General features: G+C 63.9%; 51 protein-coding genes and 1 tRNA gene (1 of these 52 running past the window's edge). 19 read left to right on the top strand and 33 right to left on the bottom strand.

Annotation, left to right across the window (positions count from 1 at the left end):
• The 11 genes from LGR44_RS22005 to LGR44_RS18680 form a co-directional block, all read right to left on the bottom strand.
• Positions 1-604 (bottom strand): ATP-dependent metallopeptidase FtsH/Yme1/Tma family protein (locus tag LGR44_RS22005; protein WP_319004868.1); only part of this gene is annotated, 604 nt, incomplete at its 3' end.
• Positions 605-686: 82 nt separating this feature from the next.
• Positions 687-1,088, bottom strand: coding sequence for a DUF4112 domain-containing protein (locus LGR44_RS18725; protein ID WP_226742232.1), 402 nt, complete (start codon positions 1,086-1,088; stop codon positions 687-689).
• Positions 1,089-1,477: 389 nt separating this feature from the next.
• Positions 1,478-4,261 (bottom strand): hybrid sensor histidine kinase/response regulator, encoded by a 2,784-nt coding sequence (locus tag LGR44_RS18720; protein ID WP_226742231.1) that lies wholly within the window; start codon positions 4,259-4,261, stop codon positions 1,478-1,480.
• 44 nt (positions 4,262-4,305) lie between these two features.
• A complete protein-coding gene (locus tag LGR44_RS18715; RefSeq protein WP_226742240.1) occupies positions 4,306-4,941 on the bottom strand; it encodes a chemotaxis protein CheX in 636 nt (211 codons plus the stop codon).
• A gap of 5 nt (positions 4,942-4,946) precedes the next feature.
• Positions 4,947-5,330: a response regulator transcription factor gene (locus LGR44_RS18710; RefSeq protein WP_226742230.1), complete on the bottom strand. Its 384-nt coding sequence runs from the start codon at positions 5,328-5,330 to the stop codon at positions 4,947-4,949.
• Positions 5,331-5,430: 100 nt separating this feature from the next.
• Complete coding sequence (locus LGR44_RS18705) at positions 5,431-5,700, bottom strand: hypothetical protein (RefSeq protein ID WP_226742229.1); 270 nt, start codon at positions 5,698-5,700, stop codon at positions 5,431-5,433.
• Entirely contained in the window at positions 5,697-7,691 is a 1,995-nt protein-coding gene (locus LGR44_RS18700) for a chemotaxis protein CheA (protein ID WP_226742228.1), read from the bottom strand. Before LGR44_RS18700 ends, LGR44_RS18705 begins: the two co-directional genes overlap by 4 nt.
• On the bottom strand, positions 7,684-8,571 hold the full coding sequence (locus tag LGR44_RS18695) for a CheR family methyltransferase (protein WP_226742227.1): 888 nt from the start codon (positions 8,569-8,571) through the stop codon (positions 7,684-7,686). Before LGR44_RS18695 ends, LGR44_RS18700 begins: the two co-directional genes overlap by 8 nt.
• Entirely contained in the window at positions 8,568-9,671 is a 1,104-nt protein-coding gene (gene cheB / locus LGR44_RS18690; RefSeq protein ID WP_226742226.1) for a chemotaxis-specific protein-glutamate methyltransferase CheB, read from the bottom strand. The genes LGR44_RS18695 and cheB overlap by 4 nt, the downstream gene beginning before the upstream one ends.
• Positions 9,668-11,143 (bottom strand): chemotaxis protein CheW, encoded by a 1,476-nt coding sequence (locus LGR44_RS18685; RefSeq protein ID WP_226742225.1) that lies wholly within the window; start codon positions 11,141-11,143, stop codon positions 9,668-9,670. The genes cheB and LGR44_RS18685 overlap by 4 nt, the downstream gene beginning before the upstream one ends.
• Before the next feature lie 4 nt (positions 11,144-11,147).
• Positions 11,148-13,094 carry a methyl-accepting chemotaxis protein gene (locus LGR44_RS18680; protein ID WP_226742224.1) on the bottom strand — a complete coding sequence of 649 codons (1,947 nt, stop codon included), beginning with the start codon at positions 13,092-13,094 and terminating at the stop codon, positions 11,148-11,150.
• 282 nt (positions 13,095-13,376) lie between these two features.
• Here LGR44_RS18680 and LGR44_RS18675 point away from each other — a divergent pair, with 282 nt between their 5' ends.
• Positions 13,377-14,117, top strand: a complete 741-nt coding sequence (locus tag LGR44_RS18675; RefSeq protein WP_226742223.1) for a type 1 glutamine amidotransferase domain-containing protein — start codon at positions 13,377-13,379, stop codon at positions 14,115-14,117.
• 57 nt (positions 14,118-14,174) lie between these two features.
• On the opposite strand, the gene LGR44_RS18670 is transcribed toward LGR44_RS18675, so the two are convergent.
• On the bottom strand, positions 14,175-16,787 hold the full coding sequence (locus LGR44_RS18670; protein WP_226742222.1) for an HWE histidine kinase domain-containing protein: 2,613 nt from the start codon (positions 16,785-16,787) through the stop codon (positions 14,175-14,177).
• Between the two features lie 721 nt (positions 16,788-17,508).
• Here LGR44_RS18670 and cphA point away from each other — a divergent pair.
• The 3 genes from cphA to LGR44_RS18655 all read left to right on the top strand — a co-directional run bounded on the left by cphA (position 17,509) and on the right by LGR44_RS18655 (position 22,467).
• Positions 17,509-20,274 (top strand): cyanophycin synthetase, encoded by a 2,766-nt coding sequence (gene cphA, locus LGR44_RS18665; RefSeq protein ID WP_226742221.1) that lies wholly within the window; start codon positions 17,509-17,511, stop codon positions 20,272-20,274.
• A gap of 121 nt (positions 20,275-20,395) precedes the next feature.
• A complete protein-coding gene (locus LGR44_RS18660) occupies positions 20,396-21,250 on the top strand; it encodes a cyanophycinase (protein WP_226742220.1) in 855 nt (284 codons plus the stop codon).
• Between the two features lie 473 nt (positions 21,251-21,723).
• Positions 21,724-22,467 carry a Crp/Fnr family transcriptional regulator gene (locus tag LGR44_RS18655; protein WP_226742219.1) on the top strand — a complete coding sequence of 248 codons (744 nt, stop codon included), beginning with the start codon at positions 21,724-21,726 and terminating at the stop codon, positions 22,465-22,467.
• Between the two features lie 111 nt (positions 22,468-22,578).
• On the opposite strand, the gene LGR44_RS18650 is transcribed toward LGR44_RS18655, so the two are convergent.
• The 3 genes from LGR44_RS18650 to LGR44_RS18640 all read right to left on the bottom strand — a co-directional run bounded on the left by LGR44_RS18650 (position 22,579) and on the right by LGR44_RS18640 (position 25,733).
• Positions 22,579-23,442, bottom strand: coding sequence for a hemerythrin domain-containing protein (locus LGR44_RS18650; protein ID WP_226742218.1), 864 nt, complete (start codon positions 23,440-23,442; stop codon positions 22,579-22,581).
• Between the two features lie 111 nt (positions 23,443-23,553).
• Positions 23,554-24,168, bottom strand: coding sequence for a DUF938 domain-containing protein (locus tag LGR44_RS18645; RefSeq protein ID WP_404809953.1), 615 nt, complete (start codon positions 24,166-24,168; stop codon positions 23,554-23,556).
• A gap of 125 nt (positions 24,169-24,293) precedes the next feature.
• The gene (locus LGR44_RS18640; protein ID WP_226742216.1) at positions 24,294-25,733 is read right to left on the bottom strand and encodes a glycosyl transferase family protein; all 1,440 of its coding nucleotides are present in this window, start codon (positions 25,731-25,733) and stop codon (positions 24,294-24,296) included.
• 333 nt (positions 25,734-26,066) lie between these two features.
• Here LGR44_RS18640 and LGR44_RS18635 point away from each other — a divergent pair, with 333 nt between their 5' ends.
• From LGR44_RS18635 to LGR44_RS18610, 6 genes are all read left to right on the top strand, one after another.
• Positions 26,067-28,154, top strand: coding sequence for a TonB-dependent receptor domain-containing protein (locus tag LGR44_RS18635; protein WP_226742215.1), 2,088 nt, complete (start codon positions 26,067-26,069; stop codon positions 28,152-28,154).
• A gap of 56 nt (positions 28,155-28,210) precedes the next feature.
• Entirely contained in the window at positions 28,211-28,972 is a 762-nt protein-coding gene (locus LGR44_RS18630; RefSeq protein ID WP_226742214.1) for a siderophore-interacting protein, read from the top strand.
• 47 nt (positions 28,973-29,019) lie between these two features.
• The gene (locus tag LGR44_RS18625; protein WP_226742239.1) at positions 29,020-29,952 is read left to right on the top strand and encodes a siderophore ABC transporter substrate-binding protein; all 933 of its coding nucleotides are present in this window, start codon (positions 29,020-29,022) and stop codon (positions 29,950-29,952) included.
• Positions 29,953-30,063: 111 nt separating this feature from the next.
• A complete protein-coding gene (locus LGR44_RS18620) occupies positions 30,064-31,026 on the top strand; it encodes an ABC transporter permease (RefSeq protein WP_404809952.1) in 963 nt (320 codons plus the stop codon).
• On the top strand, positions 31,019-31,978 hold the full coding sequence (locus LGR44_RS18615; protein ID WP_404809951.1) for an iron chelate uptake ABC transporter family permease subunit: 960 nt from the start codon (positions 31,019-31,021) through the stop codon (positions 31,976-31,978). The genes LGR44_RS18620 and LGR44_RS18615 overlap by 8 nt, the downstream gene beginning before the upstream one ends.
• A complete protein-coding gene (locus tag LGR44_RS18610) occupies positions 31,975-32,733 on the top strand; it encodes an iron ABC transporter ATP-binding protein (protein ID WP_226742212.1) in 759 nt (252 codons plus the stop codon). Before LGR44_RS18615 ends, LGR44_RS18610 begins: the two co-directional genes overlap by 4 nt.
• A gap of 197 nt (positions 32,734-32,930) precedes the next feature.
• Here LGR44_RS18610 and LGR44_RS18605 read toward each other — a convergent pair.
• Positions 32,931-33,006, bottom strand: a tRNA-Lys gene (locus LGR44_RS18605).
• 235 nt (positions 33,007-33,241) lie between these two features.
• The gene (locus tag LGR44_RS18600) at positions 33,242-34,807 is read right to left on the bottom strand and encodes a 2-isopropylmalate synthase (protein ID WP_226742211.1); all 1,566 of its coding nucleotides are present in this window, start codon (positions 34,805-34,807) and stop codon (positions 33,242-33,244) included.
• A gap of 382 nt (positions 34,808-35,189) precedes the next feature.
• Between LGR44_RS18600 and LGR44_RS18595 the strand changes: the two genes are divergently transcribed.
• Positions 35,190-35,516: a hypothetical protein gene (locus tag LGR44_RS18595; protein WP_226742210.1), complete on the top strand. Its 327-nt coding sequence runs from the start codon at positions 35,190-35,192 to the stop codon at positions 35,514-35,516.
• Here LGR44_RS18595 and LGR44_RS18590 read toward each other — a convergent pair.
• From LGR44_RS18590 to pdxY, 3 genes are read right to left on the bottom strand one after another with little or no spacing between them, the layout of a single operon-like run.
• Positions 35,507-36,220, bottom strand: a complete 714-nt coding sequence (locus tag LGR44_RS18590) for an NUDIX hydrolase (protein WP_226742209.1) — start codon at positions 36,218-36,220, stop codon at positions 35,507-35,509. The two genes, LGR44_RS18595 and LGR44_RS18590, sit on opposite strands and share 10 nt — an antisense overlap.
• Positions 36,220-37,128 carry a PhzF family phenazine biosynthesis protein gene (locus tag LGR44_RS18585; protein WP_226742208.1) on the bottom strand — a complete coding sequence of 303 codons (909 nt, stop codon included), beginning with the start codon at positions 37,126-37,128 and terminating at the stop codon, positions 36,220-36,222. Before LGR44_RS18585 ends, LGR44_RS18590 begins: the two co-directional genes overlap by 1 nt.
• Complete coding sequence (gene pdxY, locus LGR44_RS18580; protein ID WP_226742207.1) at positions 37,128-37,976, bottom strand: pyridoxal kinase PdxY; 849 nt, start codon at positions 37,974-37,976, stop codon at positions 37,128-37,130. Before pdxY ends, LGR44_RS18585 begins: the two co-directional genes overlap by 1 nt.
• A 151-nt stretch (positions 37,977-38,127) precedes the next feature.
• Here pdxY and LGR44_RS18575 point away from each other — a divergent pair, with 151 nt between their 5' ends.
• The 3 genes from LGR44_RS18575 to LGR44_RS18565 all read left to right on the top strand — a co-directional run bounded on the left by LGR44_RS18575 (position 38,128) and on the right by LGR44_RS18565 (position 39,324).
• The gene (locus LGR44_RS18575) at positions 38,128-38,649 is read left to right on the top strand and encodes a DedA family protein (RefSeq protein ID WP_226742206.1); all 522 of its coding nucleotides are present in this window, start codon (positions 38,128-38,130) and stop codon (positions 38,647-38,649) included.
• A gap of 61 nt (positions 38,650-38,710) precedes the next feature.
• Positions 38,711-38,863: a hypothetical protein gene (locus tag LGR44_RS18570; RefSeq protein ID WP_226742205.1), complete on the top strand. Its 153-nt coding sequence runs from the start codon at positions 38,711-38,713 to the stop codon at positions 38,861-38,863.
• Between the two features lie 101 nt (positions 38,864-38,964).
• Complete coding sequence (locus LGR44_RS18565) at positions 38,965-39,324, top strand: hypothetical protein (RefSeq protein WP_226742204.1); 360 nt, start codon at positions 38,965-38,967, stop codon at positions 39,322-39,324.
• Positions 39,325-39,391: 67 nt separating this feature from the next.
• Here the strand turns inward: LGR44_RS18565 and ilvC are convergent, their stop codons facing one another.
• Entirely contained in the window at positions 39,392-40,411 is a 1,020-nt protein-coding gene (ilvC, locus tag LGR44_RS18560) for a ketol-acid reductoisomerase (protein WP_226742203.1), read from the bottom strand.
• Between the two features lie 208 nt (positions 40,412-40,619).
• Here ilvC and LGR44_RS18555 point away from each other — a divergent pair, with 208 nt between their 5' ends.
• Both LGR44_RS18555 and LGR44_RS18550 read left to right on the top strand, forming a co-directional pair.
• A complete protein-coding gene (locus LGR44_RS18555; protein ID WP_226742202.1) occupies positions 40,620-41,027 on the top strand; it encodes a hypothetical protein in 408 nt (135 codons plus the stop codon).
• A 36-nt stretch (positions 41,028-41,063) separates the two neighbouring features.
• The gene (locus LGR44_RS18550; protein WP_226742201.1) at positions 41,064-41,612 is read left to right on the top strand and encodes a DUF924 family protein; all 549 of its coding nucleotides are present in this window, start codon (positions 41,064-41,066) and stop codon (positions 41,610-41,612) included.
• A gap of 4 nt (positions 41,613-41,616) precedes the next feature.
• On the opposite strand, the gene ilvN is transcribed toward LGR44_RS18550, so the two are convergent.
• From ilvN to LGR44_RS18535, 3 genes are read right to left on the bottom strand one after another with little or no spacing between them, the layout of a single operon-like run.
• Positions 41,617-42,159, bottom strand: coding sequence for an acetolactate synthase small subunit (gene ilvN, locus LGR44_RS18545; RefSeq protein ID WP_226742200.1), 543 nt, complete (start codon positions 42,157-42,159; stop codon positions 41,617-41,619).
• A 30-nt stretch (positions 42,160-42,189) separates the two neighbouring features.
• Positions 42,190-42,870: a glutathione S-transferase family protein gene (locus tag LGR44_RS18540; RefSeq protein ID WP_226742199.1), complete on the bottom strand. Its 681-nt coding sequence runs from the start codon at positions 42,868-42,870 to the stop codon at positions 42,190-42,192.
• 49 nt (positions 42,871-42,919) lie between these two features.
• Complete coding sequence (locus LGR44_RS18535; RefSeq protein ID WP_226742198.1) at positions 42,920-44,692, bottom strand: acetolactate synthase 3 large subunit; 1,773 nt, start codon at positions 44,690-44,692, stop codon at positions 42,920-42,922.
• Between the two features lie 281 nt (positions 44,693-44,973).
• Between LGR44_RS18535 and LGR44_RS18530 the strand changes: the two genes are divergently transcribed.
• Positions 44,974-45,804 (top strand): RMD1 family protein, encoded by an 831-nt coding sequence (locus tag LGR44_RS18530; RefSeq protein ID WP_226742197.1) that lies wholly within the window; start codon positions 44,974-44,976, stop codon positions 45,802-45,804.
• On the opposite strand, the gene miaA is transcribed toward LGR44_RS18530, so the two are convergent.
• A complete protein-coding gene (miaA, locus tag LGR44_RS18525) occupies positions 45,779-46,711 on the bottom strand; it encodes a tRNA (adenosine(37)-N6)-dimethylallyltransferase MiaA (RefSeq protein WP_226742196.1) in 933 nt (310 codons plus the stop codon). The genes LGR44_RS18530 and miaA overlap by 26 nt on opposite strands.
• Before the next feature lie 15 nt (positions 46,712-46,726).
• On the opposite strand from miaA, the gene serB reads away from it, so the two are divergent.
• Together serB and LGR44_RS18510 are read left to right on the top strand one after the other, a co-directional pair.
• Positions 46,727-47,644: a phosphoserine phosphatase SerB gene (gene serB, locus LGR44_RS18520; protein ID WP_226742195.1), complete on the top strand. Its 918-nt coding sequence runs from the start codon at positions 46,727-46,729 to the stop codon at positions 47,642-47,644.
• Positions 47,645-47,750: 106 nt separating this feature from the next.
• The gene (locus LGR44_RS18510) at positions 47,751-50,276 is read left to right on the top strand and encodes an Ig-like domain-containing protein (RefSeq protein WP_264196619.1); all 2,526 of its coding nucleotides are present in this window, start codon (positions 47,751-47,753) and stop codon (positions 50,274-50,276) included.
• A 203-nt stretch (positions 50,277-50,479) separates the two neighbouring features.
• On the opposite strand, the gene LGR44_RS18505 is transcribed toward LGR44_RS18510, so the two are convergent.
• From LGR44_RS18505 to LGR44_RS18470, 8 genes are all read right to left on the bottom strand, one after another.
• Positions 50,480-51,997: a DegQ family serine endoprotease gene (locus LGR44_RS18505; protein WP_226742194.1), complete on the bottom strand. Its 1,518-nt coding sequence runs from the start codon at positions 51,995-51,997 to the stop codon at positions 50,480-50,482.
• An 89-nt stretch (positions 51,998-52,086) separates the two neighbouring features.
• A complete protein-coding gene (locus LGR44_RS18500; protein ID WP_226742193.1) occupies positions 52,087-52,278 on the bottom strand; it encodes a DUF2065 domain-containing protein in 192 nt (63 codons plus the stop codon).
• A gap of 8 nt (positions 52,279-52,286) precedes the next feature.
• Positions 52,287-53,306, bottom strand: coding sequence for a protease modulator HflC (gene hflC, locus LGR44_RS18495; RefSeq protein WP_226742192.1), 1,020 nt, complete (start codon positions 53,304-53,306; stop codon positions 52,287-52,289).
• Entirely contained in the window at positions 53,303-54,469 is a 1,167-nt protein-coding gene (hflK, locus tag LGR44_RS18490; RefSeq protein WP_226742191.1) for an FtsH protease activity modulator HflK, read from the bottom strand. The genes hflC and hflK overlap by 4 nt, the downstream gene beginning before the upstream one ends.
• 135 nt (positions 54,470-54,604) lie before the next feature.
• The gene (locus LGR44_RS18485) at positions 54,605-55,117 is read right to left on the bottom strand and encodes a dihydrofolate reductase (RefSeq protein WP_226742190.1); all 513 of its coding nucleotides are present in this window, start codon (positions 55,115-55,117) and stop codon (positions 54,605-54,607) included.
• On the bottom strand, positions 55,114-55,596 hold the full coding sequence (locus tag LGR44_RS18480; RefSeq protein ID WP_226742189.1) for a GNAT family N-acetyltransferase: 483 nt from the start codon (positions 55,594-55,596) through the stop codon (positions 55,114-55,116). Before LGR44_RS18480 ends, LGR44_RS18485 begins: the two co-directional genes overlap by 4 nt.
• A gap of 38 nt (positions 55,597-55,634) precedes the next feature.
• A complete protein-coding gene (locus tag LGR44_RS18475) occupies positions 55,635-55,940 on the bottom strand; it encodes a DUF2293 domain-containing protein (RefSeq protein ID WP_226742188.1) in 306 nt (101 codons plus the stop codon).
• Between the two features lie 6 nt (positions 55,941-55,946).
• Positions 55,947-56,075, bottom strand: partial view of a thymidylate synthase gene (locus LGR44_RS18470; protein WP_226742187.1) — the 3' portion only. The gene runs 666 nt beyond the window's last position; the window shows 129 of its 795 coding nt (coding positions 667-795); its start codon lies off the right edge, out of view; its stop codon occupies positions 55,947-55,949.

Genomic DNA, 56,075 nt, shown 5'->3' with positions numbered 1-56,075 from the left:
GAGGCCCGACCAGCAGCACGCCGCGGGGAATGCGCCCGCCCAGGCGCTGGAACTTCTGCGGATCGCGCAGGAACTCCACCACCTCCTGAAGGTCCTCCTTGGCCTCGTCGATGCCCGCCACGTCCTCGAACGTCACACGACCATGCGCCTCCGTCAGAAGCTTCGCCTTCGACTTGCCCATCGAGAGCATACCGCCGCCGCCGCCCTGCTTGTTCATGGCCCGCCGGGCCATCCAGAACACGATGCCGATCATCAGGGCGAAAGGCAGGAGCGACAGCAGCAGACTGCCGAGAAGGCTGGGCTGCGGCGGCGGCTCAGCTTTGATCTCGACATTCTTCTGCTGGAGCTGTCCGATGAGATCGGCACCCGGCGGCGCATAGGTCGTGACCGTACCGCCCGCGTTGCGCTCGGCAACGACGTTCTGCCCCTGGATCGTAACGGAGCGAATCTCTCCCTGCTCGACCGCACTGACGAAGGCCGTGTAGGACAATTGATTGGGCTGCGGTCCGGCCGTGTTCTGGATGTAGAACAGCGTAATCAGGCTCAGGACCACAGCAACAATCGCAAGATTGCCGAAACGAGGTGTGGTGTTCGGATTGTTCATATAATTGCTTTCTGAACGCTAAAACAGGAAGCTGGCCGCCAGGGCAGGTGCCGATACAGAGATATTGACTGCATCGACGGCTCTAGGATCTCGAGCTTGGATGCGCCTGGTCAAGGTGCTTACGCAGAAGCGCCATGTTGCGCAGGTTGGACCGATAGAACACGTCGCCGACCCAGCCGACGAGCGGAATTGCACTGATAACGAAGTCGACGCCGACATGACCCGCCATGCGCAGGAGAAGCGCGGGCGGCACGCCGAGGCGCCTCGCCTCCCAGATAAGATAGGCCGACATGCCCTTCGAAGTCAGGGTGCCGACGCCGGGGAAGAGGTTCAGGAGCGCGTCGGCGCCGAACCTGATGTTGGTGCCCGGCAAGCGAATGGCGCTGTCGAGGAATTTAGCCAGGGCGTCGAGCCGTGCTCGTGCGTCATCGGCACGAAGCGATGCCGTTCCGTTGAGGGCAGGAGCGTAGGTATAAGACGTCATCATGGTCTCCCAGATGCGAAGCCGCCAAGGTGCTTCTCAGGTGAGAGAGTCCGACATCACAGCCCTCGTGGGACTGTCAGAGGGTCCCGGACCCCGTTGTCTTACAAGTGGGGGGTGAATGCCCCAACATCAAGGCTTGGCAAACGGCCCATCCCGACGCTGACGCCGCACTCCCCTCCGAGCGCTTTGCCCCGGGCGGTTGCTTCAGGTCGCGCCATGCCGAAACGCTCGATGGAACGGTTTTATATGATGGAACATGAACCCGGGCGGACCGGCTCATTAACTTCCGTTAACATCGCTCCGCGGTCAGGAGCATTTCACCCCAGCAAACCGCTCCTGGGGAATAGTCGGGACCGGTTTTCCTCTCCGGGTTCCCGATCAGACGATCCTCACCTGGATGAGCCTTGCCAGCCCCGCTCTATGATGTCGCGGATCCGGGCTGCCAGTTCGTCAACGGCAAACGGCTTCGTGATCATCTCCATGCCCGGCTCCAGGAACCCTGACGCCATCGCTGCCTGCTCGGCATAGCCCGTGATGAAGAGGACCTTGAGACCAGGTCTGGTCAGGCGCGCATGGTCGGCCAACTGCCGTCCGTTCAATCCCGGCAGGCCGACATCGGTTACGAGCAGATCAACCCGCTGCTTGGATTCCAGCATTTTGAGGCCAGACGGACCATCCACCGCCTCGAGAGCCTGATAGCCCAGGTCGGCCAAGACCTCCAGGATCAGCGACCGAACAATCGGCTCGTCCTCGACCACCAGGACAGCCTCACCGGCTTCCGCCCGGTGAGCCGCACTCAGCCCCGGTGCAGCAACAGCTTCCGTGATCTCGCCCTCATAGGACGGAAGATAGATCTTCACGGTCGTGCCCCTGCCGACAGCGCTATGGATCCGAACATGGCCCTCGGACTGCTTGGCGAAGCCGTAGACCATGGAAAGGCCGAGGCCTGTTCCTTCTCCCATCGGCTTGGTCGTGAAGAATGGGTCGAAGGCCTGAGCCATGACGTCGGGAGGCATGCCGGTTCCCGTGTCGGTCACGGAGATGGTCACATACCGACCGGAAGCGATTTCCTGCCGATCGGCCTCATTGGCCCCATCCGGGCCCGACATTGCAGTCTCGATAACGAGCTTGCCGCCCTCAGGCATAGCATCGCGGGCATTGATCGCGAGATTGAGAATGGCGCTTTCAAGCTGGTTCGGATCGCACAGAGTCAGTGGCAGGTCCTCGGACGTCACAATCCTGAGTTCGATCGCTTCGGAGGAGGTTCTCCGAAGAAGCTCCTCCATGGACATGACCAGCCGATTGACGTCGACGGGCTTCGGATCGAGAGGCTGACGCCGCGCGAAGGCGAGAAGGCGGTGGGTCAACGCGGCAGCTCGGTTGGCCGATGCCGTTGCCGCCTTGGTATAGCGGTCGAGGTTCTCCATCCGGCCCTGTGCCATGCGTGTCTGCAGGAGGTCGAGGGAGCCGACAATGCCCGTCAGGAGGTTGTTGAAGTCGTGGGCGATGCCGCCTGTCAATTGGCCGATCGCCTCCATCTTCTGGCTTTGCCGGAGTTGCGCCTCCAGATGCTTGCGTTGCGTGACGTCGCGGCCTACGCTGTAGAACACATCGCCCGCGGGGGCGAAGGTCCAACTGATCCAGTGATCGGCTCCATCCTTTGTCCGAATGCGAACATCAAAATCCTTGAGCGGCTGCCCTCGCTGGAAAGCCGTCAGCAGATGATCGCTCAAGACCTGATCCTCCGGATGGATCCAGGTTACGAAACGGGTGCCGACGACCTCATCCTCCCGGTAGCCGAGCAGGTCCGTCCATGCCGGGTTGACGGCCTTCAGATAGCCATGGGCGTCGCAGACGCTGAAGAGGTCGCTCGAAAGGCTCCAGAGTCTGTCGCGCTCACGCGTCCGCTCCTCGACGCGGCTCTCCAGCCTTTCGTTCAGCTCCCGCAATCTCTCTTCGGACTGCTTTGCGGCAGTGATGTCGTAGATGACGCCGATGAAACGCAGACCCGCCGTTTCCGTGTCGCGGACATACTCTCCTCTTCGAGCCAGCCAGCGGGTTTCCTTGTTATCCGCGCGCTGTATCCGGCACTCCACATAGGTGGCTCCCTCCGATCCCGGCGCCTGTGCGACGATGGCGGGATCTCCCGGTACGACCCGTGCATTGATCGTGCGGATCGGGAGAGTATTGGTCGGATGGAGTCCGAGCAGACGGCAGAACTCGTCCGAAACGCTGACAGTGGCAAAGCCCTCGACGTATTCAAACGTTCCGACGCCTCCGGCACTTTGCGCCACGCGCAGACGCTCTTCGACGTGCTTCTGATCGGTGATGTCGATGAGGACGCCGGTAAATTTCAGCGGCTGGTCGTCATTGCCGAAAAGACAGCGCCCCCGCGCATGAACCCAACGCACGGAACCGTCGGGAGTGAGAAGCCGGTACTCCTTGGAAAAGATCTCCGCTCCGTTGAGGATACCCGCAACGGCGAGGCGGATCCTGAGGCGGTCCTCAGGATGAATGGCTGCGAAGAAATCCTGCGCGGGCAGACCTCTTGCAGCCGCCACTGGATCCAGTCCGTGGAGCGCAGCGAAACGCGCATCGGCGGTAAAGCGCCGGTTGGGAATGTCCCAATCCCAGGAACCTCCGGTTCCCGCAACGGTCAAGGTCAGTCGAAGCCGCTCGTTGGTTTGGTCGAGCTCCTTCTGACTGGCCCGGAGTGTCGCCTGCATCTCCTCTGCCTGGTGGGCCTGGGTGACATCGACCTGAGTCGAGAGAAAGAAAAGGGGCTTTCCGTTCTCGTCATTCACCGGTGTAATGAAGAGATGGTTCCAGAAACGAACTCCGTCCTTGCGCTGATTCAGAATTTCGATGGAGATGGCGCGCCCGTTTCCGATCGCCTCGCGAATTTGAAGGAGCGCATCCTCACTCGCTTCCGGGGCCTGGAGAAACCGGCAGTTACGGCCGACGACCTCCTCAGATGCGTATCCTGTCGTTCGGCAAAAAGCATCGTTCACGAACACGATGGGATTGTCGTGCAGCCGCGGGTTCGTTGCGACCATCGGCAAGCCAGACCGCTCCAGCGCCGAGAAGATCGGACCAGCCACTCGACGCAGTTCATCAGCCGCCACCTTGACGGTCTGCGCGACCGTTTCATGGGAAAGGGTTCGGGCGGTCATACCTGCCAAGTCTTGGTTGTCGGGTTCTTGTCGGGCGCCATGGCCTAAGCCTCGTCTCCGATAACCCGCTCGATGAAGCTTGCGATGAGCTCCTTCAAGGCGGCAAGAGATGGAAGATCCATGAGCATCGCAATATAGCCCCGGATGTCTTTGTTGCGCACGGAGAAGTTGATGTACAGAAAAAGTACCAGCCCGTTGTCAGCGCGCTCCTGCGTGAGCGTGAACAGGCGCGCCCCATCGCCACGGACCACCTCCGGCAGGGAAATGTTGAGGGAGCGCTTCAGCATGTTCGCCATGGTGGCCAGGCAGCCGTTCAGGATCACGTTGCCTGTCTCGGCCAGCGCCTCCTGCTCCATCTCGGCGATCTGATCGGGAGGGATATCATCGCCGATGATGGCGCGAACCAAATCCAGGCTCGTCGTTTCGGGAAAAATCAGCAGGGCTCGTCCTGAAAACGCCCCCTCGAATTGCTGCTGGATTGCGACGAGTTCGTCCGTCTCGCGCTCCCCGATCAGGCGGGCCGCATCCTGCGGGTCCATGATCTCGATGGATGGCACGGAGAGGAGCACTTCCTCGCCGATCATCTTGCGCAGGCTCGATGCTGCCCGGCTGACGCCGATATTGACGAGTTCTGTCAGAGCATCGCGCTCGAGGTCTGTCAGATCGATGTCGAGCGCCATTGTGGTCACGCGCCGCTCGACCGCAGGCGCAGGGCCGCCCCGGAGATGAATCCCCTCAGCCCCTCCTCCGTCAGAGGCTTGCTGACGAACGTAGCATTGACCTCGCGGGCCCGGGCGATCACCTCGTCCTGGATGTTGGCCGTGATGACCGCAATCGGCATGGTTGGGTGAGCGGAACGGACCTCGGCAGCCAGTTCGAGCCCGTCCTTGTCCGGCATGTTGAAGTCGATCATGGCTAGGTCGATCTTCCTCTCACGCAGGATTTCAAGCGCATCCTGTGCATTGCCGGCCTCGATCCGCTCCCATTCAGGCTGCAGGGCAGCCAAGGCCTTGCCTGCGACAATGCGGGCCAGTTTGCTGTCGTCGACGATCAGAACAGTTGTTGCCACTCAGGTACTCCGCCAAGGATAGGCTGCCCGGGACGCCCGGCTCGGCTGATGGGGAAAGTATATCCGCTCTTTTAGGGTATGCGGTGAGAATGACAACCGTTCAGCCTCCCTGCGGCACCATGTCGGGAGGGCGCGCGTTCGTCAGAGCGGGGGCAATCCAGTCCCGGATGAAGGCGTCCTTGCCGGCCCCTCTGAGAGGCGGCTTCAAGGCCAGCAGGACCTGAAGAACGGCTGCGTGGAGGTGTTCGGCGTCCGTCAGGTCGACGGTACGGCCTTCATCCGCCTGAAGCCAGCCCAGCAGCGGTTCTGCGTCCTCGACGCGGCATTGCCCTTCCAGAACGATGATGTTGCCGTCCAAGCGTACGGTCATCCGATCAACTCCGGCACGTCCAGGATCATGAGAACGCGGCCATCTCCGAGCAGGGTTGTGCCGACGACCCCCGGCATACCTGCCAGAATGCCGGTCATGGGCCGCATGAGAACGTCCATTCTCTCGGCAAACTGATCGACGGCAACCCCGACCATTTCGTCACCCACCGACATCACCACGACCTTCATGCCAGGACCCGGCTCTTCCGAACGAGGGATCTCCAGAAGGTCGGCGAGCCTGACCAGGGGAAGCGTCCTGTCCCGCAGAACGAAGGCCTCGGCATCCCGGACAGGAAGAATGCGCGTGGTTGGCACGACAGCCGTCTCGACAACCCCATCGAGGGGAATGCCGTAGAGCTCGCGGCCGACCCTGACCGCCATCACCCTCGTCATGACGATGGTCAGCGGCAGGGAAAAGCGGATCGTCGTGCCCTGGCCCTGCCGGCTCGTGACGCTGGCTTGACCGCCCAGCTTCTCGACTGCGGAGCGAACGGCATCCATGCCAACCCCGCGCCCCGACAGGTCCGTCACCTCGGATGCGGTGGAGAAACCCGGCGCGAAGATCAACTCCATGGCCTCGGCATTGCTCATGCGCTCGAGCTGGTCGCCCGAAGCCACGCCGCGTTCACGCGCCACCTGCCGGATCGCGTCCGGATCGATGCCGCGGCCATCATCCTCGACCTCGACCGCTACCCGGTCTCCCTCGCGTCGCGCCCGGAGCATGATCTTGGTCTTGATCGGCTTTCCCGCATCGAGACGAACGCTCTCCGGTTCGGCACCATGGGCCACGGCGTTCCTGAGCACGTGGAGCAAGGGCTCGAACAGGCCCTCGACCACGGACTTGTCCGCCTCCACATCTTCCCCGTCCATCGAGAACTCGATGGCCTTGCCCAGCTGACCTGCTGTGTCACGGACAGCCCGCGGAAAACGCCGGAAGATATCCCGCATGGGCATCATGCGAACATCCATGACCGCCCTGTGCATCTCTGCCACGAGGCGGTCGATGACGGCCTGGCTCGCCGCTAGGCATTGAGCGACATCCTTCCGGTGCATTCCCTCGCCAGCCTGACCGGCCAGATGCGCCAGAGCATTCTTCGCAACGACCATTTCGCCGACGAGATCCGCCAAGCGGTCAATCCGCGCCGCATCGACACGAAGCATCCGCGAGCTCGCTCCTCCGGCTGCGCCCGCCGAGGGGCCTGCAGAACCTTCGTCAGGGCTCGCTTCGCCAGAATGGGGCGCCGTGGCACGGGCGACCTCATGGAGCACCACCTGGTCCGGAACAAAGCGGAAAACCGCCTTCACGGCATCGAGCCCGGCACCTGAGAGGGCCTCGATCCTGAGGTTGCACGAGAAGGGATCGATTTTAGCCGCAGGCGGCCATGGATCCCTGTTCGAGAGCCGAACGGCCAGAAGCTTCGGGACCGAGCGCAACAGCGCGATCGGGTCGTCGCCAGCGAAGAAGCAATCGGGCCGGGGGGTATACCGCAGCGCAACCAGCGCACCATTCTCCGCCTTGGACACATCTGGACCATGGCTCGAGGCCATCAGCTCCTCGATCCAGGGAAGGTCGGCCTCTGGGACCTCGGCAGTTGTGCTTGCGGGTCTCTGTTCGAACTGCGAGCGGAGCGCCCGTGCCAGACGGTATCCCTCCTCCGCGGCGTCGGCCGGCAGCTGCCCTGTCTGTTCGATTGCGCTGACCCAGCGCTCCGTCTGGCCGATGCATTCCAGGAGAGTATCGACCACATCCCCATCGACCGTCCCCCGCCCTTCCCTGAGCCCACCCAGGAGATCCTCCGCGGCGTGGAGCGCTAGCCCCATGGGCGCGAGGTCGAACAGGCCCACCGATCCTTTGAGGGTGTGAACGGCCCGGAAGGCACTGTCCACATGCGGCCCGGAGGTCGGGTCGCTCTCCAGAGCCATGAGGTCGTCCGCGGCCTGCTGGATCAGTTCGCGCGCCTCGACGATGAAGTGCTGGAGAAGATCATCCATCGCGTTCCCTCCCCGGCCGTCGATAGACGATCGCGTCCTCGAAGCGGCACAGGTCGAACCTCTTTGAAATGCGGGTCATCGATTCCGTATGGCCGAGGCAGATATAGCCTCCCGGATTCAACGAGTCGTAGAGGTTGTTGGCCGCCCGGAGGCGGGAAGCATCATCGAAATAGATAAGGACGTTTCGGCAGAAGATGACGTCGAACCGGCCCTGGGCCGCGACAGACGCCGCATCCACCAGATTGGCCGGCGTGAACTTCACCGATTCCCGCAGGTCCTGGATCAGCCTGCGCTGCCCGCCACGGGGCGGGTCGAAATAGCGCTCGACCACATCGGAAGGCAGGCGTGAAAGGGCACGCTCGCCATAATCCGCGGCCTTTGCCTCCAGGAGGACCCGCGTATCGATGTCGGATCCGACGATCTCGATGTGATAGGCGTCCACCATGGGCCAGTTCTCGAGCAGCCAGATGGCGATGGAATAGGGCTCCTCGCCCGTCGAGCATGGCACGGACCAGATCCGCACGAGATCGCCGGGCTTTCTGTTCTCCACGATGCTCGGCAGGAGCGAGCGCCCCAGGCAGCGCAGCTGATGCTCCTCACGGTAGAAATAGGTCTCATTGACCGTGAAGACGTTGATCAGGTGCTCGACCTCGCTTTCATTGGATTCGATGTGGGAGAGATAGGCCAGAAACGAGCGCATTCCGGTGGCAGACATCCGGTCCGCGACCCGCCTTTCGATGAAGTAGCGCTTGTTTTCCCCGAAGATCATTCCGGTGTGGCGGTAGAGAAGCTCACCCAGGCGGCGGACGTCGTCCGCGGCGAGCACGGGCGCCTTTCCCGGTGTGGCAGCTTTGTCAGGCGAGCGGGGCGGCCGGGTCATGAATGCCCCACCATGTCCAGGATCCGATCCGCAATCTGCTCCAGGGGGGCGACGACTTGCGCGCCACCGCGTCGAACCAGCTCGCCGGGCATGCCCCACACGACAGCGCTCTCCTCGGACTCGGCAATGGTCCGCCCTCCCCGATCCCGGAGTCGGGTCATGGCCTCGGCGCCATCGCTGCCCATTCCTGTCATCAGCACGCCGATCAGCCTCTCCGGTGCGACATGCTGCATGGCAGTGTCAACCATACGGTCAACGCTCGGATGCCAGCGATGCTCAGGCAGCGAGGGAGCGGCCATCACGACGGGACCATCAGGACGAATGCCGATGATCACGTCCGCATCGCCCTTGCCGATATAGACGTTGCCCGGCGAGAGCGGCATCGGGTGGGTGACTTCCGTGACGGTAAGGGCGCAAAGCCTGTCCAGCCGCCGGGAGAGTGGCCCGGTGAAGGAGCCCGGCATGTGCTGCGCCACCACGACGGGCCATGGAAAGTCGGCCGGCAGTCGAGACAACAGAGCATCCAGTGCCGGTGGACCTCCCGTCGATGTGCCGATCAGCAGAAGGCCCTGTGCCGGCGCCGCCTTGACCCGCCGCCGCGGTGGCGGAGCAGGAGCAGGAGCACGCCTTCGCGCCACAGCAGGCGCCGCTCCGCTCAAGCCGCTTCGCAGCCGGACCCGTTCGGCCAGTCTCAGGCTGCCGGGCAAGCGGGCTTGAGATGCAGCGCGAACCTTCTCGACGAGCCGGGGCGCGAGCGTGTCGATCTCCAGGGAAACCGCCCGCTCGGGCTTCGTGATGAAATCGACGGCGCCGAGCTGGAAGGCTTCCAGGGTCACGCTCGCGCCCGCCTCCGTCAGCGACGACACCATCACCACCGGACATGGGCGCTCCAGCATGATCCGGTCGAGGCAGGCGAGCCCATCCATCTCAGGCATGTGGATGTCGAGCGTGATGACGTCCGGCTCGAACAGGGCAAGCTGCTCCAGGGCCTCCACACCGTTGCGGGCATAACCGACCTCGAAGTCGCCTTCGGCGGCAAAGACACGGCCGAGGAGACGGCGCATCAGGGGTGAGTCATCGACGATGAGCAATCGGATCACGAATGGGGCTGCTCCGGATGGCCGTCGCCCATCGCCGCGAGGAGATCCTTCTCCGCCCTGTCCAGGAGTTCGCGCGGGTTGAGCAGGAGGATCATTCGCCCCTCGACCTCGATATTGGCGATGCGGTCGATCACCTGGCTGCCGTCCGCCGCCAGATCGGGAGTTGGGCGAAGCTGGTTGTGGGGGATCTTGAGAACCTCGGACACGGTGTCGACGACGAAACCGGCCTGCATGTGGTCGATCCTGACGACCACGACCCGTTCCCGCCTTCGCCCTCCCCGCCCCTCGAAGTTGAAGCGCCGCCGCTGGTCGATAACCGGAACCACCCGACCGCGCAGGTTCATGACTCCTTCGATGAAAGCAGGGGCCTTGGGCAGCCGCGTCAGCGTTTCGGGAACGCGCACCACCTCTTCGACGGACGTGATGGGCAGACCATACTCCTCTCCGCCCAACTGGAAGACGATGAACTGCTCATCACCGTTGGAAGACCCTTCGACCGTGCCCATCTCGTGGTCTTTCTCCTCTTGCGGCCTGATCTGCTCGACCAGGGACTGATCGCGGAACAGCCGTTCCGTCGACAGGACCGAAACCAGCCGTTGCCCGCCCTCCAGTCGGCAGATGCCCTGTATCTGAGCCTCCGCATCACTGCGCGTCAGGATTGCCGGGACAGGGTCGATCGCGCTGGCGGGGATGCGGAGGATCTCCCGCATGCCATCGGTGACGAGCCCCACCAGCCCGCCCTCGACCCGGGCCACGACCGCACGGGATTTGCCCTCCCTTGAGCCACTTTCGCGCAGCCCGAGGAGCCTGCGGAGCGAAACCAGCGGCAGAAGCGATCCGCGCAGGGGCATGACGCCGAGGGAAACGGCGTCGGCCCGCGGGACCGTTACGACTTCATCCGGAAGCGCCACCACCTCGTGAACGGAAGCGAGCGGAAGCGCGAAATCCTGCCCTGCAACCGCGAAGCAGACCAGGGCGACCTCGTCGCGGGCTGCCGCATCCTGCGTATGCCCCCCATGCGGAGCCGAGACACGCCTCTGCTGCGTTCGACGGGCGAAGCTGCCGAAGTCCCGGGACAGCAGCGCATCCAGATCGATCAGCCGCGCGGGTGCGCTGCTCCCTTCGGCGTCGTCCTCTTCTGCCCCAGAGGCAGCGCCGTCGGTGGCAGCGCCCAGGGATGCCACCCTGTCGATCACGAGACCGACGGGAGCGCCGCGATCGATCACGACCACACATGCGTTCGAGGAGGGGCTGCCTTTGCCTCCGAGGAGGCTGTGCAGCGACACCACCGGCATGACCGCGCCCCGTAGGTTGGCAACTCCGAGAAGGCTCGATGGCCCAAGCGGCACACGGGTCAGGGCCGGGCGGCGGATCACCTCGGCCACGTCGGAAGCCGGGAGGGCAAAGCGCTCCTCGCCCACGTGCACCGTCAGGAACGACTGCGCGACAGCCGAAGGCGCCGCCTTGATCATGATCTTACGACTCCGCCATCTGGAGTTCGTCCGCCAAGGAGGCAATCTCCTCGATGGCGGCTGCCAGATCCTCGGCTCCTCGCGCCTGCTGTCGCGCTGCGGTCGCGGCCTGCGCCGCTGCGCTTCCTGCCTGCTCGGCGACGGCTGCGACCTGCTGCGTGCCCAGCCGGACTTCGCGCACGGATGCCAGGATCGTGTCCGACCCCGACAGGATGGCGGCGCTGCCCCGCCGGATCTCTTCGACGTCGACCTCCAGCACCCCGAACCTCTCGGCTATCAACGCATTCTTGCCGACCTCCGCCTCGACGATCGCGGCATTCTGCTCCAGGTCGCGCCGAACGATCGTGATCTGGTCACGGATCTGGCGAACGACGTCCTTGATACGGTCGGCATTCTCGGAGGCATCTCGCGCGAGATTGCGGATATCGCTCGAAACAATCGCAAAGCCGCGCCCCGCCTCGCCGGCCCGCGCCGCTTCGATGGAGCCGCTCACGGCCAGCATGTTCGTCTGGACAGCCACCAGGGCGATCCCGTCGACGATCTTCTCGATGCGCCGGCTGGACTCGTCCAGCCCGCCCATCAATCCAATGATGGCCCCGGTCTCCTTCCGCGCCTCCTCCAAGCCCGTGACCAGCCGCATCGTCGCGGTGCGATTATCCCTCAGGTCGCCGGCAAGGGTCTCGACGCGGTCAACTGCTGCGCCGGCCACATCCCGGGAGGCGCTGGTTGCCCGCTCGATCTGCTCCATCGCCGTATTGGCCTGCTGGGTGGCCGCAGCCTGCATCTGTGCCCCGCGGCTGATCTGGTCGACGGCGGTCATGATTTCGCCTGCGGCGCCCGAGAGCTCCTGAATCGCGGCCGACAACTCCTCTGCCGCCGATCCGACCTGCTCGGCGGTGGACGCTCCCGCCGTGCTCGCCTGCAGATCGTCCGCAAGAGCGGCCAAGGCCTGAGCGGTCTGCTGGCTCTGATCGAGAGATGCGCTCTGCTGCTGGACGGCTCGTTGCGCCTCGGCTGCCGCTGCCGCCTGTTCCTCGGCCGCACTGGCCACCTGCTCCGCTCCACGCTGCGCCTCGCGGATGGCGGCCTCGGCCTCGACGGCGGCCACAAGGATGGACTGGCTGCCCTCGGCCAGGAGGGCGACGTCGGTTCGGATCTTGTCCAGGGCCGCAACCACATTGCGGCCGATCCGGGCCTCGCCGGACGCGGTGTCCGCCGCCGTCCGGATCCTCTCCGCAACCGAGCGAACCTCGCTGACGATACCCTCCGCGAGGGTCTGGATATCCTGTGCGCTTTTCTCGGAGGTGCCGGCGAGAGCCCGCACCTCGTCGGCAACGACGGCAAAGCCGCGTCCGTTCTCCCCGGCTCGGGCAGCCTCGATGGCCGCATTGAGAGCAAGAAGGTTGGTCTGGTCGGAGATATCGCCAACCACAGTGGTGATCTCCCCGATATTGGCGGCCTGCCGGTCGAGGAGCGAGACGATGTCGACCATGGCTTTCAGGCGCGTGGCGTTACCCTCCACGGTGGCGACAGACGCGTCGATCTGGGCTCCAGTCTCGATCAGAAGGGTCTGAAGTCCAGCGGTCTTCGTGCGTGCGGCCTCAGCATGCCGCCTGGCCTCCGCAAACGAATTGCCCAGGCTCACGATAGCCGTCAGCGACTGCTGAGAGGCGCCTGCGGCCTCCTCGGCTCCGCTGGCGATCTGCTCCATCGAGCGCCGTAGCTCCTCCGCCGCAGACGAGGCCTCGGCAACCCCGCTGGCCAGCTCCTCCGTGGCAGCGCCGATGCGCTCCGCCGCCTTCTGCTGCCGAGCTCTGACACGCTCGAAGGCCCGCCGCTGGGACGCCGCTCCCTTCGCGGGAACAGGAGACACGCTGGAAGCGGCGGCTTCATCGCCCGTCGGACGTGAGTTGCCCTTGCCCGCAAGTTCGGACGTCTTGACCAATGGCATTGAGGTCCCTTGAATTTTGTAACATAGCCGACAGCACCGCTTCGACCGAGGAGCCCACCCGCTGGCCGGGTCGAAACGGGACAGGAAGAGCCTGACTTTTTATAGGCCCGGACTGCATCCGAGCAAGGTGCTCATGCAATCGGTCCTCGGGAAAGGAGCGCCATGGGGTCCCCTGGCGCATCCAGGTCACGTCCGTCCGGGCGCAGCACTTTCCCGCAGTCGGCAAGAACCGATCCGGCTGCTCCGAGTTGACGGCGAAGGGCCTCACCCCGGAGAAGAGACATGCCTGCCCCCAAAGTGCTCATCGTCGCCACCTCGCACGACCGGTTGGGATCCGCCGGCCACCGAACCGGTGTCTGGCTGGAGGAACTTGCCACCCCCTATTACACCCTGCTCGACGGAGGCGCGGAAATCACTCTCGTCTCCATCAAGGGCGGAGCGATCCCGTGGGACCCGCGCAGTCTGCCTGCGGAGGCCGGCGAAGGGCCAGGCGAGAAACCGGAGGAACAGCAGGAGGTGCCGGCCTCCGTGCACCGCTTCCTCGAGGACGAGCAGGTCATGCAACTGGCCCGCAATTCCCCTGCCCTCGGCAGCGTCGATGCAGCCTCCTTCGACGCAGTCTTCCTGCCGGGCGGGCACGGACCGATGTGGGATGCCGCCAATGACGAGACGCTCGCCCGCCTCATCGGGACCATGTTCGACCAGGGCAAGGTCGTTGCCGCGGTCTGCCACGGACCGGCGGGGCTCGTGCAGGCAAAGCGGCAGGATGGCCGCCCCATCGTCGAAGGCCTTCGTGTGAGCGCCTTCACGAACACCGAGGAGGAGGCCGTCGGCCTGACGACGGTGGTGCCCTTTCTGCTGGAGGACCGGCTCAAGGAGCTTGGCGGCCGTTTCGAGCGGGGGCCGGATTGGCAGCCCTTCGCGGTTCAGGACCGCAATCTGATCACGGGACAGAATCCCCAGTCGTCCGAACTGGTCGCCCGTCACGTCCTCACGGCCGTCGAGCGCGACACCCGAGGGTGATCCTGTACAGGGCCCATGGGAACCGGAGCCGTGACGGAGCTCGCTGGCTGTGGCGGCTCAGCCGGCAATGCGCCGAACATCTCCGGTGTCCGACCCCGCTCCGTGACCTGGAGCAGTCCCCGGAGCAGTCCCCTCGGACGGGAGCGTGATGACGATCTCGCAGGCAAGCCCCGGTGCCGGATACGTAATCCTTACCTCCCCGCCGTGCTCGCGTGTCAGGCTCCGTTCGATGAGACGCGAGCCGAACCCTTTCTGCTGAGGCTCGGAAACCGCAGGACCACCACTCTCCTGCCACGTCAGCTTCAAGCGGACGCTCTCTGGCGTCTCGTCCACAGACCAGACGATCGCAACCCGCCCCTCGGCAACCGAGAGCGCCCCATACTTGACCGCGTTCGTCAACAGCTCGTGCAAGGTCATTGCCAGAGAGAGCGCTACGGACGGAGAGAGGCGGACGGGCGGACCCTCGACCGTGAACCGGGCATGGCCGATCGAGCTGAATGGCGCGGTGGCTTGAGCGACGATCTCGCGGAGGTCTGCCCCGTCCCAACTCTCACGCGTGAGAACATCGTGCGCCTTGGACAGAGCGATCAGGCGCGCTTCGAAGGCCTCACGCACCTCCGGCCGCCAATCGTTTGCTCGGAATGCCTGCGCCGCTATCGACTGAACGGTCGCCAAAGTGTTCTTGACCCGGTGGTTCAGCTCGTTGATCAGCAACCGCCGCCGGGCGTCGGCCCGCACGCGCTCCAGCGCGCTCCAGGTTCTCTCGGCGACCTCCTCGCACAACTCTCGCTCGCTGGGTGTCCAGCGCCGGGGCGTAGCCTGGTGCACGAACAGGAAACCCCTGAGCCGCCCATCGCGCACGAGGGGAACAGTGATTGAGCCGATCGCCTCGATGCTCTCATAGACCTGCACCGCGGACTTCGTCCGGTGATCGGTGCGAGCGTCGTCGACGACAAAGGTCCGCCCCATCTTGAGTTCGACGAAGGCATCTCCGAATGCATCGGTGCGATACCGCTGACGGCTCTCCTGGACACCCTCGGGGCGCCAAGCTGTAAGGACGGTCGCCCACACCTCCCCTTCGTTGATCTCGCTGTATCCGACGCAGGACACCTTCAGGTGAAGGCCGAGAAGTTCGGCGACCGTCCGCAGGAGCTCGCCCGGCCTGCCGACGTCGCGAATGCGGTCTGCAAGGGTCAGGAGAAACGTCTCGCGAATCTCCTGCTCCTTGATCTCCGTGATATCGAGATTGGCCCCGACCATGCGGCGGGGAGTTCCATTCTCGCCCGGTATGGTCCGGCCCCGGACCAGGATCCAACGAACTGCGCCGTTTGGAGCGACGATCCGGAACTCGTTGGTGAACGGCCCCAGACGTGCGCTGTGGCCCTTTGTCGTACGATCGGTTTCCTCGCGATCCTCCGGGTGGAGGATCCGCAGCCAAGCCCCATACGGGTCGGACGCGGCGCTCTCGGGATCCAGGCCGAACAGCTCATACATCTGCCGCGACCAGCTGATCTGGTTTGCGGCGAGGTCCCATTCCCAGACACCGATACGGGCTGCATCCTGAGCGATCAGCAGGCGCTCCTCGCTATCCCGCAAGGCCTGGGCCGCCTTGTTGCGCTCCTCATCGCGTGCAGCCAGTTCGGATGCCATGGCATTGAAGGCGGACCCGAGTCTGGCCAGCTCAGAGCCCTTGCCTTCGAGCGGTGTCCGGGACGTGAGGTCGCCGGCCCGAAGCCGCTCTGCGGCATCTACGAGGCTGCGGATCGGGTTTTGAAGGAATGTCCGTCCGCCGAGCCAAGCGGCGCTCATGGCGACGATAGCCGTGAGAGCGATCAACACGAGATTTCGGCGGGTGGTCTGACGGATCGGCTCCAGGGCGACATCCTGCGAGAGCCCGACGGCCACGCCCACGCCCTCCGGGGCCTCCGGAATGGCCGTGAAGCCCAGGATCCGCGCGACTCCATCTGCCGTGTGGGCGGCCTGCGACCGCAGGGTCCCACCGCGTTCGGCCCGCAGTTCAGGATAGCGAGACAGAGAGGTGCCCTCACGATCCCGGTTGGGCAGACGGACCAGAATGGTGCCATTGCGGTCGACGATCGTGATCGACGTTGCCGGTGGAAACTCCTTTGCCTTCTCGACGAAGTAGGCGCCCAGCCAGTCGAGCCGCAGACCGGAGGCAACGACCCCGACCGGTTTCCCGTTGGCGTCCTCGATACGCTCGGCGAATGGGAGGATCGGCACCGAACTCCCGCGGCCGACGGTGTATTCTCCAAGGTAGCTGTCCGAGGTTCCGAGAGCGGCACGCAGGCTTGGAGTGGCAGCCGGATCGACACGGATGTTGAGCCCGCAGGCGCCCTGCCCATCGACCCGGATCACTCCCAGCCGGGAGAGATTGGGGTGACTCGCCGCCAGATTCGAGAGGTACTGGGTACACTCCTCGCCCCGCAGACTCTGCACGGCGGGAGCCTTTGCGGCGGCCCCAAGGGTGCTCCGGACGGCGGCGAAGATGCGGTCGAGTTCGCCCGAGACGAGCCGGGAGTAGCGCAGGGCGTTGGCCTCGACTTGCGCCTCGGCCGCCTGGCGCAGTTGCCAGTCATTGTAGAGCACCAGGCCGAAAGCGGGCGCCGCGGCGAGGACCACCAGCAGGTATAGACGCGTCAGCAAACTCAAGACTTGGGCTCCCGGAAGCTCGGGTGGGGAAAGGACATCTAGGGGAGCCGGATTTGCCGGCTATCCTCAACGGAATTCTGCAGTGTCGTCGCTAACGTTGATGCTCAAGCAGCGCACCAAACGCAACCGGTGAGAGCCGATAGCATTTCCTCGCCTGCATGGGCTTTCATTCACCCGGTCCTGTCTACGGCGCGATCTTCCATCAGATCTGTCGCTGAATTCGTCCGAGGCAGATTGACACGCAGTCGGGACCTCCGCCGACGATGAATGCGCTTGTGAACAGCTCGAGGCCAAGATCGCGCCGTTATCGCCCGGCAGGATCGGCCGGTTCAGGGGGCAGGCTGGGCATAATCTTCCTCCATAGCATCCGCAATTGGCGCAGACTTGGTCTAATTCAGATCAATATCAGACTAACAATAACCTGTGTTAATCTTGGCCGACAGGCACCCGTATTCTGAATTGGTCCATGGAACAACAAGAGCTGCTCATGAATTAAGCAGCCCCGAGGCTCTCTCTAACCGCTCTTAATCATTCAACATCAAGTTTAAAAAGACGGCGGTCTACGTTTCGCGCCGCCGCCTTCTTAAGGTTCGGCCAGGAGTTCAGATACATGGGCGATGATCAGTCGCTGGCAGGCTCTGGAGAAGCCGTGGTCCTGCAGCAGGGGCACAAGCAAAAGGATGACACCTACAGATCGCCAGGCGAGGCGTCGACGAGTCCGATGAATGTGATTGAACGGGGTGTCTATCGCGGCGCCCATCTCTACAGCCTGACCCCGATGATCCGGTTCAAACTGGATCTCGGCGCGTTGGAGCAATGGCCTTCCAATCTCCTCCCCGGCTTCACGGAGCGGCTCCTGGCTTTCCTGCCCGGGCTGCACCAGCACGGCTGCTCCTTCCACGAGCCCGGAGGCTTCGTACGACGTCTGGAGGAAGGCACCTGGTTGGGCCACGTCGCCGAGCATGTCGCCATCGAACTCCAATCCCTGACCGGCATCCGCGTAACCCGCGGCAAGACTCGGTCCGTCCGGGGGGAGCCCGGCGTCTACAATGTCATGTATTCCTACCAGGAGGAGGATACAGGCTTGCTTGCGGGCCGGCTCGCTCTCCAGCTCGTGGACTCGCTGTTGCCGCCAGAGCTTCAGGGCGTGCGGGGGCTTGATCGGATTTACAGGGACGAGGATGAGCCTGCACTGCAGGGCGGCTTCGATCTGCAATCCGCCCTCAAGGCACTCAAGTATGTCCACCGCCGCAAGGCACTCGGTCCGACGACGCAGTCGCTCGTGCTGGAGGCTGAGCGCCGGGGGATTCCCGTCATACGCCTCGACGACCAGAGCCTCGTCCAGCTCGGTACGGGCCGGCACCAGAAACGCATTCGTGCCAGCATCACGAGCCTGACTCCCTCCATCTCCACCGATGCGGCCAGCGACAAGGATCTTACCAAAGCAATTCTCTCGGATGCGGGCATTCCCGTTCCGAGAGGCGATGTCGTGCGGAGTGCCGGCGATGCGGTTCGTGCCGCTGAACGGATCGGCTATCCGGTTGTCGTCAAACCCCTCGACGGCAATCACGGGAGAGGTGTCAGCATCGATCTCTCGACGCCCGAGGCCGTCACGCAGGCGTTCGAGGAAGCGGCGCGGCACAGCAGGCGCGTGATCGTCGAAAGCTGCTTCACAGGCCGGGATCATCGGATTCTCGTCGTGAACGGCGAAGTCGTCGCCGTCGCGGAGCGCGTCCCGGCCCATGTGGTGGGCGACGGCAGGCGCAGCATTGCCGCTCTCGTGGAGGAAGTGAACCAGGACCCCCGCCGCGGCGAGGGCCACGAGAATGTCATGACTCGGATCACGGTCGGCGACCATGCCCGCGGAGTGCTGGCGAAGGCGGGCCTGACACCAGAGAGCGTGCCCGAGCTCGGCCAAGTCGTTTACCTGTGCGACACGGCGAACCTCTCCACCGGCGGCACGGCCGTCGACCGGACCGATGACATTCACCCTGACAATGCGCTGATCGCCCGGCGGGCTGCCCGTGCCATCGGCCTCGACGTCGCCGGGATCGACTTCATCGCGCCGGATATCACCCGTTCGGTGCGCGAGACAGGCGGCGGAATTATCGAGGTCAATGCGGCCCCCGGGTTCCGAATGCATCTGCAGCCCTCAGAAGGACGGCCGCGCAACGTGGCGCGGCCCGTCGTCGACATGTTGTTCCCCCGGGGAGCTCCGACCCGCATTCCGGTCCTTGCAATCACGGGCACCAACGGCAAGTCCACCACGGCACGCATGGTCGGCCATATCCTGCGCGCCAACGGATTGAACGTCGGCCTCACCTCGACGACGGGCATTTACGTGAACGGCGACAGGATCGTGGAGGCGGATGCTTCGGGCCCCTGGAGCGCCCGCGTCATCCTCAAGGATCCGACCGTGGACGTGGCGGTGCTGGAGACCGCGCGCGGCGGCATCCTGCGCGAGGGCCTCGGCTTTACCGAGTGCGACGTCGGCTTGGTGACGAACGTTCAGCCGGATCATCTTGGCCTCAAGGGCATCGACACGATCGAGGACCTTGCCTGGGTTAAGTCGGTCGTTGTCGAGGCGGTGCACCGGAACGGCACCAGCATACTCAATGCCGACGATCCGATGACGGTCGGCATGCGCCGGCGGGCCGGTGGCCGGATCGGGTATTTTTCCCTGCATGGCGGAGCCGACATGCCGGATTTTCTGCGCGAGCATATCGAAGACGGCGGCTTCGCGGTCGTACGTGAGCCCGGGCGTGGGAACGGCGGTGAAATCGTGATTCACGAGGACGGCGACAGCATCCAGCTGATGCGGGCCTCCGAGATCCCGGCGACTCTCGACGGGCTCGCGGAGTTCAACGTGCAGAACGCCTTGGGGGCCGTGGCCATGGCTTATGCCCAAGGCGTCCCGGTCAACATCATTCGCATGGCCCTGTCGACCTACACGACCTCGTTCGAGCACAGCCCCGGTCGCCTCAACGTCTTCGACGGTCACGGCTTCCGCGTCATCCTCGATTATGCTCATAATCCGGCCGGCCTGCAGGCATTGGGCGACCTCATCTTGAAGATGCGCCCGCGCCACAGGCGCGTGATCGGCATGATCAACATTCCCGGCGACCGCCGTGACGACGACATGCGCGAGATGGGAGCCCTAGCTACGCGGTACTTCGACGAGATCATCTTCCGCGAGGATCCGGCTCGCCGCGGACGCAGGCCCGGCGAGATCGTTGCTCTGCTGGCGGAAGGTGCATTGTCGGCAGGTTTTCCGGAGCAGCGGATCAGCCTCATCCTGGAGGAAGACGAGGCGGCCGATCTGTGTCTCAGGATGGCCCAGCCGGGCGATCTCGTGGTGCTCACGCCGACCGATGTCGAAGCCATGTGGCAGCAGGTGCTCGACTTCCGGATTCCGCCGACGTCCCGTTTCGAGGTCGAAATCGACAGGGCGGATGAGCAATCGGCATCGTGGAAGAGGAGCGCCTGACGACGGGCGGGTGCGGCCGCCTTCCTCGTCCGTCCAGACGGGCAGGCAGCCGCACAGCCGACCCGCCTTTCCAATGCAGTCGCCGACGAAAGGCAGCTGGTCGAGGAGACTAATCGGGACCATGAAGAACCGCACGAGCACGAATTCCAAGGGCCCTCTGATCATCATCGGCGGCGGAGAGGACAAGGTGGGGGAGCGCACCATCCTGCGCGAGGTTGCCAAGCATCTGAACGGTGGCCGGCTCGTCATCGCCACCGTCGCATCGCACGAGCCCGAAGGCTATTTCGACGCTTATCAGAAGGCGTTCGCCGATCTCGGCGTGACCGACCTGGTGGAGCTTTATGTGAAGGATCGCGCCGAAACCCTCGATCCGGACAAGCTGAGCCTCTTCGAAGGAACTGCCGGCGTGTTCTTCTCAGGCGGCGACCAGCTGCGGATCTCCAGCCAGATCGGCGATACACCCATCGAGCAGCGGGTGCGCGAAATCCACGAGCGCGGAGGACTCCTTGCGGGGACGTCGGCGGGCGCATCGGTGATGAGCGAAACCATGCTGGTGAAGGGCACGAGCGGAGAGTCCTACAAAATCGGAGATCTGCACATGGCACCGGGCCTCGGCCTAGTCCGCAACATGATCATCGACCAGCATTTCGCCGAGCGGGGACGGTTCGGGCGCCTGTTCGGAGCCGTGGCGCACAACCCGCGCGAACTCGGGATCGGCATCGACGAGGATACTGCCCTCGTGTTCGAGGACGAACGCTTCGATGTCATCGGGAATGGCTGCGTCTATGTCGTCGACGGTGCCGGGGTCACCCATTCCAACATCGCGGAAGCCGAACCCGAACGGTCGTTGTCGATGTACGATGTTCGCCTGCACGTGCTGAGCTCCGGCGACGTGTTCGATGTCGCAAGACGTCGCCCGACCGCAGTGCCCGACGTCCAGAAGAGCCATGCCATCGAGGCGCAGGTCACAGGGTGACGATTAGCAGCCGAGCTCCCGCACGGCCCGGCTTAGCGTCGGCAAGTCTGCGCCCCTGCTCACCGGTCGCCCAGCGCCCGCCGCCTGTCCCTCCCCCTCCGTCAGCTCGCTTCGGAGCTGGTCCGTCGATGAAGGACTGGGATTGATCCAAGTCTCGGCCGCAGGCCGGCAAATGCCTGCGATCCTCCCGTGAACTCGATAGCAAGAGAAACAGGTGCGCGCCGGAAAGCATTGTATTCCATTGTACGATGTCTACGCGCAGATCTGAGGCTGTACCGATACTGCGTGAGCTGTCTGCACGGTTACCGGCCCGCATAAACATGGGTTAATGTTATACGTTATTCGATCCTTGGAGATCTTGGACATAAGTGGGCAGCGACGGAGATCCGGCCGATCCGAAAGAACCAATTAACCCAGTATAAAGACAGCTATTTACCTCCGTGTGAAGGGAGCCCATCACGGAAACCAACTCGATGGCGTCACTCCAGTCTCCCCCTCCCTTCCCGCTTGTGCTCAAGTTGGAGAGCATTACGGATCTCTCACCTGAAGAGAGGCAGGCGCTTTTGGGACTACCCTTGCGTGTGCAGGAATTCAGAGCCGACCAAGACGTCGTGAGGGAGGGCGATCGGCCCATTCAGTGCTGCCTGATCCTGGAGGGCTTCGCCTGCCGGTACAAGCTTACCGAGAAGGGCAAGCGACAGATCTTTGCGTTTCATACGCCAGGCGACATTCCCGATCTGCAGAGCCTACACCTGAAAACGATGGACCATTCGCTGGGGACCCTGACGCCCTGCAAGATCGCCTTCATCCAGCACGAGCACCTGCGTGAGCTGTTCCGTCAACATCCCCGCCTGGCAGAGGTGTTCTGGCGGGACACCCTCATCGATGCGGCGATCTTCCGGGAGTGGATGCTCGGGATCGGCCGCCGCTCGGCCAGAACCCGCTTGGCGCATCTTCTGTGCGAGCTTTTCATGCGGCTGAAGGTGATCGGTCTGGCAGGAAGCAACAGCATTCCGCTGCCGCTTTCCCAGGCTGAAATGGGGGATGCCCTCGGTCTCTCGACCGTTCACATCAACCGCACCCTGCAGGAGCTCAGGGGAGAGGATCTCGTGGCCTGGGACGGCGGGATCCTGACCATTCTCAACTGGGAGGGACTCATGCAGGCAGGTGAGTTCGATACCACCTACCTGCATCTGCAAGACTGCGCGGCTGCCTGAGACCTATCCTTCAGCCGTCCGCCCCTCTTCCGCCGTGCCTGGGCGACGAAGCCGCGAAGACGCTCATCGCACGCCGCGGCGCCTGGTGCCTTTGCCGGAAGACCGGCTCGGTCACCCTTGCGCCTTCTCCCGCCCGCGCGTGGTGATTGCCACCACCCGCTCGCGTGCCGGTCCCTGCTGCCTGATGGAACGCACGAGCCCTTGCCGCTCGAGGCCGGCGACGACGGCAAAAGTCGTCCCGATGGGGATGCTCAGGCGGGACGAGACATCATGGACCGGCGTCCGGGTTCGCTCGGCAACATCCTGCAGAACATCAGGGCCGTATCTCCGCGTGAGTCCGTCGCCTTGACCGAAGAGATTCGAGAACCTGTTCAACAGCGGGACCCTGGCTCCAAGCCGCCGTGCCAGATCCGGTGCGCCGATGGCGCCGAACGAGCCTCTGCGCCATGCTGCGAAAACGAGCGCCCCCGCAGCCGCCCCGGCCATCGCTCCCAGGAGAATGCCGGACGAAGCCCAGCCGTAATACCCACCGCGCAACGCTTCGGACTTCTCCTCTATGAACTCATGGCGGATATCGTGAACCTGCTCGTCATGCAGGAGTTCGCGCGCGGCGGGAAAAAGTTCATGCTCCTCACGATGGAAGTGCTCCTCGATCAGGGCGGCCAAATCCCGGAATCTCATGGTCCAGTCACGGCTGCCCTTGTCGTGAACGCGGGCGAGCTCACCGAGCCGCCTCTCGATTTCCTCATGCTCGTGCTCAAGCTCGGCGATGAGGTGTTCCGTACGGTCGTGGTCCTCGAGCGCATCGTAGAGACTTTCCTCTTCCGCCTCCATGTGCCGCCGGAGTTCGTCATGCAACTCGCTAAACAGCCGGTCCCGGCTCCTGACGCCGCCGTCCGGCAGGGCACGGGGGATCTCCCCACATAATTCTGCAATGTTGGCATGGTCGTTCGTGATCAGATGCCAGAGATCCATAACGTCGCTCCCGTGGTGAAAGTCCGTTACCAACGGAAGCTGGGCACGAGCGGTTCCAGCCCGAACGGCGCGGAGCCGGGCTGGCCCGGGATTGTTGCCGGCTGCGGGCTCCTATCGGCGAAAGATGAGGCTAAGGTTGTTGGCAGGCATAGAAATGCGCTCGGCGAGCACCAGCCCGTGGGCTCGGGCGAGTTCCGTCACCTCTTCGAGGTCGCGAACGCCCCATTCCGGATTTCGGCGTTTGAGGTCGCTGTCGAAAGCTTCGTTGCTTGGAGCGGAATGGGCGCCGTTCTCCTTGTAGGCACCGTAGAGATACAGCACACCGCCTGGGGTCAGCACGCGCCCTGCCCCGGCCATCAGCCCCTGCGTCGCCCGCCAGGGCGAGATGTGGACCATATTGATCGCCACGAGGGCGTCCACCCGCTCCACGGTCCATTCCGGCGACGAGGCATCGAGCGTCAGTGGAGCAAGAAGATTGGGCAGCCCGGAAGCGGCCCGATGGGCCGCGATACTGCTCAGGGCCTGCTCCTCACAATCGCTTGGCTGCCATTTCAGGTGCGGCAGCGCCGCAGCGAAATAGACGGCATGCTCACCCGTCCCGCTGGCAATCTCCAGAACGGTTCCGGCCCGAGGAAGAATCCGACGCAGGACAGCGAGGATCGGATCGCGGTTTCGTGCCACCGACGGCGCGGTCAGGCCCCTGTCCGAGTTCTGAGACTCTGTCATTGCCATCGATGAACTCCTTACGGGCACCTGGAGCGGCTCGAGCCGTAATGCCGGACGGAGATGTCGGCACATGACCGGACCTCCTGGAGTTGACACGGTAGGATGACTGTTCTCGTCAGACAACCTCATCCGAGTTGGGACAGCGCCGGCAGGAGGTCCGTTCTCCGCGCTTTCCAGAGATTTCGTGCCGTTGTTCGGCACTCCTCGAGGCGATCTTCATTCCCGCCGCTCAGAGTAAGGAGCGCGGTACTTGCAGTGGCATTGATGATTTCCGTGGCGCGCTCATCCGGCACCGCTCCCGTCCAGACGCCGCGCCAGTAATCGAGGCTTGTCATCCCCGTAAGCGGATATGGCATCGGTTCCGGCATAGCGGGCACGAAGAGGTTCTCTGCTCGTCCATCGACCAAGCGAAGAAGTGTACTTGAGCGGAACGGCGTCGCCTCGGCAGCGTCGCGGCTTCCTGCCAAGACGGTCAGGTTTCTGCATCCGAGGAGCCTGCCCGCATCGCAGTGCAGTTCGCGATAGGCCGGGCGAACCACGCCCATCATGATCGAGGGCGCATCGAGCGGATTGAGCAGCGGCATCAGGGAATTGACCGGCGAGCGCGTCTCGAACAGCCCATACAGCATGTGCAGCCGATGGAGTTGGGACGACATCCCCGCGACGGGCAGGTATGCGATACCGCGCTCGGTGATGGCAGAGGCCGCAGATGCGATGTTCGTGCAAACCGGGATACCGATCGCTTTCGCAGCGGACGTGAACTTGCCTCTCGTACCGCTGCCGCCATCCAGCCCGTGAAGGAGAATTTTGTGGCCCGCCTGTGCCAAAAGCAACGCTGCCTGCAGGAACCAGGGCATTCTGCGGGATTTCGGAGAGATATAGGCAGGCCAGTCGAGATCGATGGGAAGGGTCGCCTCCGCATCTGGGCCCTTGATGTGGGTGCGGGCTGCTCGAACGAAGCCGGCAAGCTCGGCGGCGGTCTCTCCTCTGAAATTGATAACGGAAAGAAGTGCCCCGATCTGGATCGGATCCGCTCCACCTCCGAGAATGGTAGAGAACGCATCCTCCGCCTCGCCCGTGGTGAGAGGGCGGCTGTTCCCGATCCCTGCGCCCACCGTTGCGATGTACGTGGCCAGCCGTTTCTGGGCATCCTCCGCTTTTCCGAGAGTCGCGAGCTTGAGCGCGAAGGCCTCCGGGAAAGGTTCGCCCTCGAGTAAGATGCTCCGTCGTGCGGCCAATGGGGCAGCTTCGATGACGGGCGTTCCCGACCAAGCCGTGGGATCGAGCGTGATGCCGTCGGACGCCCTCCTTTGCGGCCGCGCAAGCGCCTCCGCTTCTGCCGCCAGGGCACGCAGTCTTTGGCGCATGGATTCCGCAAAAGGTGTCGGGATCAGGCGCCGGGCCGAGCGCGTGAAGATCGGATCGTCATAGATCTCCCGGATCTGCCCGAGGAGCCTGCTCATCGCCGGAACGCTCATCTCGAGCCGCTCGGCGGCACGGCTGACGCTTCCTTCCATGAGCAGCGCATCCAGCGCCAGGAGGAGCCGGAGGCGCCCGAGTTTCAAACCAGGTTCATGTGGCGGCGAAGTCAAAATTGCTACGTTTCAAAAGCCGGTTCGCGACGACCGGGCAGTCCTTTGCCAATATCGGTGTACACCGCCTATTCCCCATTCCGAGAAGTCTTTCAAGCCGCGGCAAGTATTTTAGAGCTATTATAAATTGCGTTTTCCTGAACTCAGAATGACTCTCAAACATATCCGTTGACCCTGTTCTTCAGCAGTAACTAGTAGCTGCCATCACTTGGACTTCTGATGGGTTTGGGGCAAATGGCGAGACTTTGCGTTTCTGTTCGGCGGGATATGGGCATTGGACGTACACGGAGAGCGAAAACGAGCCGGATGCTCGGGTTCCTCGCTTGCACCAGCCTGTCGGCGGCGCTGCTCGTCAGCTCGGGCGCGATTGCCCAAACGGTGGATGGTAGCCCGGTCGCCACTGACGGAGATGTGATAGCGCTGGATCAAATCGTCGTCACCGCCGCAGGTTTCGAGCAGAGCGTCAAGGATGCCCCGGCGAGCATCTCGGTCATCACCCGCGAAGAGCTCGAGAAGGGCTCCTTCCGCGACCTGACGGACGCCTTGAGGGAGGTCCAGGGCGTCGCCGTGACGGGGGTCGCCAACGAGAAAGACATCTTCATTCGCGGCCTCCCCGGAACCTACACCCTGATCCTTGTCGACGGAAAGCGTCAGAACACCCGCGACGCTCGCACAAACGGCAGCTCGGGTTTCGAGCAGAGCTTCATCCCTCCCGTCGCCGCCATCGAGCGTATCGAAGTTGTGCGCGGTCCGATGTCGTCCCTCTACGGCTCCGATGCCATGGGAGGCGTGATCAATATCATCACGCGCAAGGTATCCGACACTTGGCGCGGGACAGTCACCACGGACGGCACGCTCCAGCAACACGATTATTTCGGGAATTCGGCTCAAGGCTCCTTCTACACGAGCGGTCCGCTGATCCACCGGATGCTGGGACTCCAGCTCTGGGGCCGTGGCTATGGCCGCGGCGAGGACGACATCCTGAGCGGCATCACCGGGGCACGCGAGGGCAACATCGCAGGGCGCCTGACGTTCACGCCCAACGAGAACCATGACCTGATGCTGGAAAGCGGCTTCACCCGCATCCGCCGATCCGCCTCGAAATGGCGCACGCTCGAGCCAACCGGCAACGACACCTACAATGACAACGACCGGAAGTACTGGTCGCTGACCCATGAGGGCCGGTGGGGACCCACGACCTCGAACTTCTCCATCATGCAGGAATGGGCTGAGCGGCGAGCCTATGCGGAGAGCCCGCGAACCTTTCTCTTCGAGAAGAACCGGCGTTCACCCGAAATTAGGAATACGGTCGTCGACGGCAAATTCACGACCCCCTACAGCCTGTTTGGGACGCATACCCTGGTGACCGGAGGTCAGTGGTTCAATGCTATGCTCACGGACCAGAATCCCGGTCGCCGAACCGGCATTGACGAGAAGTTCGAGATCAACCAGTGGGCCCTCTTCGCAGAGGATGAATGGCGTCTCACCGACACATTCACGATCACGAACGGCCTGCGCATGGATCACCACGAGATCTATGGCTCTCACTACAGCCCGCGCAGCTACGGCGTTTGGCACGCAACCGAGAACTTGACCGTGAAGGGCGGGGTATCCACGGGCTTTCGCGCCCCTGAAATCCGCCAGATTGCGCCAGGTTATGCCTACACGACCGGCGGCGGCGGCTGCTCGTACGGTCCCAACGGAACCTGCGGCGTCATCATTGCCAACGAGAACCTACGGGCGGAAACGAGCACGAGCTACGAAATCGGCGCCGTGTGGGACAACCTCGACGGGTTCACGGCCAGTGCGACGTATTTCTATACGGACTTCAAGAACAAGATCAGCAATGCGCTGGTGCTGGACGATGCCGGAAACCCAGTACGCTGGTCGGAGGACCCGAACTACCGGCTCTGGTACAGCTACAACATCGACGATGCGGTCATCCAGGGCGTCGAACTGGCTGCCACATGGCGCGCGACCGACACGATCTCGTTCCGCGGCAGCTACACGTTTACGGATTCCGAGCAGAAGACCGGCGACTATGCCGGCTTCCCACTCGCCCGCACTCCCAAGCACATGGCCAATGCGCGCCTGGATTGGATCACCCCCGTCTCCGGCCTGGCGACGTGGGCCGCGGTGAATTATCACGGCTCCGAGATCGTGGGTGGCGCTCGGATCGGGACCAACGGCACGCCGGTGGTCATCAACGGCGTCTCCGGTCGCAAGTACGACGCGTACGCCACGATGGATGTCGGCCTGTCCTACGGCTTTACGGAACGGCTGACCCTGAATGCCGCCGTCTACAATGTCTTCGACAAAGAGATCGAACCCACCGATTACAACACGGTCGTCGAGGGGCGTCGCCTTTGGGTGAGCATGTCGGCGAATTTCTGATCCGCCTCCCCCCACCTCCCGGTTCCGAATGCCGGTCGCAGCAGGCAAGGACAAGCATGACATACGACAGCAAGCCAGATCTTCACGAGCCGCCGCGCCGGCGCCCCCAACTGCGGAGCTGGACCTTCCAGGTTGTCGCCGGTTTCGACGTGCCGCCCAACATGCGCCGTGTCGTTCTGACGGCGGAGGATATTGATGAATTCGCCTACGAGCCGGGACAGGCCATCGTCATGATGGTCCCCCTGCCGGAGGGAGGAACGGGACGCAGGGACTACACGATCCGCAACATGGACCGTTCGGCAGGGACGATCAGCGTCGATTTCGTGCTCCACGGCGACACGCCGGCTCCCACTTGGGCGCAACAGGCGAAGCCCGGCGATACGATCGAGGTGAAAGGTCCACGCGGCGGCACCACGCTGCGCCCGGACGCGGATTGGCACCTCCTGACCGGAGACGAAACCTGCATCCCGGCCATCGCCCACATTCTTGAGACCATGCCGGAGGGCGCCAAGGCATTCGTCTTCATCGAAGTTGGCGACAGGAACGGCGAGATCGCCTTGAAAACGCAAGCCGATGCGACCGTCACCTGGGTGCATCGCAATGGCGCACCCGCCGGCCCAAGCGAGCTCATGAACGAGGTGGTACAGAGCTTCCCTCTGCCCCCGGGCAAAGGTCACGCCTACATCATCGGCGAGACGAGCAATGTCCGACGCCAGCGGCATACCCTCATCGCGCGGGGGCTCACCCGCGACCAGATCTCATCAGAAGGCTACTGGCGCCCTGGGCGCATCGGCGGCCATGACCATGTCGACGACTGACCCTCTCACGCCAGCGACTGAACACATTCCTGGAGAGCACCATCATGATGAATCTCGCTGCCCGCCTTCCCCACTCCCTTGCCGCCATTCTCGCCGGCGTGCTCGCGTTCGGCGCCCTGCCCGCGGGCGTTCACGCGCAGGATCTCAAGGTCCAGCACGTGAAAGGCGAGGCGACGGTCCCGCTGAAGCCCAAGAAGGTTCTCGCATTCGATCTCGCGTCCCTCGACACGCTGAATGCGCTCGGCGTCGAGGTTGCCGGTGTGCCCACGGCACGCTTTCCGGAGTACCTCGCGAAGTACGGGTCGGACAAGTACGAGAAGGTCGGAACCCTGTTCGAGCCGGACTACGAAGCCGTCAATGCCGCCGAGCCGGACCTGATTATCGTCGGAGGCCGTTCCAGCGCGAAATACGAGGATCTGGCGAAGATTGCCCCGACGATCGATATGACGGTCGACCCCAAGGACTATGTTGGAAGCGTCAAGCGCAATGTTCAGTTGCTCGGCAGGATCTTCGACAAGCAGGCCGAGGCGAATGCGCAATTCGCGAGGTTCGAAGAGTCTGTGGCCGCCCTCCGGCAGGAGGCGTCAAAAGCCGGCAAGGGTCTTCTCGTTCTCACGACCGGCGGCAAGATGAGCGCCTATGGGCCGGGCTCACGGTTCGGGCTGCTGCATAGCGACTTCGGGATCGTCCCAGCCGTCGAGGGACTTGCCACCACGAGCCACGGCCAAGCCGTGAATGCGGAGTTCATTCTCAAGACGAACCCCGACTGGCTCTTCGTGATCGATCGGGACGCGGCTACTGGCCAGGGCGGCGGCGCCGCCAGGAAGGTGCTGGACAACGAACTCGTCGCACAAACCACGGCCTGGAAGAACAATCAGGTCGTCTACCTCGACCCTGTCAACTGGTACCTCATCGGCGGTGGACTGACGGCCATGCAGGCCAGCGTGGACCAGATCGCAAAAGCACTCGCCAAGAAATAAGCTTGAACAGGCTTGCCCGTCAGGGCATTGCGAATCGCGGATCACCTGCGGGTGATCCGTTTTGCCGTTTAATCCCGATTGGACGCGCCCCGCCGGCGCTCCCGAATGCCCGTGAAACACCTCCTTCTCGCAGCAATCACAATTACCGTTCTGGCGTTGATCAGCCTCCTGATCGGCGGCGGCGATCTGTCGCTGGCTGCGCTCCTTTCGCCCCAGGAGGGGCAGTATGCCGCTCAAATCCTCCTGATTTCCCGGATCCCCCGCACGCTCGCCCTCATCCTGGCCGGAACGGCCATGGCGGTTGCCGGGACGATCATGCAGATGCTGACACGCAACCGGTTCGTGGAGCCCTCCACCGCAGGAACCGTCGAGTCCGCGAGTCTCGGTCTCCTCATCGTCACGCTGTTTGCTCCGGAAGCTTCGGTCATCGTCAAGATGCTGGTCGCCGCGGGCTTCGCTCTGGCAGGTACCGCCTTGTTCCTGCGCATCCTGAGGCTGGTGCCTCTCCGCTCCGTGCTGACCGTGCCGCTGGTCGGCATCATGCTGGGTGGCATCATCGGCGCAGTTGCCAATTTCATCGCCTACCGGTTCGATCTGCTGCAATCCCTGAACGCCTGGACGACCGGAGACTTCTCAGGCGTTCTGCGCGGCCGTTACGAGCTGCTTTGGATCGCCTTTGCCCTCACCCTTCTGGCCTATCTCGCCGCCGACAGGCTCACCCTGGCCGGCATGGGGCGCGACTTCGCCACCAATCTCGGTCTGCGCTACCGGAGCGTCGTATCATTCGGCCTCGTCATCGTTGCGATGGTGACGGCCACCATCGTGGTCACCGTCGGCATGCTGCCGTTTCTTGGTCTGGTCGTCCCGAACGTGGTCAGCCTTCTGATGGGTGACAACATGCGCCGCTCCCTGCCATGGATCGCTATGCTGGGAGCCGGTCTCGTCCTGGTGTGCGACATCGTCGGGCGCGTGGTGTACTACCCCTACGAAATTCCCATCGGGACAATCATGGGAATTGTCGGTAGCGCCCTGTTCCTGCTCCTCCTGCTCAAGGGGCGCGAACGTCTTGCGTGAGAACAGAGCGCCGATCCGTGTTCTCCTGATCCTGGCTGCCGTCGCAGCGGGCGTCATCGTGCTTTTCATGACGCTGAACGCCAGGGGGCGCTGGGACTTCATTCTGCCCTTCCGCGGTACGAAAGTTCTATCCATGGTCCTGGTGGCCCATGCCATCGCGGTCTCGACCGTCCTGTTTCAGACGGTGAGCCACAACCGGATCCTGACGCCCTCGATCATGGGTTTCGACGCGCTCTACATCCTCATCCAGACGGGGCTGATCTTCACCATCGGATCCGCCCGCTTGACGATGCTGGATCCGCGCCTCCTGTTTGCCTTCGAAGTGACCGCAATGATGGCATTCTCCAGCGCGCTCTATCGCTGGCTGTTCTCCGGCGGGAGCCGCAGTCTCCATCTGCTCGTTCTGGTGGGCATCGTCTTCGGCGTGCTGTTTCGCAGCCTTTCGAGCTTCATGCAGCGGATCATCGATCCGAACGAATTCGTCCTGCTGCAGGATCGCCTGTTTGCGAGCTTCAACAGCGTCGAGAGCGATCTCCTTGCGGTCGCCACAGGCGTGATCCTGGTCGTGTCGATCATCGGGTGGCGGCTCATGGGTGTTTACGACGTGCTGGCCCTCGGCCGGGAGACCTCCATCAATCTCGGCGTCAACCACAACCGGGCGGTCACCACCGTCCTCATACTGGTGTCGGTTCTTGTCTCGGTGTCCACCGCCCTGGTGGGGCCGGTGACCTTCTTCGGGCTGCTTGTCGCAAACCTCGCTTATCAGCTGGCCGGAACGCACAAGCACCGCTTCGTGCTGCCCGTCGCAGTGCTGTTGGCCATTGCTTGTCTCGTCGGGGGCCAGCTCATCCTCGAACGGGTTTTCGCTTTCGATACGGCTCTGAGCATCGTCATCGAGTTCGTGGGCGGGATCGTCTTCCTCGCCCTGCTGATCAGAGGAACTGCCCGTTGATCGAAATTTCCAACATTCGCAAGGCCTATGCCGATACCATCGTCGTGCGCGATGTGTCGCTGCAGATCCCGCGTCGTGGCATCACGTCCATCATCGGGTCCAACGGCGCCGGCAAATCCACGCTCCTGTCGATGATCAGCCGCCTTACGCCCATGACGGCCGGAACGGTGACGGTCGACGGGCTCGACGTCACCAAGACGCCGTCTGACGTCCTGGCGAAGCGTCTGTCCATCCTCAGGCAGGACTACCGGATCGGTTCGCGGCTGACCGTCAGGGATCTGGTCGAGTTCGGCCGGTATCCGTATTCGAAGGGCCGTCTCACGGCCGAGGACCGCAGTCAGGCGGACAAGGCAATCGGATTCCTTGGCCTCGAGGCGCTCGCCGACCGTTTTCTCGATGAATTGTCAGGCGGGCAGCGGCAGCGCGCCTACGTGGCCATGGTGCTCTGCCAGGACACGGACTATGTCCTCTTCGACGAGCCGCTGAACAACCTCGACATGAGGCACGCCGTCGGCATGATGAAGCTGCTGCGGCAGGCCGCCGACAATCTCGAGAAGACGATCGTGCTCGTCCTCCACGATATCAATTTCGCCTCCTGCTACTCTGACTACATCGTTGCCATGCGCGACGGAGTCCTCATCCGACATGGTTCTCCGGATGAGATCATGACGCGCGAGGCAATCCGTGAAGTCTACGATATGGACGTGGACATCCGCGATATCGATGGGCGGAGAATTGCGGTTTACTACACCTGATCCGGATCGCCCCATCGGGGCTTGCTCCATCGCCTGATCCGGATGCGCGCAACGGTCAGGCTGGCGAACCTCGCCCGCCGACCCACGATTCGGAATTTGGGAAGATCAACAGCCGGCCGCGCCTGTTTCCTGCGCTTCGATCCGGCCCGCCCGGGAAGCAGGATCAGCACCTGCAGCGGCTAAGTTGTCGAAGAAAATGGTGGGTGATGTAGGGCTCGAACCTACGACCCGCTGATTAAGAGTCAGCTGCTCTACCAACTGAGCTAATCACCCGTCGCCGAAGCGATTTCAGTGGGGTGCGATCCCCGCTGAAGAGGCCGTGCGTGTAACAAACCGTTCGGCCTCTGTCTACCCCGTTCAGAGAGGTTTTTTTGTCCCAGGCGGCAAAATCTAAATCTGCCGCAGGAAAACTGTCGCACCGCGTGCTTCGAGCCGGCCTCGTCCGACCAAAGAGACGCGAAGTTTCTCCAGGCGCCCGTCTCCGGACCGGCGCCTGGTTGCGCAAGAGCTACTCAGCCGCATACTGCGCGTGGAGGCGCGCACCGCGGCTGATGAGCTTGTTGAGAGCGCCGAGATAGGCCTGAGCCGAGGCCACCAGGGTGTCCGGATCGGCGGCGCGGGAGGTCACGCTGCGATTGTCGGCGGAGAGCCGTACGGAGACCTCGGCCTGGGCATCCGTTCCTTCCGTCACCGCGTGCACCTGATAGAGCTCCAGCACGGCCTCGTGAGGCACCAGGGCCTTGATGGCGTTGAAGGTGGCATCCACCGGACCGTTGCCCTCCTGCTCCTCCGTGACGACCTTGTCGTCGATCTGGAGCTTCATGGTGGCGCGCTGCGGGCCGCGGGTTCCGGCAACGACCGAGAGGGAAACCAGCTTGATCCGGTCGTGGGCCATGGCGATGTTCTGATCGACCAGGGCCTCGATGTCCTCGTCGTAGACGTGCTTCTTGCGGTCGGCGAGATCCTTGAAGCGCTCGAAGGCATCCTGGAACTGGTTGTCGGACAGCTTGTAGCCCAGCTCGTCGAGCTTGTTGCGGAAGGCCGCCCGGCCGGAATGCTTGCCCATGACCAGATTGGTCTTGGAGACGCCGACGCTCTCCGGCGTCATGATCTCATAGGTCTGGGCGTGCTTGAGCATCCCGTCCTGATGGATGCCGCTCTCATGCGCGAAGGCGTTCCGTCCGACGATGGCCTTGTTGTACTGGACCGGGAACGAGGTCGCGGCCGCCGCCAGCTTCGAGGCGCGGGTCAGCATGGCCGTCTCGATGCCGGTCTCGTAGGGCAGCACGTCGCCGCGGGTGCGGATCGCCATCACGACCTCTTCCAGCGCGGCATTGCCGGCCCGTTCGCCGATGCCGTTGATGGTGCACTCGATCTGGCGTGCCCCGCCCTCGAGCGCCGCCAGGGAGTTGGCGACGGCCAGGCCCAGGTCGTTGTGGCAATGGGCGGAGAAAACCGCCTTGTCGGCATTCGGCACGCGTCCGCGGATGGCCCGGAACATCTCCCGGTACTCGTCCGGGGTGGCGTAGCCCACCGTGTCCGGCAGGTTGATCGTGGTCGCTCCGGCCTTGATGGCCGCCTCGACGCAGCGGCACAGATACTCGATGGAGGTGCGGGTCGCATCCATGGCCGACCACTCGATGTCCTCGACGAGGTTGCGGGCCTGGGTCACCGTCGCCGTGATGATCTCCAGCACCTCCTCCTCGGTCTTGCGCATCTGATGCGCCAGATGGATGGGAGAGGTGGAGACGAAGGTGTGGATGCGCGGGCGCACCGCGTGGCGCACGGCCTCGCCGGCGCGATTGATGTCGGCGGAAATGGCGCGGGCAAGGCCGGCCACAGTGGCATTCTTCACCCGCTTGGCGATGAGCGACACCGCCTCGAAGTCACCGTTCGAGGCAATCGGGAAGCCGGCCTCGATGATGTCGACCCCCATGGAGTCGAGCAGGTCGGCCACTTCGAGCTTCTCTTCGAGGGTCATGGTGGCGCCGGGGCATTGCTCGCCGTCGCGCAGGGTGGTGTCGAAGATCAGAACGCGGTCCTTCGAGGAGCCGGCGGCGGAGGAAATGGTCATCGGTCTAGTCCTTCTCGGGGCGAGCGATCCACGCGCTCAAGGTTGTTCCTGTTGTCCAGAACCCCTGAGAGCCCAGGCATCAAAGCCCAGCCGACCCTCAGGGGCGACTAAGGAGAAGGAGGCCAAGGAGACGCGCGCGGGCGGCCGCTGAAGCGGGGCCGATCATCCATGCGCCGGGGGAGCCGATTGTCATCGCTTCCCATTCCTCCTCAAGGTCGCGGTTACGCCGCGAACGGTGTCATTGGTTGTAACGACGCTTCGAAACGATGGCAAGAGAATGACATAAACGAAAAGTCCGGGGCGGCGCTCCGTGCGGAAGATGGTCTTGATCGCCGCAAGCTTGGCCTTATCTCCCCGCCGAGTTCAACAGGAGACCGTTCGAATGAAAACCCTGATTCGTCCCTTGTGGATTGCAGGTGCAGCGGCACTGTCTCTGGCGGCCTGCAATCAGACGGCGCCCCCTGCCCCGGGCAGCGCAAGCGTCACCCCCTCCAGCTTCCGCATGCCCGAGGGAACGGGCTGCGCGGGCGAGGTCGCCCGCTACAGAGCCGTCATGGACAACGACCTGGCCATGGGCCACGTCAATCACTCCGTCTATGGCCGTGTGTCGCGGGAGATCGACCAGGCCTCCTCCGCCTGCGCGGCCGGGCGCGATGCGGAGGCGATCCGGATGATCAGGGCCGCGAAGTCCCGCTACGGCTATAGCTGACCGAAGCTCCAGCGGAAGAAGGACTGCAGGAAGAGCGGCATTTTCTGCGGCTCGATGTCGTCGGGTCCGCGGATGATCCGCACATCTGACAATTCCGGAGGATCCTGCAGGGCGATGACCCTGCGGATCCTGTCCGCCCCCTCCTCCGCCGGGAAGGGAAGCGTCACCATGCGCATCATGGCGACCGCGGGCCAGCGCTCCACGACGATCCAATCGTCCGCCACGCGATAATCGCCTTCGCTCAGGCCCGTTTCCTCGTGGAGTTCCCGGGTCAGGCTCGTCGCCAGGTCGACCGTGCCGTCGGACCGGAGATCGGACAGGTCCGGCGTCCCGGCCGGGAAATAGATGCGGCCGGCATTCGCCGTATGCTCGTGCATGACGCCGCAGAGGAAGGCGCCGTCGGAGCCGCGCAGCGCCCCCATGGCAAAGCCGTTGGCCACGCTCCTGTCCGGATTGCCGAAATCGATCCAGGCGACGAGGCTGGCATAATCGACCTCGAAATACGTGTTGATGCACCGCTCCGGCGTGAGGTCCACATCGCGCAGCATCAGGACACGCCCGTTGAACATCTTCGGCGTCTGAGCCTTGCGACGCTGCCAGTTGGCCTCGATGCGCTCCCTGTTCTCACTCGCCCAGGGCCACTCCATGGGCTCCAGGCGCGCCTCGACATGCGCGACCCGCGTGATGCGCAGATCCCGCTCCATCACAGGAGTTCGCCGCGGCTGACCATGACGGCCTGGCCGCCGATCTCGGCGGAGACGAGGGCGCCGTCCTTGATCACCATCTGAAGGGAGATGATGCTCGGGCGCCCCATCTCGAACCCCTGCTCGATGACGATGTTGTGCTCGCCGTCGCCGAGGGGTTCGCACTGCATCAGCGCCCCTGCGAACGACGCCGCGGCCGACCCGGTCGCCGGATCCTCCACGATGCCCATGCCGGGCCCGAACATGCGGGCGCGAAAGCGCAGATCCGCCGCGTCCGGAACGCGGGCATAGACATAGGCTGCCGGGTGGTCGCTGTCGCCGAAGGCCTTCTCGAAAGGCTCGCCCTGCGGTCGCGCCCGCGCCAGGGCATCGAGAGAGGCGACAGGCACGAGGTCGTATGCGACGCCGGCGGAGTGGCGGCTCGGAACATGCCGGTCGAAGCCGATCTCCGTCGGATCGAGCCCCAGGCCCCAGGCGCAATCGCTCGCCTCCTTGCCCTCGCCCCAGGTGAAGGGCAGGCGGGGCAGGCGGAAGCGCGCCGCTCCCTTCGTTCCGCTCTCCACCTCGACCACGCAGGGAACGATGCCGACCTTCTCCTTGAGACCGAACGCAACGGCGCCGGCGCCGTCCGTCCCGTCCATCAGAGCCAGGAGCACGGCAGTGCCGACGGTGGGATGGCCGGCGAAGGGCAGTTCCCGTACCGGCGTGAAGATTCGGATGTCGGCGCGCTGGCGCGGCTCCGTCGGAGGCAGGACGAAGACGGTCTCGGAGAGATTGAACTCACGGGCGATCGCCTGCATGCCGTCGTCGTCGAGGCCCTCCGCATCCAGCACGACCGCAAGCGGGTTTCCGGCGAAGACATCGCCGGTGAAGACGTCGAGGGTGACGAAGCGACGGGACATGGGCATCAAACCTCTTCGGCGGTGAAGCGATAGGTGGGGGAAACGAATTCGTCCTGCGCCGCAATGGTCAGGATTTCGCGGGAGCCGGCCTCTTCCGTGCGCTTCAGCAGCCCGTAGATGGAGGCGGACGCCTCCGCAAGAGCCGCCGAGGCGGACCGGGTGCGGGCATAATGGACGAAGAAGAGGGCCGCGACGGCATCCCCCGCGCCATTCACGCTCAGGGACAGCTTGGGCGTGCGGATGCGCCAGAATCGGCCTCCCTCCCCCGCGAGCAGGTCCACCGAGTCGGATGGGGTCTCCTTCGTCTCGACCGAGGTGACCAGCACGACCTTGGGACCCAAGGCATGCACGGCGCCGATGCCCTGCTTGACATCCGCCAGGGACTCGCTCGTCAGCCCGGAAAGGTAGTCGAGCTCGAACTGGTTCGGAGTGACGATGTCGGCGGCAGGCACGGCCTGCTCGCGCATGAATTCCGGGATTCCGGGGCGCACGAAGACGCCCCGTCCCACATCGCCGATCACCGGGTCGCAGCAATAGAGCGCATCCGGGTTGAGCGAGCGGACCCTCGCGACCGCCGAGAGAATGGCGTTGCCGATATCGGCAGACCCCATATAGCCGGAGAGCACGCCGTCGCAGCGGCCGAGGACGCCGCGCTCGGCGATTCCCTCCACCAACTCCTCGATGGCCGGTCCGTCGAACACGCGCCCCTTCCAGGAGCCGTAGCCGGTATGGTTCGAGAACTGGACCGTATGGATCGGCCATACCTCGACGCCGAGGCGCTGCATTGGAAAGACTGCGGAAGCATTGCCCACATGACCGTAGGCGACGTGCGACTGGATCGAGAGAACATTCATGGTTTCAGCCCCCTGTCCCATCCGGTTAGCGCATCCGCGGCCCAGCTACAAATTGCGTAATGTGATCGGATCCATCACAGGGCTATAGGCAGGCCCGCCCCATATTCTGATATGCAGCCCGCATCAGGGGCCACGCGAACCGGAGCGGTTAATGGATCTCGACGCCATCAGGAGCGCCGTCATCGGCTTTGTTCAAGCTCACCAGGGCTTGGCGCCCTTCGTCCTCGCCCTCATGACATTCGGTGAATCGCTCGCCTTCGTGTCTCTCTTCCTGCCGACGATGACCCTTCTCATTGCGGTGGGCTTCATCATCGCAGCTGCCGACATTCCCTTTTGGCAGGCCTGGATGGGCGCCGTGGCCGGCGCTTTCCTCGGCAACTGGCTCTCCTACGAGATCGGGCGGCACTACAAGAAGGCTGCGTATGAGGTCTGGCCCCTTTCGCGCAATCCGCGACTGACGCAGCGCGGAGAGGACTTCTTTCAGCGTTTCGGTCCCTGGGCGGTCTTCCTCGGGCGCTTCTTCGGCCCCATCCGCGCCGTCATCGCGCTGATCGCCGGGATCTTCGTCATGCCCGCCCCCTTGTTTCAGGCCGCCAACATGGCGTCGGCCTCGGTCTGGGCCTTTCTGGTGCTCGCCCCCGGCGCAGGACTCGCGCACTACCTCCTGTGGTAGGAAACCGCAGGAACCGAGCGCTCCAGCCTTCATTAACCTCCCACATCGAAGGAGGAATCCGATGGGTAAAGGTAAGATGAACGGCGACAACTCGGCCGACAGCAAGGATCCCAGCCGCTTCACGCGCGGCTCCGGCGGCACGATGAAGAACCGCAACGATCCGGGCAAGCAGGACAACAACAAGGCCCAGAACACGAAGAGCAACCGTCAGTGAGGCGGCGAGGGCTCCCACCGGAGCCCTCTCTTTTCGAACAGGTGGCAATGACTTTCCGTAATGCTACATCTTTAATGTTGTAACGTTATGGAAATGCCGCCATGCGCTCCCCGCGCCCGGATTCGTATGATTGGTACGACGACGCCCTCGAAGCGCCGCCGGAAATCGATGCCGCCGTTGCCGGCCTGCCGGAATCTTGGTGGGACTACGACTGGTGGATGGCCGGGATCGCTTATTCCGCCCTGTGGCTGCTGGAGAGCTGGACGTCGGGCGGAGCGGCGGCAGGTGCCAGGAGCCTCGTCAACATGGCCTATGGCGCGCTGACCCTCTCGCTCGTCCTGGTCTGTTGCTATGCTCTCTTCAAGATCTGCAAACCCCTGTCGGAGCGCCTCGGACAGGTGGTCTGTGTCGCAGCCGCCATTGCCCTGCTCCTGGCGCACAGCTTCTCGGCCAGCATCTGACCGTCCCCTGCATGAAATGAAAAAGGGCGGGTGATCCGCCCTTTTCCGTCGTCTGCTGTTGCGCCGATCAGTTCCGGCTCTTGTCCACCAGAGCCTTTTCCTTGATCCACGGCATCATGCCGCGCAGCCGGCTGCCGACATCTTCGATCGGGTGGGCGGCGTTGCGGGCGCGAGTGGCCTTGAAGGAGGTCTGGTTCACCTTGTTCTCGAGCATCCAGTCGCGCGTGAACTTGCCGGACTGGATGTCGGTCAGGACGCGCTTCATCTCGGCCTTGGTCTCGGGGGTGATGATGCGCGGACCGGTGACGTATTCGCCGTACTCGGCCGTATTCGAGATCGAGTAGTTCATGTTGGCGATGCCGCCCTCGTAGATGAGGTCGACGATCAGCTTCACTTCGTGCAGGCACTCGAAATAGGCCATCTCGGGGGCGTAGCCCGCCTCGACGAGGGTCTCGAAACCCGCCTTGATGAGCTCCACGAGGCCGCCGCAGAGCACCACCTGCTCGCCGAAGAGGTCGGTCTCGCACTCTTCCTTGAACGTGGTTTCGATGATGCCGGCGCGCCCGCCGCCATTGGCCGAGGCATAGGAGAGGCCGAGGTCGTGGGCGTTGCCCGTGGCGTCCTGGTGGATCGCGATCAGGGTCGGCACGCCGCCGCCGCGCAGGTACTCCGAACGGACCGTGTGGCCGGGCCCCTTGGGAGCCACCATGAGCACGTCCAGGTCCTTGCGGGGCTCGATCAGGTTGAAGTGAACGTTGAGGCCGTGGGCGAAGAGAAGCGCTGCCCCCTGCTTCATGTTCGGGTGCAGCTCGTCGCGGTAGATGTCGGACTGCAGCTCGTCCGGGGTCAGCATCATGACCACGTCCGCCCATTTGGCGGCCTCGGCCACTTCCATGACCTTGATGCCTTCCTTCTCGGCCTTTGCGGCGGAGGGAGAGCCCTTGCGAAGCGCAACGACGATGTCCTTGACGCCCGAATCGCGCAGATTGAGCGTGTGAGCATGCCCCTGGCTGCCATAACCGACGATGGCGACCTTCTTGCTCTTGATCAGGTTGATGTCGGCATCGCGATCGTAATAAACGCGCATGGCTGCCTTTTCCTCTAACGTTCGTTTGTGTCGATTTGCCTCAGATGAGCCGAGGCTTGCGGGATGCGGCTTCTTAGCGACCTCTTGTTTCAAAGGGAAGCTATGAAACTGTTATTTTTGTTCGTATTCATGTTATTGTGTTTGCGTTTGCGTTGTGGCGTCTCCTGGGTTAATTGGCCGAAAATGTTATCACCTTAAGGGGGAAGTTATGCCTAAAATCGACGTCTCTTTCATTCTGCTCTCCGTCCTGTGCCTGATCGTCGGCATCGCGATGGGAATCGTCATGGGCGCCGCCCACGATTTCACCTTCACGCCCGTGCACGCACACCTCAACCTTCTCGGCTGGACGAGCCTCGCCCTGTTCGGCTTGGTCTACAAAAGCTATCCGGCCCTGAAGAATTCGTGGCTCGCCAACACGCACCTGATCCTCTCGGGCTCGACGGCGGTCATCTTTCCGGTCGGGATCTATGTGTCGATCGCCCATCAGAACCCCGCCCTCGCGATTGCCGCTTCCTTCGTCGCCCTGGCGGGCATCCTCGTGTTCTTCGCCAACCTGGTGCGCGTCTTCTTCTTCGCGGAGAAGGCCACTCCCACGGCGGAAGAAGCACTCGCCTGATTGAATTGTCTGCGGTGTTGTGGAGAAATGAGCGGCATGGACCAGCTCGTTTCTCCCGACACAGTCATCCGGTTCTGGCGAGATGCCGGACCCGAAAAGTGGTTTGCCAAGGACGAGGCCTTCGACCAGGCCATCCGCGACCGCTTTCTTCCCACCTACAGAGCCGCCGCGAGAGGCGACCTCAACGAGTGGGAGCTTACGCCGGACGGCGCACTCGCCGTCGTCATCCTCCTGGACCAGTTCCCGCGAAACATGTTTCGCGGAACGCGCGACACCTACAAGACCGATCCCGTCGCGCTCATGGCCGCGGACCGCGCCATCGAGAGGGGTTTCGACATGAAGGTCGATCCTTCGCTCCGCCGCTTCTTCTATCTCCCCTTCATGCACTCCGAATCCCTGCGGCACCAGGAGCGCTCGGTCGCTTTGAACGAGGCCCTGGGCGAGGAGGATTCGATCAAGTGGGCCCGGCACCATCATGACATCATCGCCCGCTTCGGCCGCTTCCCTCACCGGAACCACATCCTCGGCCGCGAGAGCACGCCCGAGGAGGAAGCGTTCCTGAAGGAAAGCGAATTCAGGGGCTGAAAGCTCACATGCCTTCCGCACCGCGCGCCATGGCGGCGACACCGGTGCGGGAGACCTCCACGAGGCCGACGGCCGTCATCAGCTTGATGAAGCGCTCCACCTCCTCGGTCGTGCCCGTGAGCTCGTAGACGAAGGAGGTGAGCGTCGCATCCATGGTGCGGGCGCCGAAGGCAGAGGCGAGCCTCATGGCCTCCACCCGGTGATCGCCCTTGCCGACCACCTTCACGAGGCAGAGCTCACGCTCCACCGCATCCCCGCTCAGCGTGAGGTCCACGACCCGGTGCACGGGCACGAGGCGCTCGAGCTGGCTCTTGATCTGCTCGATGATGCTGTCGGTGCCCGTCGTGACGATGGTGATGCGGGAAATATGCGCCTCGTGCTCCGTCTCGGTGACGGTCAGGCTCTCGATATTGTAGCCGCGGCCCGAGAAGAGCCCTGCAATGCGCGCCAGCACACCCGGCTCGTTGTCGACGACGATGGCGAGAGTGTGCCGGTTGACGGGTTCGATGCGGGTGGCATCAGGATAGTGAGTGCTCATCTGGGTCATGGCTCGTGCGTTCCGGGGCTTCTTCTAGTCTCAAGCGGCTTGGCGATAAACCTCGATCGGGTCCTCATCGACCTCATCGGCGTCGACGATCCACGATTCTTTCAGAGCGGCGGAGCGCCACTCGCGGAATACCGGCAGGGAAAGGACGGCATCCAGGTAAGCCTGCGTCGCCTCATCGACGGCAATCGAGTAGGTGTCGAGGCGCGTGACGAGGGGCGCGTACATGGCATCCGCCGCCGAGAACGCGCCGAAGAGGAACGGGCCTCCCGCACCGAAGCGCTCCCGCGCCTGGCTCACGATTTCGCTGAAGCGGGCGACGTCGCGGGAGACCGCCTCGCCCCTGTCTTTCGCTGCAAATCTCTTTCCGAGATTCATCGGGCAGGCGGAACGCAGGGCCTGAAACCCGGCGTGCATTTCGGCCGCGATGGAGCGCGCCATGGCCCGAGCCTCGATATCGGCGGGCCAGACCTGAACACCATAGGCATCGCCCACGTGCTCCATGATGGCGATGCTCTCCCACACGGTGATGTCCCCGTCGATGAGGATCGGCACCTTGCCGGCAGGCGAATGCTCCAGGACCCGCGCCTTCGTGTCCGGCTGGTCCAAGGGAATGAGGATCTCGTCGAACGCGATGCCGAACTGCTTCATGAGCAGCCACGGCCGAAGCGACCAGGACGAGTAGAGCTTGTTCGCGATGACGAGGGTGGGCATGTCTCAGCACTCCTCCCCTCTCCCGGGTGGGAGAGGGGCTCATTTCCGATCAGACCAGCATCTTGCCCTTCTCGTCGATCACGGAGCCGATGTCGGTGCCCGTCTCGCCGAGATAGTCGTTGAGCAGCATCTCGTTGTGAGCCTTGCCCGACGGGATCATGGGGAAGCAGTTCTCGGTCTTGTCGACGATGCAGTCGAAGATCACCGGACGATCCACGTTGATCATCTCCGTGATGGCCGCATCGAGATCGCCGGGATTGTCGCAGCGCATCCCCACGCCCCCATAGGCTTCGGCGAGCTTCACGAAGTCGGGCAGCGATTCCGAATAGCTCTGGGAATAGCGGCCGCCGTGCAGAAGCTCCTGCCACTGGCGCACCATGCCCATATACTCGTTGTTGAGGATGAAGATCTTCACCGGCAGGCGGTACTGCACGGCCGTCGACATCTCCTGCATGTTCATGAGGATCGACGCCTCGCCGGCGATGTCCACCACGAGCGCCTTCGGATTGGCGAGCTGCGCGCCGATGGCGGCGGGCAGGCCGTAGCCCATGGTGCCGAGACCGCCCGAGGTCATCCAGCGGTTCGGGTCCTCGAACTTGAAGTACTGGGCCGCCCACATCTGATGCTGCCCGACCTCGGTGGTGACGTAAGTCTCCCGCCCCTTGGTGAGCTCGTAGAGACGCTGGACCGCGTATTGCGGCTTGATGGTCTCGGTCGAGGGCCGGTAGGCGAGGCACTTGCGCGCACGCCAGCCGTCGATCTTCTCATGCCACTCCTTCAGGGCGACCTTGTCCACCTGCGGCGCGCTCTGGCGCCACAGGCGCACCATGTCCTCCAGAACGTGAGCGCAGTCGCCGACGATGGGGATGTCGACCTTCACGGTCTTGTTGATGGAGGACGGATCGATGTCGACGTGGATCCGCTTCGAGTAGGGCGAGAACGCATCGAGACGTCCCGTGATGCGGTCGTCGAAGCGGGCGCCGATATTGATCATCACGTCGCATTCGTGCATCGCGAGGTTGGCCTCGTAGGTGCCGTGCATCCCGAGCATTCCGAGGAATTGCGGATCGGAGGCCGGATAGGCGCCAAGCCCCATCAGGGTCGAGGTGATCGGGAATCCGGTCAGGCGCACGAGCTCCCGCAGCAGGGCCGCCGCGTGCGGACCGGAATTGATGACGCCGCCGCCCGTATAGAAGACCGGCCGCTTGGCACTCGCCATGAGATCGATCGCGGCGCGGATCTTGTCCATGTCGCCCTTCACCGTCGGCCGGTAGGTCTTGTGCTGGTTGTTGACGGGGCGCGCGTAGATGCCGGTCTTGAACTGGATGTCCTTCGGCAGATCGACCACCACGGGGCCCGGGCGGCCGTTCGAGGCCACGTAGAACGCCTCGTGCAGGATGCGCGGCAGGTCCTCGATCGACTTGACCAGATAATTGTGCTTGGTGCAGTGGCGCGTGATGCCGACCGTGTCGCATTCCTGGAACGCGTCCGAGCCGATGAGGTGCGTCGGCACCTGCCCGGTGATGCAGACGATGGGGATCGAATCCATCATGGCATCGGCCAGGCCGGTCACCGCGTTGGTCGCCCCGGGACCCGACGTCACCAGCACCACGCCGACCTTGCCGGAGGAGCGGGCATAGCCCTCCGCAGCGTGAACGGCGCCCTGCTCATGGCGAACGAGGATGTGCTGCACCTTATCCTGATGGAAGAGCGCGTCGTAGATGGGCAGAACCGCTCCGCCGGGATAGCCGAAGATATGCTCGACCCCCTGATCCTGCAGGGCGCGGATCACCATTTCGGCTCCGTTCATCATCTCGCTCATGTCACTCGCTCCGTCGGGTCTGTCTCAAGGTGCTGGAGGAATTCTAGGCAATAAAAAAGGCCCCTGAGGGGGCCTGTGCGCCATCGCCGGACCTGCGGGTCAATCCCGCTCCGTCGATGGCGCTCGTACTACGAGAATAAGCTTGCGCATTTGTTGCGACACTCGTTTCAAAAGTTGCGTTGACGCTAAACGATGTGACTCATTCGGTCAAGCGGGGTCGATTTTTGCGATGAATGGCCCAGCTTCTACTCTAGTCTAGGTGGATTTCGATCAAGATTGTCATGAACGCGACTGTATCATCGGCCGGCATTTCCATGACCGGCTCGCGCCTGACGGCCCGGGCGCTGCTGCTCGGTGACCGGCTCGACGTGGCGGGACTGGAGCGCAGCGACCTCCTCTCCTCCACCCCCATCGCCTTCCGGGCCGGGCAGGAAGGGTTCGTGGCCCTGTTCCGCTTCGGCGCCATCGTCCTCGTCGGCCTCACCCCCCTGGAGGAGGACGACGTGATCCGCAGCCTGCGCCAGCGCATCACCGGCGAATTCGCCCGGCGCGAGGAGGAGACGGCCATCATCGAGCTCTCGCCCGACAAGGACGACCAGATCCCTCCGGGCGGGCCGATCTATCTCAGGACGCTTTCCACAGAGCGCCTCATCGTGATCGCCGATGCGCTCTCCAAGAGCGTCTCCCTGGCCCGCGACGAAAAGGAGGCCGCCGCCGTCTTCGACGTCATGGAGCCCTTCGCGCGCCATCTGGCCGAAAAGGGCCGCCGCCCCGGCGGACGGCGCGAGATCGTGAAGCATGTGGGCCATGCCCTTCTCGTCCGGCAGCGGGTGTCCGGCCGCGTCGCCGTGGAGGAGAAGCCCGACGTGCTTTGGGACCGCCCCGACCTCGAGCGCCTCTATGCCCGCCTGGAGGACGAATACGAGTTGAAGGAACGCGCCACTTCGCTCCACCGGAAGCTCGAGGTGATCGGCGATACGGCCCAGGCCCTTACCGACCTCATCGATACGGAGCGCTCGCTCCGGCTCGAACTGATCATCGTTCTCCTGATCGTGTTCGAGATCTTCATCACCTTCTACCAGATGTTCACGGGCTGGCTCGGAGGGCATTGAGGCGGGACAGGACGGTCTCATATCCCCGCTCCGGCTCCACCCAGGTCCAGTCCGGCAGCTGGTGCCGGAACCAGGTGAACTGGCGCTTCGCATAGCGCCGTGTATCCCCCTGCCCCCGCTGGATTGCCTCGTCGAGACCGATCTCTCTCCTCAGGTGGGCCAGAAGCCCGGGAACACCGTGGGCGCGCATGGCGGGCAGCATGGGGTCGAGGCCGCGCTCGCCGAGGCGCTTGACCTCGTCGAGAGCCCCCTGCTCCATCATGGCAAGGAAGCGGCTGTCGATGCGCCGGCGCAGGTCTTCGCGCTCCGGCGCCAGGAAAACCTTGATCACCGGCACCCGGCTCAGCGGCCCGGGCTGGCGTGCGCCGTGGAACGAGACGAGGGGCTGGCCGGTGGCGGCGAAGATCTCGAGCGCACGCTGCACCCTCAGCCGGTCCGAAGGGCGAAGGGTGCGCCCCGTCTCCGGGTCCCGCTCCATCAGGAGGCGGTGGAGCTCCGGCGTCTCCAAGCCTTCGCTCTCCCGCCGCACCTGATCCCGGACATCGTCCGGGACGGCGGGAATATCGGAAAGCCCCTCCGTCAGGGCCTTGAAGTACAGACCGGTTCCGCCGACGAAGATCGGCACCTGTCCCTCCACCTCCCGCAGGGTGGCGACGGCATCCGCCACGTACCGCCCGACGGAGAAGTTCACCGCGGCATCCACATGGCCATAGAGGCGGTGGGGCGCCTGCGCCTCCTCCTCGGGCGTGGGCCGGGCGGTGAGGACGCGCAGATCCCGGTAGACCTGCATGGAATCGGCGTTGATCACCACGCCGTTCAGGGCCTGCGCCAGTTTGATGCCCAGAGCGGACTTGCCTGAAGCGGTCGGCCCTGCAATGAGAACCGCGCCGATCCGAACCTCACTCACCTTCCGGTCCCCACGATGGCATCCTCCTCCGACCTCCTCGTCGCGACCCTCGTCGCCAACCCGCTCCAGCCCGCCGTGACGGACGACATCGTCGCCCTGGCCGCACGGGCGCTCGGACAAGAGACGGAACGCTCCGTTCTGGCAAGGGGGATTGCGGCGGATCTGGTCCTCACGGCACCGGCCGACGCCAGGGCCGTGGACGCTGCCCTGCGCGAGGCGCTGCAGGACCAGCCCATCGACATCGTGGTCCAGCCCCTGAACCACAGGCGCAAGCGCCTGTTCTTGGCGGACATGGATTCCACGATGATCGAGCAGGAGTGCATCGACGAGCTGGCCGATTACGTCGGGCTGAAGGCGGAGGTTTCGGAGATCACCGAGCGCGCCATGCGCGGCGAGATCGCCTTCGAGCCGGCCTTGCGCGAGCGTGTGGCCCTGCTGAAGGATCTTCCCGTGGGCGTGGTGGACGAGATCATCGCCAGCCGCATCACCCTCACCCCGGGCGGACGCGCCCTGGTGCGGACCATGCGGGCGAACGGAGCCTATACCTGCCTCGTCTCCGGCGGATTCACCCTGTTCACGGGGCCGGTCGCCGCGAAGATCGGCTTTCACGAGCACCGCTCCAACCACCTGATCGTCGCGGGTGAGAGACTGGCCGGCCAGGTCGAGGAGCCGATCCTCGGCCGCGAGGCCAAGCTCGCGACGCTGGTCGAGCTGCGCGACCGCTTCGGCCTGGCGCCGCAGGAGACCATGGCGGTCGGCGACGGCGCCAACGACCTCGCCATGCTGGGAGAAGCCGGCCTCGGGGTAGCGTTCCGGGCCAAACCCGCCGTTGCGGCGGCAGCTCATGCCCGCATCGACCACGCAGACCTCAGTGCGCTGCTCTATGTACAGGGGTACGGCGAAGCGGACCTCCGGACGAACGAGCTCCGATAAGCTCCTATAGGGAAAGACGTTTATCGACAGGTTACGGTTAAGCTTGTTGCTTTATGAAACTGGATAACGTAGTTGTTAGGCGTATTTTCCTTTCAAGGAACGCGCCATGCCGACCCCAATCAACGGTACCGCCGGAAACGACCTCCTCGTCGGCGGCAATGGAAACGACATTCTCGATGGGGGCGCAGGCTCCGACCAGCTTTATGGAGGTGCCGGCGACGACACCTATATCTGGGATCCTGTCTCCGGCGGGCGTGATTGGCTCGCCGATGAGGAGGGAATCGATACTCTTCACATCGATGCTCTTCCATCCGCACTGACCCTCTCGACTACGCTGAACGGCAACAGTCTGCGGATCCAGTTCGGCCATACGGCCCATCTCGACATCGCCCAGTATTTCGACACCTCCGTTACCGGTGCGCACATCGAGAAGATCGTTTTTGCGGACGGCACCGTGTGGACGCGCCAGCAGGTCATAGCCGCACTGACCGGGCCGTTGCTCCCAGAGGCAAATTTCGCACCCGAGATCATCCGGCTGGACGGCGGCAGGGTGATGGAGGGAAGCGCCACGGTCGATCCCGTAGTCGGCTGGATCCGCGCCCATGACGAAAATGGCGATGCGCTGACCTACACGCTCGTTAACAATGCCGGCGGCCGCTTCTACATGGAAGGGAACGCCATCCGCGTCGCCGACTGGAGCCTCATCGATCACGAGACCGGGCCCAGCCATGAGGTGCGCGTGCGCGTTACGGACACGGCAGGCGCCTCTACGGAGCAGGCTTTCTGGATCATGGTTCTCAACCGCGAAGACGAGCCGGCTCCGCCTCCACCGCCTCCTCCGCCGCCGGAGAACCGCACTCCGACCGTGATTTTCACTCCCAATACAATCAGCGAGGACAGCCCGGCCGGTGCGAATGCTGGTACCTTCAGCATCGCGGATCCTGACGGCGATGCCGTGTTCATCGAGCTGACCAACAACGCCGACGGCATTTTCGCGCTCGAGGGCAATCGCCTGCTGGTTGTGGACCCGTCCCGCCTCAATGCGGAGACCGATCACCAGATTGATGTTCGGGTGACGGACAGCCGTGGAGCAATCGTGCTCCAGCACATCGAGATCGACGTCGTGGAAGGCGAAACCCCGCCCCCACCGCCGAACCGTGCCCCCAACGACCTGTGGCTCCACGCGCCGGATATCCCAGAGGGTGCCACGGGCGGTTATGTCGTGGGTCAGATTTTCGGCTTCGATCCGGACGGTGATCCTCTCACCTACACCATTCCAACCGATGACAGCGGTCCTCTCATCATCCAGGGCGACAAGATCGTTCTGCGGGACGGCGTCATCCTCGAGGGAGGCTCGCCCATCCGCTTTTCCCTCAAGGCGTCCGACGGTCGCGGCGGGAATCTGGTACGGGAATTCTCCATTAACGTGATCGATGCGCCGGAGAACCCGCCCCCGCCCCCGCCACCTCCTCCTCCTCCGCCGGAGAACCAAGCTCCGACCGTCGTCTTCAACGGCCGCGAGATCAGCGAGGACAGTCCTGTCGGCGCCGAGGTGGGGACCTTCGAAATTGCCGACCCTGACGGAGACGCGGTCTCCATCGAGATCACCGATAGCGCCAACGGCATCTTCGCGATCAGCGGCAACCGCCTCTTGGTGGCGGATCCCACACGCCTGGACGCCGAGACCGACCATGAGGTCAGGATTCTCGTCAAAGATAGCAGGGGTGCCGCCGTGACCGAGATTATCACTGTCGATGTCGCGGAAAGCGAAGGCGAGAACCCGCCACCTCCCCCGCCGCCGGAGAACCACGCCCCATCCGATATCATCCTCTCGGACACCTCGGTGGCAGAGAACAGCGAGAACGGCACCGTAGTCAGCCTTCTGATCGGCCGGGACGAGGACGCGGGCGACACGCTGACCTACACCCTGCTCGACAGCGCGGAGGGGCGCTTCGCGATCATCGGCGACGAGCTGGTGGTGACGGACGGGACAAGGCTCGACCATGAGGCTGCAGCGTCTCACAGCATCAAGGTGCAGGTGACCGACTCTCAGGGCGCCAGCATCGTCCGGAGTTTCGCCATCCAGGTCGAGGATGAGCTGGATGAGACGGCGCCGGGCAGCGGCGAGAACGACACCATCATTGGCGGCGTCGGAGAGGACGATCTCTCCGGCGGCGGCGGCAAGGATGTGCTCACCGGCGGCGCAGGCAACGATACGCTCGACGGGGGCGCCGGCGCCGACAGGCTGTTCGGCGGCAAGGGCAAGGACGTCCTGTCCGGCGGCGGCGGCAAGGATGTGCTCACTGGCGGCTCCGGAAAGGACGTCTTCGTGTTCGACACCAAGCCCAGCCGTTCCAACGTGGACCGCATTACCGACTTCTCCGTGAGGGATGACACCATCCACCTCGCCAAGGCCGTCTTCAAGGCCGCGGGCCGGAAGGGCAAGCTCTCGGAGGATGCGTTCTGGATCGGATCGACCGCTCACGACGAGAGCGACCGCATCATCTACAACGCCCGCAACGGCAAGCTCTACTACGATGCCGATGGAACCGGCGATAAGGCGGCAGTGCAGATCGCAATCCTGGGCAAAAACCTGACGGCGATGTCGCACACGGACTTCCTGATCATCTGATCCTCAATCCAGGGACTCAACGGAAGAGGGCCGCCGGGCCCTCTTCTCGTCTTTGCAGAGTTCCACGGGCCCAGAATCGCCATACAGGTGTATTGCGCGGTGTGGACGAGATCCAAGCATCAAGCCCACGGCCTCATGCCACATTCATTCAACAAAAAAGGCGGCCGAGGCCGCCTTTTTCATGTCTGCCTTTTCTAGGCGCCCTACTCGATCGAGAGCGCGACGAAGCGGACTTCGCCCTGGGCGTTGGCGATGAGCAGGAGCGCGGACTTGCGGCCCTGCCCCTTGAGGTCGTCGATCTTCTTGGTCACGTCCGCCGGAGACGAGACCGGCTCCTGATTGACCTCGACGATCACCTCGCCGGCCTGGATCCGCTTGTCGGAAGCGGCCGAGTTCGGGTCGACGCGGGTGATCACCACGCCCTTCGTGTCGTCCTTCAGGCTGTAGCGGCGGCGCATCTCTTCCGTGATGCCGGACAGGTTCAGGCCGAGAGCCTGACGCGTCACCGTGGGGGTTTCCGTCGAGGGCTGCTGCAGGCTGGCCTGCTGCTCGCTGTCCTCCAGGCGTCCGAGAGTGACCTTCTTGGTCTCCTCGGTGCCCTTGCGGACGATCACCACGTCGACTTCCTTGCCCACGGGGGTCGAGGAGACGATGCGGGGCAGGTCGCGGGAATCCTTGACCTCCTTGCCGTCGAAGCGGACGATCACATCACCCACTTCCAGACCCGCAGGCTTCGCAGGCCCCTTCTCGTCGACGCCCGCGATCAGCGCGCCGCGCGCCGTTCCGAGGTTCAGGGCTTCGGCCGTGGCATCGTCCACGTTCTGGATGCGGACGCCGAGCCAGCCGCGGCGGGTTTCGCCGAACTCGCGCAGCTGCTCGATGATCGGCACGGCCGACGAGGACGGAACCGCGAAGCCGATGCCGACGGAGCCGCCGGTAGGCGAGAGGATGGCCGTGTTGATGCCGATCACCTCGCCGTTCATGTTGAAGAGCGGCCCGCCCGAATTGCCCTTGTTGATGGAGGCGTCGGTCTGGATGTAGTTGTCGTAGGGGCCGGACTCGATATTGCGCCCGCGGGCCGAAACGATGCCCGCCGTGACGGAGCCGCCGAGGCCGAAGGGATTGCCGATCGCCATGACCCAATCGCCGGGCCGGATGGTCTCGGAGTCACCGAAGCGCACCGCCTTCAGGGGCTTGTCCGACTTCACCTTCAGCACCGCGAGGTCGATCTTGGAATCCTTGCCGACGATCTCGGCCTTGAGACGCGTCCCGTCGGAGAAGATCACGCTGATGTCATTGGCGTCGCCGATCACATGGTTGTTCGTGACCACGATCCCCGAGGGATCTATGACGAAGCCGGAACCCAGCGAGTTGGAGCGGCGCGGGCGCGAGGGGGTGCTGTCCCCGTTGGGACCGCCCTGCTGACCGCGCCTGTTGAAGAACTCCTCGAAGAGGTCCTCGAAGGGGGTGCCCGGCGGCAGTTGCGGCAGGGTCCGGTTACGGGCTTCGACCGTGGTCGAGGCGGAGATGTTGACGACGGCGCCGGTGACCTCCTCAGCCAGATCGGCGAAGGATTCCGGCGCGGAACGGGCCTGGGCCGGCAGCGGCATGGTCGCTGCAACGAAGGTCAGAACCGCAAAGCAGGACGCGGCCAGCCTGCGCAGCAGGCGCTGCTGGACCGCGGGCTCGGAAAGCACCGGCGCGCTCATGACTTGGGTCATTGATGATCCTCTCTCGGAGAATATGAACATAGATTGTCAGTCTGGTCCGTCATTCAAGCGTCGATTGCGGCGGAAGCGGGGCTGACGCCTCACCCGAACTGGCGCACGATCCAGATGATCCCGATGCCGAAGATGGCGGAGATGATCCCGACAAGGCGCATCCGGTCACTGGGGCTGTGCGCCGCCTCGAACATGGCCCGCCGCATGCCGTCTGGAAAAGCTGCAAATAGAATGCCCTCGACCGCAAGAGCGAGGCCGAGGGCTGCAATCAGGTCCAGCATCGTTACTCTTACTGGGCTGGAGCGGGCTGGAGAGGCGCCGGCGCAACCGGAGCGGTTGCGGCCGGAGCTGGCGTGATGGGCGCGGGCGAAGCCGGTGCCTGAGCCGGAGCAGCAGGGGCCGGCTGCGTCGAGCCTGTCGTTCCACCCTCACCGTTCCGCCTTCCGGCGGTGGTGTTGAAGTAGCGGAAGAACTCCGAGTTCGGGCTCAGCACGAGGCGTGTATCGCCCGACCTCAGCCCCCCCTCGTAGGCCTGCATGGAGCGGTAGAAGGCGAAGAAGTCCGGATCCAGGCCGAAAGCCTCCGCCAGGATGCGGTTCTTGTCCGCGTCGCCCTGACCGCGCAGCTCCTCGGCCTGACGGTTCGCTTCCGCCCGGATGATCGTCGCCTCGCGCTCGGCACGGGCGCGGATCATCTGCGCCTGCTGCTGACCGTTGGCGCGCAGGTCGGCAGCCTCGCGCTCGCGCTCCGTGCGCATGCGCTGGTAGACGGCCTGGCTGTTCGCCGCGGGCAGATCGACGCGGGTGAGACGCACGTCGATCATTTCGATGCCGAGACTTGCGGCCTGCCGGTTCACCTCGTCCTGAATGCGGTTCATCAGGTCCGCGCGGTCGGTGCGGACGATGGCGTCGCGGGAGGCGCTCGCCAGGATGTTACGCATGGTCGAGTTGGTGAAGCTCGCGAGCCGCTGGTTGGCCAGGGCGATGTTGCCGACGGCCTGATAGAACTTGAGCGGATCGATGATCCGATAGCGCGTGAAGGCATCGACCTCCAGGTTCTGGCGGTCCGCGGAGAGCAGGGTCTGAACCGGCAGGTCGAGATCCAGCACGCGCTTGTCGAAGTAGGTCACGTTGTCGATCAGCGGCACTTTGAAGTGGAGGCCCGGATCGCGGATCTCCGACTGGACGGCGCCGAAGCGCAGCACCAGGGCATACTGGGTCTGCTGCACGATGAAGACCGAGCTGTAGAGCACGATCAGGGCCAGGCCCAGGAGGATCAGGAGACCGGTGCGAAAGGTCGAGTTGTTCATCGCATCGCTCCTTGCTGGACCGGCGCATTGGCCTGCGGCTGAGGCTGTTGCGGCCGGCTCTGTAGTTCATTGAGCGGAAGATAGGGAACGACCCCCTGTCCGCTGTTCGGGTCGATGATGATCTTGTCGACGCCGCCGAGAACCCGCTCCATCGTCTCGATGAACATGCGCTCGCGGATCACGTCGGGTGCCTTGCGGTACTCTTCGTAGACCTGGCGGAAGCGGGCCGCCTGACCTGACGCGTCGGCCACGGACTGTTCGCGGTAGGCCTCGGCCTGCTGCACCGTACGGGCAGCCTCGCCTCGGGCCTCGGGAACCACGCGGCTGGCGAAAGTCTGGGCCTCGTTCTGGACGCGCACCGCATCCTGCTGGGCTGCGTTGACGTCGAAGAAGGCCTGACGCACCTCGGACGGAGGCTGAGCCGCCTGGAGCTGCACCACGTTGACCAGCACGCCGGCGCCGTAGGCATCCAGAGCCTCCTGCATGATCTGACGCACCTCCTGGGCCACGCTCGCCTGCTCGGTGGTGAGGATCGCCTGGATGTTGCGGCGGCCGACCACCTCGCGCATGGCGCTTTCGGCCACGGACTTGATGGTGCCCTGCGGGTTCTGGAGATTGAAGACGAAATCCTGGGCCCGGGCCGCGTTGACCTGCCAGACCACGTCGAAATCGATGTCGATGATGTTCTCGTCGCCCGTGAGCATCAGGCTCTCTTCGATCACGTCCCGCGGGCGGGCCTGACCGCTGGTCGAGCGGTAACCCACCTCGATCCGCTGCTGCTCGGTGACGTTCGGCTTGATGACGCGGCCGATCGGATAGGGAAGATTGTAGCGCAGGCCCTCGCCGGTGGTGCCAGTATAGCGCCCGAAGATCATGTTGATGCCGACCTCGTTCGGCCGGACCGTATAGAACCCGGTCAACAGCCAGACGGCGATCACGCCGAGGACGAGGATGGCCAGCCCCTTGCTGCCCATGGAGCCCCCGCCGCCGGGCAGGAAGTCCTTGAGACGGTCCTGGCTGCGGCGCAGGATGTCCTCCAAGTCCGGAGGCGCGCCATTCCCCTGCGGGCCGCCTGACCCCCAAGGGCTCTTGCCGCCGCCTCCCGATCCGCCGCGCTGGCCCCATGGGCCGCCGCCGCCGCCGCTTTGGTTACTCCAAGGCATAGGTTGCCATTCCTCACTCTGAAAAGTCCGGCCGGTCGAGCCGAAAAGGTATAAGGCGGTTGTGGGTGTTGTTTCTCCCGCCTGTCAAGGCTGCGACTTGGTGATTGTCGGGGCTTTCGTCAACTCTTCAAGGCCTTAAGTGCGACGTTCCAGGTCGATGAAGGTAAACGAATGCTCGTCGTCGGCCCCTTTTCGATGTTCACTACGTCGCACTTCACGGAAGCGTGACCTGTCGAAATCCGGGAAGATCGTATCGCCCTCCGGAGAGGCGTGAACTTCGGTGAGGTAGATTTTCTGCACATGCGGCAGCGCGAGAGCGTAGATTTCCGCTCCGCCCGCCACGGCCACCTCCTCCGCGCCCATGGCCTGCGCGACGGAGGAGCCCAACGCGACGGCCTCATCCCAGGACCGGGCCACATGGACGCCCTCCGCGGAGAAGGCCGGATCCCGGGTCAGAACGATGGACTCCCGTCCCGGCAGCGGTTTGCCCAGCGATTGGAACGTCTTGCGTCCCATGATCATCGGCTTGCCCCAGGTGAGCTCGCGAAAACGCCGCAGGTCCGTCCTGAGCCGCCAGAGGAGCTGGTTGTCCCGCCCGATGACTCCGTTCTCGGCGACGGCAACGACGATGATGAGGGGTGCGGTCACGACGCCTCCGCGAGATTGAGGAGTTGATCGCCGGTCACGCGCTGCACCGTCCACTCGTCCATGGGCACGGCTCCGATGGACCGGTAGAAGCGCAGGGCCGGCTCGTTCCAGTCGAGCACCCACCATTCGAGCCGCGCCAGTCCCTCCGCGAGGCATCGCTGCGCCAGGTGGCGCAGGAGGGCCTTGCCGATTCCCTTCGACCGGAAGTCGGGCCGGACGAAGAGATCCTCGAGGTAGATGCCGTGACGGCCGCGGAAGGTGGAGAAGTTGTAGAACCACAGGGCGAAGCCCGCCGGCTTACCGTCCCATTCCGCAATGTCCGCGAAGACGCGCGGTTCGGGCGCGAAAAGAGCTTTCGCGATGCCCTCCTCCGTCGCATCGACCTCGTGGGCCAGCCGTTCGTACTCGGCAAGCTCGCGGATGAATGCGAACACTTGGGAGGCGTCCCGGGGTTCGGCCTGGCGGATGATGAGAGACATGAAGAGTTTGTGCCCAAGCTTGGGCGTTCTGTCGAGCCCTAATCGGCCTCGTCCTCCGCCTGCACGCGGCGGGGCGATCCCCATCCTTCGAGAATCCCGTTCATGTCGTCGAGCACGAAGAAACGGGCGCTCTCCACATCGTAGCCCTCGTCCAGGAGACTGTCGTAATCCGTGAAGCGGTGACGGATATAGGCGACGAGGGAGAGCCAGGCCGCCGCCTCCGGCGACGCCGTGTGGAGCCCCCTGCTGCCGAGGGCATGATCCGTCACCGCCTCGAATTCGTGCCGCGGGATGCGCGGCGCGAGGATTCGGACGGCACTCTCGATGGCCTCGCGCCTGTTCATGGAAGCCTAGACCGCGACGGGAGCCTTGATGGCCGGATGCGGGTCGTAATCCTCGATTGCGATGTCCTCGAAGGTGAAGTCGAAGAGGGAGCGCACGGTCGGGTTGAGCCGCAGCTTCGGCAGCGGCCGCGGATC

The sequence above is a fragment of the Microvirga lenta genome, from assembly GCF_020532555.1.
Lineage (GTDB): Bacteria > Pseudomonadota > Alphaproteobacteria > Rhizobiales > Beijerinckiaceae > Microvirga > Microvirga lenta.
This window is presented reverse-complemented; position numbering and strand designations above follow the sequence as displayed.

Bases quoted from the DNA above. Each gene is read 5' to 3' on its own strand.
- LGR44_RS18725 (WP_226742232.1), bottom strand. From the start codon at position 1,088: ATGACGTCTTATACCTACGCTCCTGCCCTCAACGGAACGGCATCGCTT.
- LGR44_RS18720 (WP_226742231.1), bottom strand. From the start codon at position 4,261: ATGACCGCCCGAACCCTTTCCCATGAAACGGTCGCGCAGACCGTCAAG.
- LGR44_RS18715 (WP_226742240.1), bottom strand. From the start codon at position 4,941: ATGGCGCTCGACATCGATCTGACAGACCTCGAGCGCGATGCTCTGACA.
- LGR44_RS18705 (WP_226742229.1), bottom strand. From the start codon at position 5,700: ATGACCGTACGCTTGGACGGCAACATCATCGTTCTGGAAGGGCAATGC.
- LGR44_RS18700 (WP_226742228.1), bottom strand. From the start codon at position 7,691: ATGGATGATCTTCTCCAGCACTTCATCGTCGAGGCGCGCGAACTGATC.
- LGR44_RS18695 (WP_226742227.1), bottom strand. From the start codon at position 8,571: ATGACCCGGCCGCCCCGCTCGCCTGACAAAGCTGCCACACCGGGAAAG.
- LGR44_RS18685 (WP_226742225.1), bottom strand. From the start codon at position 11,143: ATGATCAAGGCGGCGCCTTCGGCTGTCGCGCAGTCGTTCCTGACGGTG.
- LGR44_RS18680 (WP_226742224.1), bottom strand. From the start codon at position 13,094: ATGCCATTGGTCAAGACGTCCGAACTTGCGGGCAAGGGCAACTCACGT.
- LGR44_RS18675 (WP_226742223.1), top strand. From the start codon at position 13,377: ATGCCTGCCCCCAAAGTGCTCATCGTCGCCACCTCGCACGACCGGTTG.
- cphA (WP_226742221.1), top strand. From the start codon at position 17,509: ATGAATGTGATTGAACGGGGTGTCTATCGCGGCGCCCATCTCTACAGC.
- LGR44_RS18660 (WP_226742220.1), top strand. From the start codon at position 20,396: ATGAAGAACCGCACGAGCACGAATTCCAAGGGCCCTCTGATCATCATC.
- LGR44_RS18655 (WP_226742219.1), top strand. From the start codon at position 21,724: ATGGCGTCACTCCAGTCTCCCCCTCCCTTCCCGCTTGTGCTCAAGTTG.
- LGR44_RS18650 (WP_226742218.1), bottom strand. From the start codon at position 23,442: ATGGATCTCTGGCATCTGATCACGAACGACCATGCCAACATTGCAGAA.
- LGR44_RS18645 (WP_404809953.1), bottom strand. From the start codon at position 24,168: ATGACAGAGTCTCAGAACTCGGACAGGGGCCTGACCGCGCCGTCGGTG.
- LGR44_RS18635 (WP_226742215.1), top strand. From the start codon at position 26,067: ATGCTCGGGTTCCTCGCTTGCACCAGCCTGTCGGCGGCGCTGCTCGTC.
- LGR44_RS18630 (WP_226742214.1), top strand. From the start codon at position 28,211: ATGACATACGACAGCAAGCCAGATCTTCACGAGCCGCCGCGCCGGCGC.
- LGR44_RS18625 (WP_226742239.1), top strand. From the start codon at position 29,020: ATGAATCTCGCTGCCCGCCTTCCCCACTCCCTTGCCGCCATTCTCGCC.
- LGR44_RS18600 (WP_226742211.1), bottom strand. From the start codon at position 34,807: ATGACCATTTCCTCCGCCGCCGGCTCCTCGAAGGACCGCGTTCTGATC.
- LGR44_RS18595 (WP_226742210.1), top strand. From the start codon at position 35,190: ATGAAAACCCTGATTCGTCCCTTGTGGATTGCAGGTGCAGCGGCACTG.
- LGR44_RS18590 (WP_226742209.1), bottom strand. From the start codon at position 36,220: ATGGAGCGGGATCTGCGCATCACGCGGGTCGCGCATGTCGAGGCGCGC.
- LGR44_RS18585 (WP_226742208.1), bottom strand. From the start codon at position 37,128: ATGCCCATGTCCCGTCGCTTCGTCACCCTCGACGTCTTCACCGGCGAT.
- pdxY (WP_226742207.1), bottom strand. From the start codon at position 37,976: ATGAATGTTCTCTCGATCCAGTCGCACGTCGCCTACGGTCATGTGGGC.
- LGR44_RS18575 (WP_226742206.1), top strand. From the start codon at position 38,128: ATGGATCTCGACGCCATCAGGAGCGCCGTCATCGGCTTTGTTCAAGCT.
- LGR44_RS18570 (WP_226742205.1), top strand. From the start codon at position 38,711: ATGGGTAAAGGTAAGATGAACGGCGACAACTCGGCCGACAGCAAGGAT.
- LGR44_RS18565 (WP_226742204.1), top strand. From the start codon at position 38,965: ATGCGCTCCCCGCGCCCGGATTCGTATGATTGGTACGACGACGCCCTC.
- ilvC (WP_226742203.1), bottom strand. From the start codon at position 40,411: ATGCGCGTTTATTACGATCGCGATGCCGACATCAACCTGATCAAGAGC.
- LGR44_RS18555 (WP_226742202.1), top strand. From the start codon at position 40,620: ATGCCTAAAATCGACGTCTCTTTCATTCTGCTCTCCGTCCTGTGCCTG.
- LGR44_RS18550 (WP_226742201.1), top strand. From the start codon at position 41,064: ATGGACCAGCTCGTTTCTCCCGACACAGTCATCCGGTTCTGGCGAGAT.
- ilvN (WP_226742200.1), bottom strand. From the start codon at position 42,159: ATGACCCAGATGAGCACTCACTATCCTGATGCCACCCGCATCGAACCC.
- LGR44_RS18540 (WP_226742199.1), bottom strand. From the start codon at position 42,870: ATGCCCACCCTCGTCATCGCGAACAAGCTCTACTCGTCCTGGTCGCTT.
- LGR44_RS18535 (WP_226742198.1), bottom strand. From the start codon at position 44,692: ATGAGCGAGATGATGAACGGAGCCGAAATGGTGATCCGCGCCCTGCAG.
- LGR44_RS18530 (WP_226742197.1), top strand. From the start codon at position 44,974: ATGAACGCGACTGTATCATCGGCCGGCATTTCCATGACCGGCTCGCGC.
- serB (WP_226742195.1), top strand. From the start codon at position 46,727: ATGGCATCCTCCTCCGACCTCCTCGTCGCGACCCTCGTCGCCAACCCG.
- LGR44_RS18510 (WP_264196619.1), top strand. From the start codon at position 47,751: ATGCCGACCCCAATCAACGGTACCGCCGGAAACGACCTCCTCGTCGGC.
- LGR44_RS18505 (WP_226742194.1), bottom strand. From the start codon at position 51,997: ATGACCCAAGTCATGAGCGCGCCGGTGCTTTCCGAGCCCGCGGTCCAG.
- LGR44_RS18500 (WP_226742193.1), bottom strand. From the start codon at position 52,278: ATGCTGGACCTGATTGCAGCCCTCGGCCTCGCTCTTGCGGTCGAGGGC.
- hflC (WP_226742192.1), bottom strand. From the start codon at position 53,306: ATGAACAACTCGACCTTTCGCACCGGTCTCCTGATCCTCCTGGGCCTG.
- hflK (WP_226742191.1), bottom strand. From the start codon at position 54,469: ATGCCTTGGAGTAACCAAAGCGGCGGCGGCGGCGGCCCATGGGGCCAG.
- LGR44_RS18480 (WP_226742189.1), bottom strand. From the start codon at position 55,596: ATGTCTCTCATCATCCGCCAGGCCGAACCCCGGGACGCCTCCCAAGTG.
- LGR44_RS18475 (WP_226742188.1), bottom strand. From the start codon at position 55,940: ATGAACAGGCGCGAGGCCATCGAGAGTGCCGTCCGAATCCTCGCGCCG.